This is a genomic window from Weizmannia sp. CD-2023, from assembly GCF_036225245.1.
GTDB classification, from domain to species: domain Bacteria; phylum Bacillota; class Bacilli; order Bacillales; family Bacillaceae_C; genus Weizmannia; species Weizmannia faecalis.
On the sequence record NZ_JARTJQ010000063.1, the window covers coordinates 1 to 57,671 of the forward strand.

Here is a 57,671-nt window from a genome sequence, read left to right on the forward strand (position 1 = left end):
AGTTTTCAAGGAACAATCTGTTTTGACAGCGACTAAATTATTATACCATCATAACGAAGTCTTTGTCAATAACTTTTTTCGTCTTTCGTCGTTGCTCTTTCATGTTCATCAGCGACGTATATAACTATACCAAGTTATTTATTATGCGTCAATACTAAATTTGATTTTTTTATTGTTTTTTTGGAATCCGGTACCGTCTATGGAAGATTTCAGGCCCCTTTGTCGGCACTGTAATTTCCTCGATCATATTTTTTTCAATTAAAAATTCAAGCAGAACAGGCAAGTCAATACTGTACGATTGAAGGCCTGGATGGAAAAGCAGTTCGTCAATTGTCCATTCTTCCCGTTCTTCCATCAGTTCCAGTAAATGCTGCGCGCCAAACGATGTCTTCGAATAAATGTGGAATTCACTCGCAAGAAAGAGCAGTTCAAGGCGCTTTTCCAGCGACTCTTCACTTGTTACCAGTTCTTCGTACAACTTGAAGATTTGCAGATCAATTTGCTTTACCTGGTTCCAGACGGTTATTTCCGGGTGAAAGCCGTTTTCGATCACCGCGAGTCTGGCGAGATGGTGCAAGGCGTGAATGATGTGATTATAGGCATCGAGGTACTGGCGCTGTTTGAAGAAGTCTTTCCCGTTTAAATACCGACGGATCAATTTGGCAAATTCCGTGCCGATTTTGACCTTTCGTTCATGAAACGGAAAATCCCTTACTTCATCTTTTAAACGTGCCATGTACTCATTCCGGTCAAATAAGATCAGCCCTTCTGTAATCCATTCAAATATATTGCTGTTTGTCCCGTACAGCATCCACTCTTTCAACTGGTTCTCTGCCACGACATATAAGGCGGCTTTTTTGTCTTCATAGCGGTAATGCTTGACGTAGAGCGGCTGGTCCTGCTCTTTGACAATGATGAAGAGAATGGCGTCGAACAAATTGGTTGCGGCATCTTCATCCGGCTTTTTTTCAATATACAGGACAGAAAGGGTATTTGGAAGGCTTGCCCTTTCCTGGTAAATCGGCCTTAAAATGTCTCTCATGCGTCATTCCTCCATCATGCTTTCTATGAACGTATTTCTGCAAATCCCGGGAAATCCCCTGCAAATTTTCGAAACAAATTTCAGTATATTGCATTCCTTCCTTTTTCGCCAGTTATGTTATATTTAAAAGAAAGGGGGAATGGTATTGGCAAAGTATTCAAGCAAAATCAATAAAATTCGGACATTTGCCTTAAGCTTGATTTTTTCCGGATTTATCGTCATGTATATCGGGCTGTTTTTCCGGGCGCATCCGGTTGTTGTAACCCTTTTTATGCTGTTCGGCCTGTTCTTTATTTTATTGAGCACAGTGGTTTATTTCTGGATCGGCATGCTCTCGACGAAAGCGGTGCAGGTTGTATGCCCGGGCTGCGGCAAGCCGACAAAAATGCTGGGCCGGGTAGATATTTGCATGCATTGCAACGAGCCGCTGACACTGGATCCTGAGCTTGAGGGAAAAGCGTTTGACGAATCATATAATCGTAAGCGATTGCAGAAGTGACAGGCGGGGTGGAGATGAAAAAGCCTAGGTTGCCGGAGTCAGGCAAGCCCCGCCCAATTTGAAGAAACCCGCATCCGGTTTTCGCCGGATGCGGGCCGTCTTCGCCTTCGTTCAGCCTTCTGTCTTTTCCAGTTCCTCTGCCAAATTGGCGCGGGAAAGGTTCGCATTTAAAAAAGCGTCTGTTTCCGGAAGTTCCAGATGCATATGCGTTTTTTTGCTGATCCGGATCGTCCCGTAGTCAAGCACATAGTCAAAGACATGGCCGCCGCCGGTGCGTTTGTCGTCAATAAAATGGAGGTGGAAGCCGGCGACCGCGATTCCTTGTGCAAACATCGGCGTCCAAAAACCAGCAAGCGTTCCTTTTGTATTTTCAAACGAGTAAACCGGCTGGGATTTCACCGCTTCCGTCATGGGAACCGGTTTTTCCTGGTAGGAGACGGTTCTTGTGTTCATTTTTTTAAAAACACCGTCCACACGAATGGCATAAAATAAATTTTCGCTGCGGACGAGATCTTTGATCAAGTCTTCCAGTTCGGGTTTTGCTAGAGGACCTTCAGCTGTATAGGTGATATCCTCCGAAAAATGTGCAAGCGAGCAAAACGGTGACTTGTCTTCAGGCTGTACACGTTTTGCCGTCCCGTCCTTCAGCTGATAGAACGCATTGTCAAAGGCAATCAATTCCCCGTCCAAATGGTTGAAAGTGCCGATGCCGAAATCGCCGAACTTTTTTAATTCAGCAAACGTCTTGTCGCTTTCGTATACGCCGTCAAGAAGCGATGTCATCGTGGACAATTGGTATACTTCATCGGTCCGGCTTGTTAAAATTTGCTCTGTATTTTGATTTTCTGCAGCAGTACGCATGGTAAACCCCTTCTTTCTATCGTATCCTGAAAAATTTGTGCCGGCTGAGTCCAAGTTATAGCAGCTGCCCGCCGCAGTAAGTGATTATACCAATTGGTTAGGCAGCAGTTTTTTCGCCAGTTCCAGGTTGTCGCTATAATCAACCGGGACATCGACCACGACCGGGCCTTCTGAGTCCAGCGCTTCCTTCAGTACAGAAACCAGCTCATCAGGTGCATTCACCCGCAAGCCTTTTGCGCCGTAACTTTCCGCGTGTTTTACAATATCAACGGGGCCGAAGTCTGCTCCCGATGTGCGCCCGTATTTCATTTGCTGCTGGAACGCCACCATGTCATACGTGCCGTCGCGCCAGACGATATGCACAAGCGGTGATTTTAAACGGACGGCCGTTTCAAGTTCCATGGCGGAGAACAGGAAGCCGCCGTCTCCGGAGATCGATATTACTTTTTCATCCGGATTGACAAGCGTTGCGGCAATCGCCCACGGAAGCGCAACCCCGAGCGTCTGCATGCCATTTGAAAACAGCAGGCGGTTCGGTTCATATACCCTGAAATGGCGCGCCATCCAAATATAATGGGAACCGACATCGCATGTCACGGTCACATGGTCATCAATCAACGAACGCAAATCATGAATGAACTGGAGCGGATGCACAAGATTTTTATCCGCCTTTTCCGATGGTTCGTCGCGCAAATTCAGCTGGTTGCGGAGATGTTCCAAAAGTTCCATGGACTTACTGCTCATATTTAAACGGGCCAGCTGTTCTTTGATGCTGTCAACGCTCGCTGAAATGTCACCGACAAGTTCGATTTCCGGCTGGTAATCATGATCGATATCGGCGCGGATTTCATCGAGATGGATGATTTTTCTTTCCCCTTCGCTGTTCCAAAACTTCGGATCGTACTCAACAGAATCGTAACCGATCGCAAGCACCACATCCGCATGCTCAAGCAAAATATCGCCCGGCTGGTTGCGGAACAAGCCGATGCGGCCGAAGAAACGGTCTTCCAAATCTCTTGAAATCAAGCCTGCCGCCTGGAATGTTTCAACAACCGGCAATGCGATTTTTTTCAGGAGGGACCGGACCGCTTTCACGACTTTCGGGCGGCTCGCACGCATCCCGACCAGAATGACCGGCAATTTGGCATGCTGGATCGCTTTTACAGCTTCTTTAATCGCTTCTTCATTTGCTTTCCCGAGTTCCGGGCTTTCAAGCGGACCCAAAGCTTTGACAGACGCCGGCTCCATCAGCACATCCTGCGGGAAGCTGATAAAAGCTGCCCCTGCCTGTGCTGAAGCGGCAGAACGAAATGCATTTGTCATCACTTCCGGCACTGTATCCGGATGAACCACTTCCGCTGCGTATTTTGTAATCGGCTGAAACAGGGATACATTGTCCATCGACTGGTGCGTTTTTTTCAGTCTGTCTGCGCGCGGCACGTTTCCTGCGATTGCAACGACAGGATCGCACTCCGTATTCGCAGTGGCAAGCCCGGTGGCAAGGTTGGAAGCCCCCGGCCCGCTCGTTACCAGGCAGACACCCGGTTTTCCTGTTAAACGCCCGATAGCAGCGGCCATAAAAGCGGCATTTTGTTCGTGGCGGCATACAATCAATTCCGGGCCGCGTTCTTTTAGGACATCAAATACGGCATCGATTTTTGCGCCCGGAATGCCGAAAACGTACGGCACTTCCTGTTTTTCAAGGCAATCGACAACCAGGTCTGCAGCTGTTTTTTTCGTCGTATTGGTTGGATTTGAATTCTTTTTTTCCACAGTTCCCACTCCCAAGGACAGCCCTATTTTGAACTTTCCCCCGTTTATTACAGGGGAAAACGTTCATCTATAGGCTGAGCGAACTTGTTTCTATCTATACTTTACACCACACGAGGAAATGTTTAAAATATATTATTGTGCTATAAATAATATATAATAAATATTAATCCCAATGAGGGAGGAGGAAATACAGATGGAACTGCGCCATCTTCATTATTTTTTAACGGTCGCGGAAGAACTACATTTCGGAAAAGCAGCAGAGCGGCTGCAAATGACCCAGCCACCGCTTTCCCAGCAAATCCGGCAGCTGGAAGAAGAAATCGGGGTGGACCTTTTTATCCGCAATAAACGTCATGTTGAACTGACGATCCCGGGAAAAGTTTTTTTAAAAGAGGCCAAGCAGGTCCTTGAGCAGCTGGACAGGGCAGTGGAAAATGCACAGCGGGCTGAGCGGGGGGAATTCGGGAATGTGGTAGTCGGCTTTGTCGGTTCGGCGACTTATGACATTTTGCCGGCTATCGTCCGGGAATTCCGGCTGAAATATCCGAAAACGGCCGTTTCCCTTCATGAGTTGTCAACCCCGGACCAGATTCGGGCGCTGCATCGGAAAGAAATCGATGTCGGCCTGCTGCATCCGCCGATTCATGATCCTTTAATTGAAACGGCTGAGATCCAGACAGGTGCGGCTGCCCTTTCAATGCCGAAAAACCATCCGCTTGCCCAAAAGGAAAAAATCCGCATCGAGGATCTGGCGGACGTCCCGTTTGTCGTTGTGTCGCGTGATATTTGGCCGGGCCTTTATGATGAATTTCTGTCTCTTTTCAAGGACGCCGATTTCAGCCCGAAAATCGTCCAGGAAGCCACCGAGTACCAAATGGTCGTCGGCCTTGTGACAGCCGGAATTGGAATCGGGGTGCTACCACGGACAGCCGAAAAATTATTTAATCTCGATATTGTGTACAGGGAGATTGAAGGGCACCCGTTAAATGCCGTTTTGTCCATTGCGTACCGGAAGGAAGACCAAAACCCGGCCCTTGCCAATTTCTTAAACATCTCCGGCCGGGTGGCAGCAGAATTTTAATGGATTTTTGACCGATTGCATAAATACAATGAAAAATCCGGCCTCCCAACGAAAGAAGAGCCGGATTTATTGCATAAAAGTGTATAAAGTTGCACCGCTAAAACTTTTTAAAAACCTTGCTTGCGGTTTATCAGGTCCCGGTTTAAAGCCGCAAAAAAAGAACCGGACGAACCATTTCGCCGGCATTTGCGCTTTATTTTGCTTCCAGGTAACTGTGCTTTTTCATACATTCCGGACAGGTACCGTAAATTTCCATACGGTGGTGGCTTACTTTAAAACCGGTCACATGCGCGGCAAGCTGTTCCACTTCATCCAGGCCCGGATAGTGAAAGTCGACAATCTTTCCGCAGTCTTCGCAAATAATATGGTAATGGTTTGATGTGACAAAATCAAAACGGCTTGAAGCATCTCCGTAAGTCAGTTCCTGTACCAATCCGATTTCCTTAAAAACGCGCAAGTTATTGTAAACGGTGGCCACACTCATATTCGGGAATTTTCCCTCAAGAGCCTTATATATTTCATCGGCGGTTGGATGTGACATGGATTCAATTAAGTATTCCAATATCGCATGACGTTGAGGGGTAATACGAACGCCCGACTGTTTCAAGGTTTCCAGTGCTTTATTCAACTGCTGCTCGGACACCGCCATGCACCTCTTTTCTAACAATTATCATTCTTAATTTATAATCTTTATAAAAAGTTTACAAAATAACCCCCTGTTTTGTCAAACAAATTAGCGAATCCATGCGCCGGGAATTTCCCTTTTCCGCGCTCTTCAGGCTCAAAAAAGAAGGAAATTCGTTCATTAGGATGCCTTTTTTTCAGCCGGGAGTATGTAAAAGCAATGCCCCGGCTATTCCTCAAGCGGCTGGAGCGGGTGGTCTTTCACCCCAAGGCAGTGATTGATATATCTTGCCGCAACGAACAGGAAATCGGACAACCGGTTTAAAAACGACAGCACAAGCGGATTTACGCCATCGACCGCAACACTTGCCCGCTCCGCCCTTCTTGCAACTGTGCGCGCCGCATGCATCGCCGCTGCTGCCGGATGCCCGCCCGGCAAAATAAAGGTTTTTAACGGTTCCAGTTTTCCATCCCATTTATCAATCAAAGCCTCAAGTTCATCGATATAAGCCTGTTTCAATTTCCAGTGCACTTCTTTTCCCTCGGGCGTGGAAAGCTCCGCACCGGCATGGAACAGCATCGTCTGGACCCTGCTGAAACATTGTTCCAATTCTTCTTTTTCCGGAAATTGTTCGCCGTGCAAAAAACTGAGCGCAACGCCGATCGCCGAGTTCGCCTCATCCACTGTTCCGTAAGCTTCAACACGCGGATCGTTTTTCGCTGCTCTTACCCCGTAAACGAGCGATGTCGTCCCTTTATCACCGGACCTTGTATAAATTCTCATCTTGTCCCCTCCGCATCAATTTGATGGATCAGCCTATATAAACGCCGCCGCGCTATTTTTTCACTCTGCCCTTTCCCGTAAAACCATATATTAGTTTTGTATCACGAATTCGAAAAAATTGCCATAAAAAAAGAAACCGAACAAGTCGGCTCAAAGATATCGTTATTTTTTTGAGGAGGTAATATACACTATGAACCCGCGGCAAATCCGCGTGGACAAAAGCCGCCCCGGATACAAAAATAGGCGCCGGCCGCATTTTGATCTTCCCTGGCGGACAACGGCCGGCATGCGGGAATCCCCCTGCCAGGCTATTTTTTTTCCGAGTCAAAAGCGGATCTTACCACAAACGCCGCCGGGATGGTATAGCCGATTAACGCTTCAATGATAATAAGAACCCGTGCGGCCCCGATCGGAACAATATCCCCGTACCCGACCGAAAACAGCGTGACGGCACTCAAATACATATAATCAAGCAGTGTGCGGAAATCATGCCCTTCCAACAGCTTTCCGTGATGGAGCGCAATTTGGAATCCCATCATATCGAGCAGTAAAAACAACAACCCGAACCCGATCATGATATTGGTGTACGTAAAAGCAAGAAAGAGAAAACGTTCAAATGAAAGCTGCTTCGCGCGCCAGGATGCCGGATAAAACAAGGTGCGCAGGCTCATCACAATACAAAGGACAACCAATATGCCGAGAAAATAAAACATGCCCGATACCCCCGGCGCCTTTCAAGTTTGTCCTTCCATTGTATGCCCCCGCCGCCCGGCTTATGACAGTCTTTACGGGAAGAAAATGGAAGGCTACAATAGAATGGTGGAATTGGCCAATGCCAATGAGGAGGGAACGATAAATGGATTTTTCAAAATCTGAAAGCTTGTATAAAGAAGCACTTGAGCATATTGTCGGCGGCGTAAACAGCCCGTCCCGCTCGTATAAGGCGGTGGGCGGCGGAGCCCCAGTTGCCATGGAAAGGGGAAAAGGCGCGTACTTTTATGACGTGGACGGCAACCGCTACATTGATTATCTGGCGGCATACGGCCCGATCATTACCGGCTTTGCCCATCCGCATATTGCTGCTGCCATTAAAAAAGCAGCCGACAACGGCGTTTTGTTCGGCACGCCGACCCCGTATGAAGTGCAATTCGCAAAAATGCTGAAAGAAGCGATCCCGTCCCTGGACAAAGTCCGCTTTGTCAACTCGGGAACAGAGGCGGTCATGACAACGATCCGCGTTGCCCGCGCCTACACGGGCCGCGACAAAATCATTAAATTCGAAGGCTGTTACCACGGCCATTCTGACCTCGTGCTTGTCGCAGCGGGTTCAGGCCCGTCGCAGCTCGGCATGCCGGACTCAGCCGGCGTAACAAAAGCCATCGCAAACGAAGTCATCACCGTCCCTTATAATGATGTGAAACCTTTTAAACAGGCACTCGAAAAATGGGGCGATGAAGTTGCCGCCGTACTGGTTGAACCGATTGTCGGCAACTTTGGCATTGTGCCGCCGAAACCGGGATTTTTGGAAGCCATTAATGAACTGGCGCACAAAGCCGGCGCCCTTGTCATTTACGACGAAGTGATCACCGCTTTCCGTTTTATGTACGGCGGCGCGCAAAACATGCTCGGCGTTACCCCGGATTTAACCGCCATGGGCAAAATCATCGGCGGCGGACTGCCGATCGGGGCATACGGCGGCCGCAAAGACATTATGGAAGAAGTCGCACCGCTCGGCCCTGCTTACCAGGCCGGAACCATGGCAGGCAACCCGGCTTCAATGCTTGCCGGAATTGCCTGCCTTGAAGTGCTCCAGGAAAAGGGCGTGTATGAAAACCTCGACCGTCTCGGTGCCATGCTTGAAAAAGGCATTTTGGAAGCAGCTGAAAAACACGGCGTCACCATTACCATTAACCGCGTAGTCGGCGCCTTTACCGTTTACTTTACGGGCGAAAAAGTCGAAAACTACAAGCAGGCTGAAGCATCCGACGGCGAGTTGTTCGGGAAATTTTTCAAACTGATGCTCGAGCAAGGCATTAACCTTGCCCCGTCAAAATATGAAGCCTGGTTCCTCACAACCGCGCATACGGAAGAAGATATCGCAGAAACAATCAAAGCCGTCGATCATGCTTTTTCACAACTGAAAAAATGATGCGCCAGCAAAGCACTGCCTTTCCCGAAACGGAGGCAGTGCTTTTTATTCCCCCGGTCGGTACAGGTACCTAATCAAGGTTTGCGCATAAATTATAAGGAACTTTACTGAATGAGGGGATGTGTTCTGCTTGAGAAAAATTTTCAAAAAACGTGCCGGCATCGCACTGCTCGGGTTTTTGCTTCTCTTTTCCATTTTCGCCACGGGATGCGGCGGAAAACAGGAGACAGGAAAAAAGCAGCAGACTAAAACCAGGCAAAATGTCATCCGAATCGGCTATCAGAAAAACTGCCCGCTTTTGATTTTAAAAGCAAGCGGCACCTTGGAAAAAAGGCTGAAACCGCTCGGCGTAAAGGTGGAATGGTACGAATTCCAGTCCGGAACAGCGCTTCTCGAGTCCTTGAATTCCGGAAATATTGATTTTGGCAGGACGGGGGACTCGCCGCCGATTTTTGCACAAGCTTCCGGTTCCAATCTGAAATATGTCGGGGTCGGAAAATCAAAATACGAAGGTGCAGCCATCTTGGTGAAAAAGAATTCCCCGATCCGTTCCGTGGCAGACCTGAAAGGAAAAAAAGTCGGGTTTGCAAAAGGAAGCAGTTCCCATTATTTTCTTGTCAAAGCACTGGAAAAAAACGGCCTTTCGTACAAGGACATCACGCCGGCTTACCTGCAACCGGGGGATGCCAGAGTCGCCTTTGAACAAGGCACAATCGATGCATGGGTCATATGGGATCCGTTTACCGCCGATGCCGAAGTAACGGGCCATGCACGGACACTTGTGACAGGAAAAGGATATACGACAGACCGCGATTATTTTCTCGCCACTCCGGCATATTTGAAAAAACACGAAAAAATCGTCCAAATCGTCCTCGATGAAGTAAAAAAATCGAGTACCTGGGCAAATGAACACCCTGCCGAATTAACGGAATTACTTTCAAAAGCCCTCGGTATAGACCAAAAAGCGATCAAAATCGCAGTAGACAGAAGGGAATACGGCCTTGATCCGTTTACCCCAGAAATCATCCAAGAACAGCAGCAGATCGCCGACAAATTTTACGAACTGAAATTGATCCCGAAAAAAGTGAATGTAAAAGACAATATTTACCATTTCAAAAAGGATGAAGGAAAGTGAAACATTTTACCGGCTTTTTCATCCAAAAACTGATTCCATGGGGCATCCCGGCCGTGATTATCATCATTTGGCAAATTTTTGCAAAAGAAGGCATCGTATCACCAAAAATTCTGCCGGCGCCTTCAGATGTCCTGATTGCGGCAGTGGAACTGGCAAAAAGCGGCGAGCTCGGGCATCATGTCTGGATCAGTCTGCTACGGGCTGTGACCGGTTTTCTGATTGGCGGAAGCATCGGCTTTATCCTCGGTTTGGTGAACGGGCTGTTCCGCACAAGCGAATTATTGCTCGATACTTCTGTCCAAATGCTCCGTACCATTCCGCATCTGGCGTTAATTCCGCTTGTCATTTTGTGGTTTGGGATCGGGGAGGAAGCGAAAATATTCCTCGTTGCCCTGGGGGTGTTATTTCCGGTATACCTCAACACTTTCCACGGCATCAAGTCCGTTGATAATGGATTAATTGAGATGGGGAAAATTTACGGATTAAAGGGCTGGCGGATGTTTGCCCATGTCATTTTCCCGGGCTCCCTTTCCTCCATTTTGGTTGGCATTCGGTTTTCATTGGGCGTGATGTGGATTACATTAATCGTGGCCGAAACCATCTCTTCCACATCCGGTATCGGATACATGGCGATGACGGCAAGGGAATTTATGCAAATGGATGTCATTCTTTTAAGCATTCTACTGTATGCCCTTTTCGGGAAATTGTCCGATGCTATCGCCCGCTTTTTTGAAAAAAGATGCCTGAAATGGCATACCAGTTACCAGGAACAATCTTGAAATCGGAGGGACAAATATGGAGAGCTTCCTGCAATTCGACCATTTAGAAAAACGCTATGGAAACAGGGACGTTTTGAAAAATATTACATTATCGGTCAAGAGGGGGGAGTTTATCGCCATTGTCGGCAAAAGCGGCTGCGGAAAAAGCACGCTTTTGCGGCTCTTGTCCGGTTTGGAAAAGCCGAGCGGCGGGCGGATTCTGATCGACGGGAAACCGCTCGGAAATCTGAACAGTAAATCGTGCATGGTCTTTCAGGACGGGCGACTGTTGCCGTGGAAGCGGGTGATCGACAATGTTGTCCTCGGTCTGGATGGCGATCACAAAAAGGAAGCAATCGAAGTATTAAAACATGTCGGGCTTGAAAACTATACCGATGAGTGGCCGGGCAAATTATCCGGCGGACAGAAACAGCGGGTGGCGCTGGCACGCGCGCTTATGCATCAGCCGGAACTGCTGTTGCTGGACGAACCGCTCGGCGCCCTCGATGCATTGACCCGGCTGGAAATGCAAAATCTGATCGAAGAAATCCGCAGATTAAACAGTTTTACCGCCCTGCTTGTAACCCATGATGTGGAAGAAGCCGTGGCTTTAGCCGACAGGGTCGTCCTGCTGTCGGACGGCATCATTGCTGAAGATGTCCCGGTGAAACTGCCAAGGCCGCGGCAAAGAGACCGCGAATCTTTTGCCGCTCTCGTCAACAAAATCCGGAACCGGATTATGGGCGGCCCCGTGCAGGCACCGCCCAAACAAGCGAACAGTTTTTCAGACAGCCGTTCTGTTTATCCCCTGCCCGGCACCCACTAACCCGGGGAATGGCGCTTTATGACCCGCGCCACTCCCCGTCTGCTGCTGCGTTTTTAACAGCCTCATAAAAAGCCGTAATAGCTGTAACTGAACGGCCTGGAGAGTTCAGCATGCTAAACGGCTAAATCCCGGTTCGGCACGGCAACACAACATCAGGAGTGGCCGTGTTTTTCTGCAGAGACAAGCGCCGGCCTTCTCTCACGTTTCAGAAAACTGGCATAGGATATCTGAGCGTGCGAGAGAGGCATTTACTCCTTCTCTCCCGTTTCAAAAGAGGTCCCTCCCGGCCGCATGACGCAAACCGCGCCCGCCAGTAAAAAAGAACCGGCTTTAGCTGCACAGTCAGAATCCCCCTCCACATACGGGGGGTTTTCTCTAAAGTGTGCTTTTCATCGGTAGCGGGTGAGCTTTCTCATGCACTCCCCCGCACTTTCTTGAAAGACCGGCATGTGGCCGATTGTACAAGCATATAGTAAATTGTAAGGCATTCTCATTCAGTTGAGGGATGATTTTCTTGAAAAAGCAACATAGCCGGAATGTAAAAAAATTGTTGATGATTATGGCCGGGGCTGCCCTTCAAGGCTACTCAATGGGTGTATTCTTATTCCCAAATGCCATCCCATCAGGCGGGGCCGGGGGGCTTACAGTGCTCTTCCACCACTGGTTCCACGTCCCTCTTAGCATTGCACTTTGGATGCTGAACTCCTCCATGCTTGTATTCGCCGTGTACTTTTTAAGTGCTGCCAGTGCAATGGGTACGCTTCTCGGGATTACGGTTACATCTGTTTCGGTCAATCTTTCCGCATTTTTATGGGAAACACCATTCCATAACGAATGGCTTGACCTTGCCTTAGGCTCCGTATTGCTCGGCATCGGCATCGGCATTCTGCTCCGGCAAGGTGTTTCCAACGGCGGCATCGGCATTGTTGCCCTCATCATTTCCAAATACAGGAGCGTCAATCCGGCCACCCCACTTTTTATCATCAACGGGCTCATTTTTATTCTGACGGCGTATGTGATCGACTGGGAAATTGTCGTACAAGCCGTCATTTGCCAATATGTGTCAACCAGAATTGTCGGCTGGATTTATCAATTTTCCTTTCAAGCCATTTACTTAAAGCTTCCCTTTCTTCCGTTAGGCTGGCGAAAAAAATAAACGGGCCAGGATCGATGCCGGCAATTCATGCACAAACCACTCTTATCATCCCAATTGAAAAAATTACCAGCATCCGGATTCCATCCCGTTCTTGAAAAATCCGTTTACCTGCCGCCCACCGGTTCCAAAATGGTGTGCCGGCTTCTGTGCCGGCTTCTTTTCTTTTTTTCTTCCCCGCCGGATGAGCCTTTTTCAGTCTGCGGGCGGATCAATAATAACGACAGTAACCCGACTGCAAATGTAAAGCAGGCAATCGAGATAAACATCCCCGGCCGCGACCACGCCATCAGCCTCCCGAACACCGGCGGCCCGACAGCCACCCCGAGAAACCGGACAGATCCGTACAGTGACGTGACAAATCCCCGTTTTTCTTTTCCAACGGCATTCGTAATAAAGCTGTTGACACACGGCAAAATGAGACCGGTGCCGAGGCTCCCAATAGCAAGGACCGGAATAAACAGAAAAAGCCCTCTGAAAAACGTAAGAAGCGCGTAAGAAAGGGTCATCAGGCAGAAGCCCGTGACAATCAGTTTTTTCATCAAGCGCTGGTTTTTCCCGATTTTGCTGCCGGTAATATAAGATGTGGTACACATGACAAGCAGGGGAATCGCCAGAATCAGTCCTTTCATCACACCGTCAATTTTATAACTTTTTTCCAACACATTGGATAGGAAAAAAAGAATACCAAAAAGGGTAAACAAGCATGTCGCGCCTGCAAGATAAGCAGTGCATAGCCACCGCCCGTCGTCTTTAAACACACTGACAAGCCCTTTTACATATTTCCCGAGCCCGGGTGGTTCTTTCTTTTTTGGTTTTTCTTTAATAAAGACCCATGTTAAAAAAATGGAGACAGCGACCACTACCGGAAAAGCAAAAAACGTGCCATACCATACGAGCAATGCGATCAGCGCCCCCAATATCGGAGACAGCACTTTTCCAAACCCGTTTGAGGCTTCCACAAGGCCGAGCACCCGGCTTTCTTTATCGCCTTTAAACAGATCCCCAGTGAGGGCCATGGCGATTGGTGCTGTACCGGCTGCCCCGATTCCCTGAAGCGTGCGGCCTGCCAGGATCCAGGCGAAAGCATGGGAAAACAAAGCGGCTGCGATTCCCGCCAGAATGCCGCCTGCCCCGTATAAAAACAATGCCGGCAAAATTACGGCTTTCCGGGAAAAGCGGTCGGAAAGATAGCCGAGCACCGGGATGAACACGGCCGCCACAATGGAGAAAACGGAGATCGTCAAGCTTGCCTGAAAGGAAGTCAAGTGAAGTTCAGACTGCATTTTCGGCAGGACAGGAATCAGCATCGAATTGCCAAGCGTCATAATTAATGGAATGGAGCCGATTGCTGCCACTGTCATTACAGAAGGTTGTTTGCTTGCCATAATATCCTCCCCGGATTTCAATTTTTGCTCTGTTAGATTATCCGGAAGCAAACATTTTATTCTTTTGCCCAAACGAATACTGCAGCCCATTACGGGAAGGATATGGTTACCTGTTACGCAAGGAGGAAAAAACGTGAAATTATTTATGGAATACATTTTGGAGGAAATCGAAAAGATCGGGGTGCAGCAAGGTTACAGGGTCTCTTTGTCGCAAAAGATAGACGAGCAGAATTATATTCGCGGTGTGATGCAATTTTTTGACAGCGGATTTGACATTTATTATGCTTTGATTTTCAGTTTCCCCGAAAGCCATCCGAAGCTGCAGTATACGTTCTGGGTGCTGAACCAAACCGGAAACCGGGCTGTGATCGAAAAAGACGGATCCGGGGAAAAGATGATGGAGACGGTCAAGGAAACGGCATTGAAAGAAATCCATGTCAACCTGATGGAAGGCGGCGAAATCCGGCATCTGCTTAAAGAAATAAAGCAAACGATCGGCACTTGCCCGCAATAAAAAGGGGTGCTGCTTAAAGGGTTTGAAAAACAGGGAGCTGCCGGGTTCCTCCCTCATTACGCTGCCAGTGGATGCAACAGGTTCCGGCCTAAAGGCATAGGGGTTTACGGCCTTCATGACAAAACGGGGCTTTCGATTGCGGAGATCCCCCACGGCAAACCGAGATCCCTACTGTAACCCGGCATTACCATCCCCCAACAAGCCGGCCGGTTGCTCACTCCAGCCCTAATCCGCTTTCTTTTCACAAAGCTTACCCGTTGCTTTTAATCCCGTACAAAATGCAGCCAACCCCGGCCAGAATCCACAGCATTTTGGCAAACGAGATTTTATCGGAAATTCCGATCACCCCGATCGCCGTTGTCGTAATTAAAACAACAGGCCCGACAATAGCAAGAGAACTGTTGATGAGAAGCGCTTTTTCCACTTGATTGTATTTGAGCATCAAAATGGCCGCGGAAATTTCGATCATTCCTGAGATCAGCCTGAGCGCAGCCATACTAAGCACATACTTTTCAATCAGCCACAACATCGTTTCCCCTCTTCATACGCGCATTTTGGATTCATTTACCTCATGTATATTCCGTGCCGAGCAAAATTAGGACAAATTCTCCGGTCTTATCCCACGCACGTCTTCCGGCAAACATGTTATAATGACAAAATCAAAGGGTCTGCCGGTTTAAAAAAATTTTTGGACGGAAATAGTTTAGTGCAGCCTTTTGGAACATATCATGTAAATATCTTTGCAAGGAAGAAAGGAATTGCCAATATGAGGGTTGGAGCCCGCATTGTCAAAACAGGAATTGCCATTACGATTGCGTTGTTTATCGCGCAATTATTAAAAATGCCGTCCCCGGTGTTTGCCGGGATCGCTGCCACTTTTGCGATTAAACCTACGATATACCGGTCTTACCGGTCCATTATCGATCAGGTCCAGGGCAATCTGATCGGCGCTTTGCTCGCGGTCATTTTTGTCATGGCCTTTGGCAACCATTTTTTAGTCGTCGGTCTCGGGTCTGTGTTGATCATCATTTTAATGTTGAAACTGAAGCTCGATGATACGGTCGGCCTCGCGCTTGTAACCATGATTGTCATTATGGAAACGCCAAGTGACAATTTTCTGCAGACGGCCGGCATCCGCTTTGCGACATTGTTTATCGGGATTTTCAGCTCGTTTCTTGTGAATTTGATTTTCCTGCCGCCGAAATACGAGGCCCGGCTGTATGTCCGTCTCACCCATGTGACAGAAGAACTGCTCAAATTCATCCGGATTGCAGCGCGCCAGGAAGCCGATTACCAGCTTTTAAAAGAAGAACTTCCCGACATTAAAGAGCGGGTGTACAAAGTAGAGCAGCTGTACACTTTATTTAAAGAGGAAAAAATCTACGGGAAAAGCAACAGGATCGAGCGGCAGCGGAAAGTGGTGCTGTATAAAGAAATGGTGGCCATTTTGAATTTAAGCTATATTATTTTAAAACGGCTGCACCAGTACAAAGCGGATATTGCCGGGCTGCCAGAAACATTCCGGAGCATGCTGCAGGAACAAATGGAATACCTTGTGAACGAACATGAAAAATTGCTGCTCATGTTTCTCGGAAAAGTCAAAGCCCATGCGCAAAAATGCGATACGGCTGACAAACAGCGGAATGAGCTGATGGACATTTTTCTGCAGAACTTAAAAGATGAGACTTTCCGCGCTGATCTCCAGTCCTATCACGTGATGAACTTGCTGGCGCTGCTTGTGGATTACCAGGAAGAGCTTGAACATCTGGAAAAATTGATCACCGTGTCCCAAATCTATCACCACGAACAATCAGAACTCAATCTTGACGAATTGGAAGACCAATAGGGGACGGCAGGCCAGCCGTCCCCTATTGGATGCACGGCCCTGTTTTCATCCCGAGCCGGTGCGCCTTAGATTTTGCACTTTTAGTAAAGATTTTCCGCTTTTCGAAACGGCCGCTTTATTTGCTGCGCTTTTCACGCCGGGCTTATGGGCCGGTTTTTAGTTGTTTTCTTTGCGGAAAAAAGTCTGGATATTGATTTTTGAGTTTTTTAAGCGGCCCATGATTTCATGGTAATGCTTTGCAACATAGGCGAAGTACAAAACATCAATCGTGAACAGTTGTGCAGCCAGGGATGTGGTTGCCGCGCTTCTCAGCAGGACCGCTTCCCCGCCATGGTGGATCAAAGGCGCATCCACGATACTGGCAAGCGTACTGTCCCGTTTTTGTGTGATGCCCACTGTAAAAAGCCCGTTCTGTTTGGCAATCTGCGTCAGCTTGATGGCTTCATTGGTTTCGCCTGAATTTGAAATCGCCACAAACATACAGTCTTTGGAGGCGTTGATCAAAGAAGAACCGAGCAGATGGTGATCCAGCGTGTGGACCACCGGCTTGCCAATTCTTGAAAACTTATGCGTGAAGTCTTCAGCTGCCACATGGGAGGCGCCAATTCCGTATACGTATATGGCCGGGCTTTTATCCACCATGGCCGTTATCTTTTCAATGCAGCTGGTCTCAAGAAGATTTGCGGTTTGTGTGATCGACTGGTTAAACCGCAAAGCCAGTTTATCAGCAATCATGGCAATATCTTCATTCGGTGTGATATCCGTATAAATTTCCCGGTCCAGCCCCCCGGAGGCATCCGCATACAATCTGATCTTTAATTGTGAAAAGCCGGACAGCCCGATCGACCGGCAAAAACGCACAACGGTGGCCGGGCTGACGCCTGCTTTTTCCGCAAGTTCGCTCGTATTGTCATTGACCGTTTCCACAGCGTGGCTGAGAATATACTCGCCGAGCTTTTTTTCTGATTTTGACAGACTGGTTAATTTGGATTTAATTTGCAGAATAATATTCTCTTCCAATTCCATCACTCACGATCTGCGTCGGTCTCCTTCATCGCATCTTTTGGAATACCGAAGAAATAAGTGGCAACGAAGCCCCCAATATAACCGGCTACCAACCCGGCGATATAACCGAGCCAGCGTCCGTGCGCAATCAGCGGAATTAAATCAATCCCGCTTGTGCCGATTGCGATCGCGCCGATATTACCGATGCCCGCGATCACTGCCCCGCCGATGCCGCCGCCGATACACGCGGTAATAAATGGGCGCCCAAGCGGCAAAGTCACACCGTAAATTAACGGTTCGCCAATGCCCATAATGCCAACCGGCAATGCCCCTTTAATCAACTGCACGAGTTTTTTATTTTTCCGGCACCTGATCCACAAAGCAATCGCCGCGCCGACCTGCCCTGCGCCTGCCATTGCAAGGATCGGTAACAGCGGTGTCATCCCTGTCTTATTGATCATTTCAATATGGATCGGGGTGAGGATCTGGTGCAGGCCGAACATGACCATCGGCAGGAAGAAAAGCCCCAGTATAAAGCCTGAAAAAGCGCCGCCGACTTTCAACACCCACGTGATCGAGCCAACAAGAGCGCCTGATACCGCGCCTGCAACCGGCATGACGATGAAAATAGTAAAAAGTCCGATAACTAATAATGCAATTGTTGGCGTCACAATGATATCCACAGCATTCGGAACAATTTTATGCAGCCTTTTTTCAACAAGCGCTAAAATCCACACTGCAAAAATAACACCGATGATCCCGCCTTGTAAAGGGGAAAGGGCATCTCCGGTAAAAATATTCGGAAGCGGATTTTTCGGATCCATGCCGGTCAGCATCGTCACAGCCCCGATGACCCCGCCAAGGCCCGGTGTCGCCCCGAACTCATTTGCACTATTAATCCCGACATAAATGACCAAATAAGCATACAACCCGTTTTTAATAATGTTTAAAGTCGTAATAATGGTCGCCCAGTCCTGGCTGAGGTGCCCGGCAGTCATCATATTTTGGAAAATGGCAGCAACCCCGCCGATAATCCCGGCGCCGACAAAGGCCGGAATAAGCGGTACAAATATATTGGAAATCGATTTTAAAGCCCTTTTGAAACCGTTACTTTTATGTTTCGCCTTTTCCCTTGCCTTTACTTCGGCCGCTTTGGCTTCCACCATTTCGCGGTTTGACCGCCCGGCATCTTGATGGCCCGTAGCCTTCGGAAAATTTTCCCCAAGTTTTACACCGGCCTGCTGTACCATAAGGTTGGCGACTTTGTTGACGATACCAGGGCCAAGCACGACCTGGAGCGTTTCATCCTCCACGACGCCGAGCACGCCATCAACCGCTTTCAGGCCTTCGATATTGACTTTGCTGTAATCCGCAATGGTAAGCCGGACTCTTGTCATGCAATGAATGATCTTTTCGACGTTTCCCATGCCGCCGACATTTTCGTAAATTTCCCTTGCCAGTCTTTGTTCTTTCGTTTCGGTCATTTTTTTCATCCCCCGGTTTAAACGATTTTTCTAATAAAACCATTTGCCTGTGCCATTTTCTCCTCTGCCTCTTCCTTGGAAAGATTGGTTAACAACATTACAATGGCCAGCTTCACATTTTTGCCGGCTGCGTAAAAAGCCTGTTCAGCTGCTTCATAGCTGCATCCGGAAGCCTGCATAATAATCGATTTCGATCTCTCCACCAGTTTTGCGTTTGTCGGCTTTACATCCACCATTAAATTCCCGTATACTTTTCCAATTCCGACCATTGAAGCAGTTGAAATCATATTCAATACGAGTTTCTGGGCGGTGCCTGCTTTTAGCCGGGTTGATCCCGCCAATACTTCAGGCCCGGTTTCCACTTCGATCGGAATATCGGCATGGCGGCTGATTTCAGCATTTTTGTTGCAGGAAAGCGACGCCGCCACAGCACCGGTTTTTTTCGCGTAGTCCAGCGCGCCAATCACATACGGTGTTCTGCCGCTTGCCGCAATACCGACTACTGTATCCTTTTCCGATAAATGGATGCGCCTTAAATCTTCTTCCCCCATCTCTTTCGAATCTTCCGCCCCTTCAACGGCAACCGTCATTGCCGCACTGCCGCCTGCGATCAGCCCCTGCACCATGGAAGGGTCCGCACTGAATGTCGGTACACATTCGACAGCATCGAGAACACCGAGCCGACCGCTTGTGCCTGCTCCGCAATAGATCAAACGTCCACCTTGGTTAAAAGAACGGATAACGGCTTTTACCACTTTTTCGATTTGTGCTAGTTCCTTCCCTACACGGATTGGAACCGTTTGGTCTTCCTCGTTCATCAATTGCAAAATTTCCTTTGTGGACAACGTATCGAGATTCATTGTCTTTTCGTTGCGCTGTTCTGTGGCGAGTTTTTCTAAGTCCATTCGTTTTCACCTTCATTGTCCGTCATTTTAAACTGTGTACCCGAACCAATAAAATCAAGGAGCGGCAAGTCGCGGCCGGCAATCTGCCCGATGACGTTTACTTTCGCATCGGCAGGCAGGTTCCGCTTTGTGATTTGCAATTCCCCTTTGTATCTTGCGTACAGGTTGTTGTCGAGCGTAATACTGCCTTTGTTGCGGGGAATGTTGTTTTCGGGCCCGATATCGTCCTTTTGGTTGCATGTTCTCGACTGCTCGCTGCGGATCGCGTCCCTTGCCACATCCATCCGGTTCCGGTGGTTTTTAAAAATATACGGGCGCCATTTCGGATCTGCAGCCGTTGCATGAAGCAGTATGGTATCATGGCAAAAAAATTCCCCGATCTGGCTGCGGGATTGCGGCGTTAACCCCGGATCCCCGATATAAGCATGGTCAACCGCATAATCCCTTAACAGCGAGCAGATGGCTGCCAGCGGATTTTGATGGCGGTGGATTTCTAATGTCGGCAGGGATTCGTATAAAGGAAATCGTAGCTTTCCATCGCCGGGCGCAAATGCCGTAATGCTGAATCCTTTGCTTTTCAGCCATTTGTTTTTTTCGTAAAACCAATTTTCATCCAGTCCGGTTCCGGGCCTCGGATAATAATTATGCCAGGCCTCAAGCCGTCTGAAATTAGCGCCGTGCTGTTTCAGCTGCTCATAATCCTGTTCCGTTAATGTGCTGGCGTTTAATCCGACCGTCATCGTGTTCGACAGGCGGGCAACCTGTTCCCAGCTGACACCGGCATCGATGCGCAGGCCATTGATACCGCTTTCAATAATGCGTGCAGGATCATCAATGGACAGTCCGATATGGTGGAGCACGTTTCCAGAGATGTCGATCATGACTTTCATCCCGTTCCGTTTTGCAGCCTCCAAGAGCGGAGCAAGCCTTTTCCGATATTGGGACGGGTCATCTTCCGGTAGCTGTAAGGATGTAAATATCCCTTCCATTCCAATTGCTGCCATTCGGTGAATGCAGGCTTCCTTCTCTTCTGACCAGTCTTCATTCAAGTATATTGAAAATCCAAGCAATCATGCATCCCTCCTTTGATACTATTATATACACTTTGAAACAATATTTCAACATATTTTTATTATTATATTTATAAAAGAAATTTTGTTTCATTTCCTGACAAAAAAACGGAGGCCCCGCGTTTTTAAACGGGATCTCCTCCATTTTTTGCCGACGAGCGAGCGCCCTCCGCTTTTCTTTGTCCAGCTCCGGCTCCTAGCGGCTAGCGGATTTTTACGTCTTCTCCTTTCGATAAGCGGGCATCGATTCGCCTATCGGCTCATCGTGTTTCCTTTATCTCGGTCGAAGACTACAAAATCCGTACGCCGCTGTACAGTCGCCTCCGCTTTTCTAATCATCCAGTTGTTGGATTTGGAATAGGTTGTAATAGAGCCCTTGTTTTGCCATTAATTGTTCGTGGGTGCCGGTTTCTTTGATCTCTCCGTTTTCAATTAAGACAATGCGGTCTGCGTGGGTAATGGTGGACAGCCTGTGGGCAACGATCAAGGTCGTCCTGTTGCGCGCCAGTTTTTCAATGGCTTCCTGAATCAAATGCTCGCTTTCTAAATCAAGCGCGGATGTCGCTTCGTCAAGAATGAGAATCGGCGGGTTTTTCAAAAATACACGCGCAATCGCAATCCGCTGCTTCTGCCCCCCGGACAATTTAACACCCCGCTCGCCCACCGTTGTTTCATATCCGTCGGCAAGATTCATAATAAACTCATGGGCGTTCGCTGCTTTTGCCGCCTGTACGACTTCCTCGTCCGTCGCCTGCGGATTGCCGAGCAAAATATTGGATTCACCGACTCGCTAAACAAAATATTGTCCTGCAGCACCATCCCGATTTTATCGCGCAGGCTTCGCACTTTAAACGTGCGGATATCCTGGCCGTCCAGATAAACGGCCCCTTTTGTCACATCATAAAACCGGGGGATGAGGCTCACAAGGGAAGACTTACCTCCCCCGCTCATCCCGACAAAGGCAACCGTCTCCCCTGCCCTGATCTCAAGATTGATATTTTTCAGCACCGGCTCTTTTTCATCATCATACCGAAATTCGACACCATCAAACCGGATATTGCCGCGTACATTCCTGCACTCCACCGCGTCCGGCCGGTCATCAATATCATATTTTTCATCCAGCAGTTCAAACACCCGGTCCATTGAAGCGAACGCCTGCGTCAGCGTCGTGCCGGAATTGACGAGCCTTCTGAGCGGACTGTACAAATTATCAATATAAGCGATAAACGCCGCGAGCGTACCGACAGTAAGGCTGCCTTTAATCACGAGATAGCCGGATACAAAAATAATGAAAAGCGGCGCGATATCGGTAATGGTATTCACAACCGCAAACGATTTAGCTGTCCAGCTTGTGTGCGCTAATGCTTTTTCCAGAAAATTGTGGTTATGCTTGTCAAACTGCTTCTGCTCATGGTCTTCAATGGCAAAACTTTTAATAACAGCCATGCCTTGCACCCGCTCATGGAGATAGCCCTGCACCTCTGCGAGCGCTTGCGACCGTTTCCTCGTCAAAAAACGCAAATTGCCAAAAAAATATTTGACCGAAAAAATATAAAACGGAAAAACGGCGAGTGAAATTAAAGTCAGCCGGGCATCCATCATAAACATCATGACAATCGCAATCAGAACCGTTGTCATATCGAGCCAGACGTTCATCAGCCCCGTAATAACAAAATCTTTCGTCTGCTCGACATCATTCATCACCCGGGAAATGACTTCCCCTCCGCGCGTGTTGGCATAAAACCGGAAACTCAATTTTTGAAGATGGGTAAAAAAGCGGTCGCGGATATCATACAATATTTTACTTGCCGTCCACTGCGCAAAATATTGCCGGTAATATTCAACGGGTGGCCGGACGATAACAAAAATGGCAAGCATAAAAGACATCACCCAAACAAGCTTATGCAGCTTCTCGTCCGGTGAAAGCCCGTGGTTGCCGATAATATCATCGATCACATATTTAATCAAAAGCGGGATTAAAAGCGGGATCGTAAACTTGATGATCCCGATGATGATCGTCGCAACGATTTGAAACCAATACGGCTTTACAAATTTCATGTATCTTTTCACACTACCCATGCGATGAACCTCCTAAAGCAAACAAAACGTACCATTTATTTCCCTTATTTTTCAAATTTACGCATACAAAAAACCTGTTGGCGTTCAACAGGCGGTTTGCTTAACGCAAATAGGTCAGGTAGCGTTCGTACCAAATATCAATAAAATCGGGGCTGAACGGTCCCTTCCGCTGCCGGATCCAGTGAATGAGAATGTCCACGTTTCGCTTTAAAATATGGTCGATGACATCGGGATAGCCCATTTTTTTGCGATGGTATTCATATTCATCCTCATCCAGCAAAGTAAACGTCATATCCGGATAGACTTTGATGTCGAGATCATAATCAATATATTTTAACGCTTCACTGTCGTAAACAAACGGCGACCCCAAGTTACAATAGTAGTAGACGCCGTCTTCACGGATCATGCCGATAATATTGAACCAGTGGTCGGCATGAAAGTAGCAAATTGCAGGTTCTCTCGTAATCCATGTCCTGCCATCCGATTCGGTTACCAAAGTCCGGTCGTTTCCCCCGATCACTAGGCTTTTCGTGCCCTTCAAAACGGTTGTTTCTTCCCATATCCGGTGAATATGGCCGTTATGCTTATAGCTTTGAATTTGGATTTTATCACCTTCTGCCGGGATTCCCATCATCTCATGCCCACTTTCATGATTGTTTATATGTAAACCTGTGCCCACTACGTGCCGGAATAAAACTTATGTAATCAATCGATCTGTTTTCTATCTATTATAACGGTTTCTGAACGCGATTAAAACTAAACAATCCTATTTGGGATAGGATTGTTTATGTGCAAATTTTTGAACTGTGGTAAACTCGGATCAGTTCAACCGTCTGCGATTCAAAAACTTTTTCAATTTCCTGCAATTCTTTATTCATCCGGCCGATTTCATCAAGGATATCTTCCGCCATTGTTTCTTCCTGCAACTTCAATAGTTCGCTTTTCACTTCGTTGCATCTCTCCATTTCCGATTGCAAAAACAGCAGCCTATCCATCGTGTCCATTTGCTGTGCGACAAGCCGATTAAATTCTTCCATCAAAGTTTTTTACCCCCTAAAGGATGAATTGAACTTTTCATTTACACATATTCTCGATGGGAGGGCAAAATCCTTTGACTTCTTTTGTCGAACACCGCAGCCATAAAAAGAAAAAAGAGGCCCCCGTTCGGGAAACCTCTTTCTATCGGTTATTGCTGGCCGAATTGTCCAGCGTTTTGCGATTTTTTCGCTTCAGCTTTTTGGTTTTGTTTTCTTACTTCCTGTGCGTTCGTTTCGCTTGCAAATTCAGAACCGAAAGAACCTTGGCCGGAAGCAGACTTCGCGTTTTGCTTTCTTACTTCCTGCGCATTCGTTTCGCTGGCAAATTCAGAACCAAAATTTCCTTTGGCAGCCTTTTTGAAGTTGTTGTTGTTTGCCATCGTTATCACCTCCACGGGTATTAATGTAACCAGAGGTGCAACGATTTATCCTTATCATAAAAACTGGAAAATAAAGGAACTCAAGATTGGCGTACTCAACTTAAAAGAAGCGAGCGGCCGCCGTCCACGATTATCGTTTGGCCGCGGATCATAAATGCCTCATCCGAAATTAAAAAGCGTACGGCGTTCACCATATCCTCGACCTCGACCATTCTTCCTGCCGGCGTATGTTTCCGCGCGTCTTCCAGCAGTACTTCGCGGTTCGGGAAAGACTTGAGCGCATCCGTATTGAGGACCCCGCCCGAAACTGCATTCACGCAAATACTCGGCGCCAGCTCAACTGCCAAATAGCGGGTTAAAGCTTCAAGCGCTGCTTTCGACACACCGACCGCCGTATAATTTTCGATATAGCGGATCGAACCGAGCGAACTGAGGCTCACAATTTTCCCCCCGCCGTTTTCTTCCATGAGTTTAGCGGCTTCCTGTGCACAAAACAGGAGTGCCCTGCTGTTAATATTCATCGTCCAGTCCCAATGGCGATCTTCCAGCTCCATTGCTGGGCGTTCGACACCTGAAGCGGCATTATTGACAAGCACATCCAGCCTGCCGTATGTATCCCGGATTTGTGCGAACATTTCTTTTATTTTTTTCACGTCCCCGACATTTGCTTTAATCAGAAGCGCTTTTTGCCCCATTTTTTCAATTTCCGCGGCCACTTCTTCGGCTTTGGACCGGCTGCGCGCATAATTGATGACCAGATCATAGCCGTCCTTTGCTAGATCAAGCGCAATCGCCCGGCCCAGCCCCTTGCTTGACCCGGTTACAAGTGCTACCTTATTTGCCAATGTTTCCACCTTCTCCGTTTTCTTATGATTTTTTGCAACGCTCTCCCTTTTTCAAAAAGCCGTCGTAACATTCCTGCTCTTTAACACCCGAGCCTAAAACGGCCGGAATGCGATATTTTTTACGCCTTCGTTTACAGAAACGGCGACTGTTCCTTGTTCCTGTATCCGCATCTCAGAACTAATTCAAATACCGCGGTCATGCGCACGCCTGCCTAAAAGCCCGGTTTACGGCGACTGTCCCTTGTTCCGGAACCGGTTCAGATTGCGCGACGCTCCGCAAGCTTATCTTTGGAACCGGTTCAGTCTGTCATAAAATGATGTCAAAAATGTATAAAGGGCTTTTTCTGAAGCCGCCATTTCCCTTTTTTTCGGGATCATCACACCGACCGGGCGCATCAGTTCCATATCGCTGATTTCCGCTTTTACGATTTCTTCAGACAGATTAAATAATAGCGCAGGCTCAGGCAGAATTGCAACACCCGTTCCGCTTGCAACAAGGCCTTTAATCGTTTCCATGTCCTCGCCTTCAAATGCAATCGCAGGCTCAAAACCGGACTTCCGGCAGGCGGAGAAAAGAATTTCTCGAATCGAAAAACCTTCCCGGAATGTAATGAAGCGTTCGTTTTTCAGCTGGGCGAGCCGAATCATTTCCTGCCCGGAAAGCGGGTGGTCGCGGCGGAAAAGTAACATGAGCTTTTCCATGTATAAAATTTCCCCGCTTACGGCAGGATGGTCATCCGGCACAGGGGAAGCAAGCGCCAACTCAAGTTCCCCGTTTTCAATCAACCGGATTAAATAACCGGGCGTCCCTTGCACAAACTGGTACTCGAGGCCGGGATGTTTTTCGCGAAACTGTGCCAACAGGGAAGAAAAAGTCTGGACCGATAACCCGGTTGAAAAACCGAGGCGGACCGTCCCGTTATCCGGATCGAGAAATTCATGCATTCTTTGCTTCGCTTTATCAATTTCGAGCACAACTTTTTCAGCGTGTTCCAAAAAAACTTTTCCGATCGGCGTCAGCCTGACATTTCTTCCTTCACGCCAAAAAAGGGAAACGCCAAGCTCGGCTTCCAAAAGGGAAATTTGCCGGCTGATGGCAGATTGGGCGACATGCAGCTCATCTGCAGCGTTTGTCACATGCTCCCTTTTTGCGACTTCAATAAAATAAATCAGCTGTCTTAACTCCATGCGAATCACACCATTCTCAATTTGAGATTAATTTCATCTTAACTATATATTGTAAGAAAGAGTCACAAGAGGGTAAAATTTAAAATAATCTTACTTTTCGGACTCGACCTGATGATGGAAGGAATGTGAAGCAATGAATAATCAACATTATGGACTTTACCGACCTGAATTTGAACATGATGCATGCGGCATCGGCTTTTACGCGGACATCAAGGGCCGCGCGTCTCATAAGATCATCACCACTGCTTTGGAAATGCTGAGAAGGCTGGACCACCGCGCCGGTAAAAATGCCGACGGGACAACGAGCGACGGCGCCGGTATTTCGATGCAAATCCCGCACGCGTTTTTTGAGGCCGTATGCTCCTTCACCCTTCCAAAAAAAGGGGAGTATGCAGTGGGAATGCTTTTTCTGCCGCATGATCCGGATGCTGCGGAGGAAATCCTGAATGAATTCCGCATCCAGGCTGCATCACTCGGCCTTTCAGTACCCGGTGTCCGTGAAGTTCCGGTAAACCCGGAAGTTCTTGGGCGCCAGGCGGAAGAATCGCGGCCGCACATCGTTCAGATTTTCGTTTCTTCTTCAAACGATAACACGGAAGAAGCAGTTTTTCAAAGAAAGATCTATATATTGCGGAAACTGGTTGAGAACAAATTCGGTTCCTCTTTTTATGCCGCCAGTTTTTCGAACCGGACAATTGTATATAAAGGCATGCTTTCGGCAGAACAGCTCCCTCTGTTCTACATTGATCTGCAAGACGAACGGTTTCAATCGGCCCTGGCGCTGATCCACTCGCGGTTCAGCACCAATACGTTCCCGAGCTGGGAGCGGGCCCACCCGAACCGGATGATCGCCCATAACGGGGAGATCAACACCATCAAAGGGAACGTCAACTGGTTCAATGCAAAAATCGAATTGTTTGCAAACGAACTGGGCCTTGACACATTGAAAAAAATCCAGCCTGTGATCAACGCAAACGGTTCGGATTCGGCGATTTTTGACAATGTCCTTGAATTTTTAACGACAAACGGCATCTCCCTTCCGCACGCGATCATGATGATGGTGCCGGAGCCATGGGAAGACAACGAAGACCTGCCGCCTTACTTAAAATCATTTTATGAATACCATAGCCAGATTATGGAACCGTGGGACGGACCGATGGCGCTCGAGTTTACGAACGGAAAGCAGATCGGGGCGGTGCTTGACAGAAACGGCTTGCGCCCGGCCCGTTACTACATTACCCATGATGATAAAATCATTTTTGCATCCGAAGTCGGCGTCGTCGATGTGGAACCGGAAAACGTCAAAGAACGGCGCCATTTAAAACCGGGTCAGCTTTTGTTCGTGGATCTTGAAAAAGGTGCCCTTATCCCAAGTGATGAACTAAAAGCACAGGTCAGCCTTGAAAAACCGTACGCCGAGCATCTCGAAGATTCAGTGATAGACCTGGAAGAAAGCCATTTTATCCCGGCTGCATCCAGTCTTGAAAAAAATGAATTGGCTTATCGGCAGACATTATTCGGCTACACTTATGAAGAATGCACAAAGTCCATCGTGCCAATGGCGCAGGAAAAGAATGAACCGATCGGGGCAATGGGCGTCGATACACCGATTGCAGTTTTATCGGAGCGCCCGCAGCTTTTGTTCCATTATTTCAAACAAAGCTTCTCGCAGGTCACGAACCCCCCGATTGATTCCATTCGCGAATCATACGTTATATCTACGGTTACCTGGCTCGGCCCGCAAGTATCGCTTGACGGTCATGACGATACCGCCCATAAAAAAATCCGGCTAGAACACCCGTTTTTAAGCACGGACAAATTTAACGCCATTTTAAACCAGGGAATGAAAACCGCTTTTCTTCCCGCGTACTATTCGCCGGATATCACCCTTGAAGAGGCGCTGGAACAATTGCTCAAGGAAGCGGACGAAAAAATCGGGGAAGGTGCGGAAATTTTAATCCTTTCCGACCGTGCGCAAGGGCATCGTGCCGTGCCGATTCCTTCCCTGCTTGCCGTATCCGCCCTGCACCAGCATATGATCCGCCTGGGCACAAGGCCGAAAGCAAGCATCGTGCTGGATTCAGGGGAACCGCGGGATTCTCATCATATGGCCGCTCTTTTAGGTTACGGTGCCGATGCGGTACACCCGTATCTCGCGCTTGAAACGATTCAAAATTTAATCGACGAAGGGCATATTGATTTGCCGTATAAAAAAGCAAGTGAAAACTATTTAAGCACACTAAAGAAAAGCGTCGTCAAAATCATGTCGAAAGTCGGGATTACGACGATGCAAAGCTATCGCGGGGCGCAAACTTTTGAAGCGCTCGGCATTGCAGAAAGCGTCTGCGACCGCTATTTTACCGGTACCGTCTCGCAGCTTGGCGGGATCGGGCTCGCAGAAATCGGCCAAGAATCATTGAAACGTTATGAAAAAGCACAGGAGTTGCTTTTCCAGCACAACAAAGCGCTTGATCCGGGAAGCGAGCTGCAATGGCGGAAAGACGGCGAGTACCATTTGTTCAACCCGCAAATGATGTACACTTTGCAGCAGGCAGCCAGAACGAACAACAAGGAACTGTACCGCAAATTTTCGGAAACGTACCACCACGGGCCATACGCCACGATCCGGAGCTTGCTGGCAATTGAGAGCAACCGGAAACCTGTCCCGCTTGATGAAGTGGAACCGGTCGAATCGATTTGGAAAAGGTTTAAAACCGGCGCGATGTCGTACGGGGCATTAAGCAAAGAAGCGCACGAAGCACTCGCGATTGCGATGAACCGCATCGGCGGAAAAAGCAACAGCGGCGAGGGCGGCGAAGAAAAAGAACGTTACACGCCTGATGCAAACGGAGATTCAAGACGGAGCGCCATTAAACAGGTGGCATCCGGCCGTTTCGGTGTCACCAGCCTGTATTTAACAGATGCGGATGAAATCCAGATTAAAATGGCCCAAGGTGCGAAACCGGGCGAAGGCGGCCAGCTTCCGGGCTCGAAAGTTTATCCGTGGATTGCCGAAGTCCGCGGCTCCACTCCGGGCGTCGGTTTAATCTCGCCTCCTCCGCACCATGATATATACTCGATTGAAGACCTGGCGCAGCTGATTTACGATTTGAAAAGCGCCAACCCGCGCGCCCGCATTTCGGTAAAACTGGTGGCAAAGTCAGGCGTCGGGACCATCGCGGCCGGTGTAGCGAAAGGCCTGGCCGATACGATTTTAATCAGCGGCCATGACGGCGGCACCGGGGCGAGCCCGCAAACGAGCATCAAACATGCCGGCATGCCATGGGAACTCGGCCTTGCAGAAACCCATCAGACGCTAACGCTGAACGGCCTGCGTGACCGTGTCGTACTGGAAACAGACGGTAAACTGATGACCGGGCGTGATGTCGTCATCGCCGCCTGCCTTGGCGCCGAAGAATTCGGGTTTTCCACTGCCCCGCTTGTTGTCCTCGGCTGTATCATGATGCGCGCCTGCCATCTTGATACATGCCCGGTCGGCGTGGCCACGCAAAATCCGAAGCTGCGCGCCAAATTCATGGGCAAACCGGAATATGTTGTCAACTATATGCGGTTCATCGCAGAAGAGGTCCGCGAAATATTGGCTGAATGCGGCTACCGCAGCCTTGATGAACTTGTCGGCGAAACCGGCTTGCTGAAAGTGAAAGATGAGGTTAAAAACCATTGGAAAGCGAAACAGCTTCATTTTGATAAATTACTGTTTAAAGCGGGTGATACACCATTTGCTGTGCAAGGCAAAACGGCGCAAAACCATAAACTGGAAGAACGCTTTGACAGCCGTGAATTGGACCATTTATCCGTATCCGTCCGGAACAGGCAGCAAACAGCGGTCACCTTGCCTGTGCGCAATACCGACCGGGCAATCGGTACCACTTTGGGCCATATCATTACAAAAACATACGGTGACGAAGGGCTTCCGGAAAATTTTATCCACATTCATCTGCACGGTTCAGCAGGGCAAAGCCTCGGCGCCTTTATTCCAAAAGGCCTAACACTGAACCTTGAAGGAGATGCCAATGACTATGTTGGAAAGGGATTATCGGGCGGAAAAATCGTTGTGAAGCCGGTTGCCGGATGGATCCGGCACGAAGAACAGGCCATCATCGGAAACATCGCCTTTTTCGGGGCCACATCGGGCGAAGCGTATATCCGCGGAACAGCCGGCCAGCGTTTCTGTGTCCGTAACAGCGGCGTACATGCCGTTGTCGAAGGCATCGGAGACCACGGCTGCGAATACATGACCGGCGGACGCGTTGCCGTGCTCGGCCCGATCGGCAAAAACTTTGCGGCCGGGATGTCCGGCGGGATTGCCTACATTTATACCGGCGCAATGGGCGAAGATGAAGTTTTATCCCGGATCAACCAGGAACTTGTCAGCATTGAAGGTGTGGATTCTGATGAAGATATGCGCGAACTTTATCATATGATCCAGAAACATTATCAATACACCGGCAGCCCTGTTGCCAAACGGATTTTGAAAAATTGGGAGCTGTCCCTGCATCAGTTTATCAAGATTGTTCCACGCGAATACAAAGCGATGATGGAACTCATCCAGTACTTTCTGGATCAGCAAATGCCGCTTGATGAAGCGAGGCTTGCCGCTTTTGAATATAAAAAATCCGGAAAGCATCTGCCGGAAATTGAAAAAGAAAAAGCTTTCCCGACAGAAGTAAAGTAGACGGGTAAATCCATCAGGAAGCGTCCGGATGGATTTACAGAATTGTGTGTGGATTGAAACGAAAAAAACGGAGACCTATCATGTCCCGGCAGCGGCCGGATAAGAAGCACAAAGATGGCTGCTTTTTAAGAAAAAGGCATCGCACGCAAATTTTCCGGAAGAAAGCCGGATTGTACTGCCCGGGCCATTTTCGTAATAGCAGGTTTTATCCAAAACAGAAAAAAGCTGAAATTGTACGGCATCTATATCCCTCCGGCAGCGGCCGGGTGATTTGTGAGGAGTGTGAGACATGCGCGGAACGACAGATTTTATTGAACAGAAACGCGAAAAACCGAAAGAACTGGATGCCGCAAAGCGGGTGGCTACTTGGAAAGAATATGTGCAGCCTTTCCCGGAAGAAAAATTGAGAACGCAGGCATCCCGCTGCATGGAGTGCGGCACCCCATTTTGCCAGATGGGGGAACTGATCGGCAGGCAAACGAGCGGCTGCCCTTTATATAATTTAATTCCGGAATGGAACACCCTTGCCGCCCAGGGAAAATGGGAAGAGGCCTACCAGCGTCTGCTTTTAACCAATAATTTCCCTGAATTTACATCACGCGCCTGCCCGGCTCCATGTGAAGGCTCGTGTACAGCCGGGCTGGTCAGTGAACCTGTCACCATTAAAAGCATTGAAAGAGCCATCATTGACCGTGCCTGGGAAGGAGGCTGGATCAAACCGAGAATCCCGCTGAAACGGAACGGTTTAAAAGCAGCCGTTGTCGGAAGCGGGCCAGCCGGATTGGCGGCAGCTGACGATTTAAACCAGGCAGGCTACGATGTTACCGTCTTTGAAAAAGAAGACCGTTTTGGCGGGCTGCTCATGTACGGCATTCCGAATATGAAAATTGAAAAACAGTATGTAGAGCGCAGAGTAGACCTGTTGCAGGCGGAAGGAATCACGTTTAAAGCCAATACAGAAATTGGTAAAGACATCACGCTTGATGAACTCGAGTCTACGTTTGACGCCGTCCTGCTTTGCATCGGCGCGGAAAAACAACGTGACATGGACATCCCGGGGCGCGATTTAAAAGGCATCTACCCGGCGATGGAATATTTGAAAGCCAATACGAAACACCTGCTTGACCATGGGGAAAACGGCGAACCGCAAATTTCAGCAAAAGGAAAAAAAGTGATTGTCATTGGCGGCGGCGATACCGGCGCGGACTGTGTGGCAACCGCGATCCGGCAAGGGTGCAAGAGCGTCGTACAGTTCGGAAAACACGGAGAACTGCCGAAAGAACGCCCGGAACACGAACCATGGCCTGTGAACCCTTCCCTGTTTACGTTAGATTATGCATATGAAGAATCATTTAAGGTGTTCGGGGAAGATCCGCGGCAATACTATATTCAAACCACCGCATTTCACGGCAATGAGAACGGCGAAGTAACAGGCCTCGTCACCGTGCCGTTTTCGGATCATCTGGGAGCGGAACAGCAAGTATGGGAAGCGGATCTTGTGCTCATCGCCATCGGATTCCAAGGTGTCGATGATTCCAAATCAGCCGGCATCGAACTTCAAAACGGGCTGATTCAAACCTTACCTGGAAGTTTCCGGACAAACCGGGAAGGCATTTTTGCCGCCGGCGATGCGAAACGCGGCGCAAGCCTGATTGTCTGGGCCATGCAGGAAGGCAAAAAAGCAGCAAAAGAAATAGACCTGTATCTCTCTCAAAAAGACAAAGCGGCCGGCCAGCCGTCTGCATAAAAAACGGCCCAAAGCTTTTTGAAAAAGCTTTGGGCTTTTTTTTGCGTTGCACGATGCCTTTATGGCTTGCGGTTCGTCCTTTTTTATCATGGTGAAGGTGGCACTTCATAAATCCGGTTTAATATGAACACTCATTGGGAGTAGCTGTGGCGCTTGGGCAACATTCTAATAAGACCATCTATGATTAAAATAGCCCCCCATATAACAAATATTAAGTTAAATTGCGGACTTTTATAAATTTGAAGCCAGTCATAAATCGGGCTTATTGCGGATACAGACCATTTTCCATAATCATTCAAGTTGAAAATATTTTTTGACGCGGAAACATTGTCAAAGATAAAGAAAACAAGCTGTGCAAGGACAAATATCAAAAGATGAATATACCAACCGTACCGTTTTTTGGCTGCGTTAGCATGCCCATTTTTAACTGCTTTCGCCATTCTGCTTTCCCCTCCTTCTTTCCCCTTTAAACTATCAAAATTCTTTTTTTCGGTAGATGATCACCGAGGTAGCGTATGAGAGAATGAATAAAAAAATGGATACCAATAAGAAACTTAAAGAAAAAATCTCCTCAGCTCCCTTCATTTCCCCTATAAACACTTTCATCAAAAAGGATATGAAAAAGAACATTACAAAGGCGAAACCTATACTCCCCATTGTAATCATATCTGATTTTTCTATTCCAAATATATATGTCAGTGGATATACTAAAGAGGCAGCACAAAACATCATTCCCATACCCCGTAATCCAATGTTAAAAAAATCATCCATAACGGTTGGTGAGATAAAAATACTTGCACAATAAAACAAAGCGAAAGTTAATAACAAACTCGTGAACACTAAAAGCAAGAATGTGATAAACTTACTTTGAATAATTTTGCTTTTTTTCAACGGAAGCGTGATTTCAAATTTATTCCAACCCGACATACTATCCTGTTTTAATACTTCAAATGCATTCATGGGTATAATTAAAAATGGTAATAATACAGCGATCTTCAACGCCGTGGGATTTCCACTTATAATAAGCGGAATGATAGCTGCTGTAGATATAAGCAATGAAAATTTAACACTTTTATCTATAGAATATAAATTATTTAAAATGAGTCCTTTCATAATTTTCTCCTTTCATTAATAATAAGGTAATATCATCAATGGAAAAATTCTTTTTATGAAATTTTGCAGGCAGCTCATTTTTATTTGAAACAAGCACATCCACATAATCTGTTTGGTTTTTATATGCAATAATGCCATTTAAACGCAAGTCATTTAACTCATGCTCTTTACATTGTATGATCGCATAGTTATTTAAAAGGTCATTCTTACTTGTTTTTAACACAATTTCACCTTTTTTTATGAAAACCAGGGTATCCGCAACCTTTTCAATATCACTGGTGATATGGGATGATAACAAAATAGCACCTTTCTGATCTCTTACAAATTTTAGCAGTGCTTCTAATACGTCTTCCCTTCCCACAGGATCTAGCCCTGATGTCGCTTCGTCTAATATTAACAATCTCGCACCATGTGAAAGAGCAACAGCGATCGAGAGCTTCATGGCCATTCCCCGAGAAAAACTATTTATTTTTTGCTTTTTAGGCAGCGAAAAAAGTTCAATATAATTAAAATATTCTTGGTTATCCCAATTATGATAAAGATAGCGAAATACTTTCGATAACTTTATCGCATCCAAATTACCGGAAAAATTCATGGCATCATACACTACGCCAATGTGATTGTTGATTTCTTTTTTGGCTTCAGCTATTCTCTCTCCAAAAATTTTTATGCTTCCGCTATCGATATGTAACGTTTGCAGGATTGCCCCCATTGTGGATGTTTTCCCCGCGCCATTTTCACCAATAAATCCTGTAATGGATCCATAGGGTACGGAGAAAGATATGTTCTTTAAAGCGAAGCGGGACTTGGAGAATGACTTGCACAACCCTTCAATTTCTAAAGCATATTCCAAAGTTACCCCTCCTCCAATCACAAAAAACGCGCTATTTTTTCCAATAATCATTATAGCAACAATTCTTCATATTTTCCAGCAAGCTTTCCATCATTATTTATTGATAATGCAAAAATTGAGATTATTGTGATGATCATCTATGTTGTAGCATACAGCGGAGGTAAAATGATGATGACCGCCTGTAACCGGCCAAAAAAATGAATAAATTTTCTTCCTCTGAGAGAACGATCTCTATCCGTACCATTACCTGCCTTGCTCTTAAAAGAAACCATTTTTATTCCTGCCGATGAAAATATAAGAGCTGCCGGTGTAATCCAGCAGCCCTTTCTGTTATGACTCGCCGCGGCGGCCGGATGCGTGCATGCGTTCTTGCGGGTGCGTGTTGGTTGTGCCGTCCGCGCGTTTCGAAGCATATTCAGCTTTTGCCCGCGGTTTGCCTTCATATACATTGTCATGATGGTACGGGAAACCTTTTTCTTTATTCCGCATGTTAACGCCCTCCTTAACAAAATAACCGGTGGGGAATGGCCCCCGCACCGGTTATTTTGCGCGTTTTCAGATGTAAAATCCGATCCTTATCTTGGTACAACATCAAGTTTTTTCTTTAGCTTTTTCTTATTAAAAATCCATCCGGTGTAAGAACCGGTTATTTCCAGATCTTCATTCAATTTCACAACAGCAACAAACGGATAATGCCCGTTTTTCCGGTAGCGGAGGTCGGTAAAACGGACCTCCCAGCCGTTATCAAGTTCTTTGACCTGCCAGTTATAGACAGGGGAAAAACTTAAGAAAGCTGACAAATTTTTATCCTGCTTTGCCGCTTCAATAATTTCATTTTCCGGTACCGGAAGCCGTTTGAATTTGTCCAGAATGGTGACCGCCGACTTAAATGCGGATGCAACATAGTAGGCATCTTTCGTTCTTACGGCAATCTTCCATTGGTGAAAACGGACAGTCGGGGAAATAATGATATTTTCCGCATCCGGAATCCTGGCCAGGACGGCTTTTTTTACATCGTGACGTGCCGCGAATCTGGCGATATAATATAAAAATATGAAGATGTACATGGCCAGGAAAGTTGGCCCCGGTTGTGCCCCGAACAGCCAGGCGGCAATGCCGATCACATGGATGGTGAAAATGAACGGGTCAAATGTATTGATCACGCCGAGCGCGACCCATTTATATGAGAACGGCCGCAATGCCTGTGTCCCGTACGCATTAAAGATATCGACGAACACATGCAAAAAAACAGCCAAAAAAGACCAAAGCCATAAATGAAGCGCATCCGTTCCAGGGAAAAAGATGCTGAGCACAGCTGTAATGGCAAGCGGCCACAGCAAGACGGCGGGAACAGAATGTGTAATGCCGCGGTGGTTGCGAATATAAACCGCATTATTTTTAAATTTAAGCAAAGTATCGATGTCTGGTGCCTGTGAACCTAAAACCGTGGCAATGAGAACGCTGTGAAAATGAACCGCATCTTGTGCGACCACAGGGTCCAACGTTGCCAAACCTCCAAGTGCAAATCCCATAACAACATGGGTTCCTGTATCCAATCTTATTCCTCCTAAAAATGGTTCTGGCTCCTTATTAAAGCGCTTATTTCTTTCATATGCCTTCATCATATGGTAAATTAAAAAGAATTGCAATAGACAGAAGCGGTCAATTCAGGATTTCCTGATTGTATTTTTCCCGTTTATAAAATGTATAGCAATCATTTGGGGGAGTTAAACATTGAAAAATTTGCCAATCGACGACTTTGATATAAAATCTTTTCAAGATGATCTGATTTCCTGGTTTGAAAGGGAACAGCGGAAACTTCCGTGGCGGGAGAACCGTGACCCGTATAAAATTTGGGTATCGGAAATCATGCTGCAACAGACAAGGGTGGACACCGTCATCCCCTATTTCCGGCGTTTTATGGAAAAATTCCCGACAATTGAAGCGCTGGCGGATGCCAGTGAAGATGAAGTGCTAAAAGCGTGGGAAGGACTCGGCTACTATTCGCGCGTCCGGAATTTGCACGCTGCTGTAAAAGAAGTGGAGGAACATTACGGCGGCACGGTTCCGGACACGCCGGAGGAGGTATCGAAGCTAAAAGGCGTAGGGCCATATACGGCCGGTGCGATTTTAAGCATTGCATACGGCCTGCCGGAACCGGCTGTGGACGGCAATGTGATGCGGGTGCTGGCAAGAATTTTATCCATATGGGAAGACATTGCAAAGCCTTCTGCAAGAAAGGTTTTTGAAGAAGTCGTCCGCAAGCTGATTTCCCGGGAGAATCCGTCTTTTTTTAATCAGGCTTTAATGGAACTCGGGGCGCTCGTTTGCACACCAAAATCGCCGTCATGCCTGCTTTGCCCGGTCCGGGAGCATTGCCGGGCGTTTAGAGAGGGAACCATTGATGAGCTGCCTGTGAAATCAAAAGGGAAAAAGCAGAAACAGATCCGGCTTCAGGCAGCCGTTTTGGAAGATGAAGACGGGCGCATTTTGATCCATAAGCGTCCGGATAAAGGGCTGCTTGCAAATATGTGGGAATTTGTACAAGTGGAAGAAAGCACCGTTTTGCCGGCAAGACAGGTGCTGAAGGACTATCTTGGAGATGTTTTTAAAATTGAAGCAGCGCTTGAAACCGAACATTTTACGGAAATACGCCATGTTTTCACCCATTTAATTTGGGATATCCGGGTATACCACGGGAAAATTTTAAATCAGGTACAGGAAACGAATGAATTAAAATGCGTGCCTCCTGATGAGATTGAAACGTTCGCATTTCCTGTCCCCCATCAAAAAATTTGGAAAGCCTTCCGGGAACAGGCAAAAAGTGAAAAGGTGAAGGACATTAAAGGATAGGCTTCGTTTCAAAATGTCTTTCATCACCAGGATGAAAGACAAAAAGGGGCGGACCGCGGGATGAAATGTCTTTCATAACTAGGATGAAGAACAAAAGGGAACGCACCCCAAGCTGAAATGTCTTTCATAAACAGGATGAAGGACAAAAGGAGACGCACCCCAAGCTGAAATGTCCTTCATAAACGGGATGAAAGACAAAAGGGAACGAACCGCGGGATGAAATGTCCTTCATAAACGGGATGAAGGACAAAAAGGGGCGAACTGCAAGCTGAAATGTCCTTCATAAACGGGATGAAAGACAAAAGGAGGCGATCCGCGGGATGAAATGTCCTTCATAACTGGGATGAAGGACAAAAGGGAACGAACCGCGGGATGAAATGTCCTTCATAAACGGGATGAAGGACAAAAAGGGGCGAACTGCAAGCTGAAATGTCTTTCATAAACAGGATGAAAGACAAAAGGAGGCGAATCCATTGTCTTTTTGAACCTCAGTAAAAGACATTTCAACATGGGACGGGCATGCTTTTGTCTTTTTGCGCCTTTGTAAAAGACATTTCAACCGGCAACGTGCCCTCTTTTGTCCTTTTAAACCTCTATAAAAGACATTTCGACCGGCATCGTGCACCCTTTTGTCCTTTTGAACCCTTGTAAAAGACATTTCAACCGGCAACGTGTCCCCTTTTGTCCTTTTGCGCCATTGTAAAAGACATTTCGACCGGCCACGTGTCCCCTTTTGTCCTTTTGCGCCCCTCTAAAAGACATTTCAACCAGCTTCGTGCACCCTTTTGTCCTTTTGAACCTCTATAAAAGACATTTCAACCGGCCACATGCCCCCTTTTGTCCTTTTGAACCCTTGTAAAAGACATTTCAACCGGCAACGTGTCCCCTTTTGTCCTTTTGCACCTTTGTAAAAGACATTTCAACCAGCATCGTGCACCACTTTTGTCCTTTTGAGCCCTATAAAAGACATTCCGACTGGCAACGTGCACCCCTTTTGAACCCCTATAAAAAACATGTCAACCCGCGACAAATCCGTCCTAACTTTCATTCAATCCACCTGTTTTAGCATCGAAATCGGGAGGGATTCGATCGGTTTGCCCCCGCTAACCCGGTAACCCCAGGCAAAGACGCCGTCAATATAATCAATTTTAAAATAGACGCCGGGGTCTCCTTCAATTTCATAAATTTCCCCTTTTTGAAAAGAAGCCGGGTCCAGCAAATACGACTTTGCCATCGCAATTTTCCGCTCAAGCACGGCAAACTCATTCACAATACCAAGTTGTTCGGCCTTGCGCGCTTTTTCCGTCAATTGTGCAATTTCCTGCTTTAACTCATACTCGCTCATTTCACTGTATCTTTTTTCCATCTCCATCCTCCTCTTCTCGCAAGTAGCGGTCTATTAAATCAACCGGGAACCCTTTCCGGTATAAAAACTGCTTCATTTTTTGCCTGTATGCATATCCCGAAAGTCTACCGTATTTGCGCTTTGCTTTTTCAGCGTGCTGAAGAAGGGCTTCCCACTCCGCTTCTTCATCCTTTTCAATATGAAGCGCCGCCATCGCAGCGGAAATCACTTCAGGTGGATAACCTTTTACGACAAGCCCCTGCTCCACTTTTTGCTTTAAAAGCTTCTCTGACAACCGGGCATGCTGCCTGGACAGTTTTTCCGCAAGGGCAAGGGCGTGTTCCACTTGCTGATCCGCATCAAAAATTTCAAGCGCCTTTTTCACAAGCTCTGGTGCAATGCCTTTTTGCTGGAGTTCCCTTCTAATGACAACAGGCCCTTTATGTGTTGTATTCATTTGTGTTCGTACAAAACTTGCGGCAAATTCCGCATCATCCAAATACTGCAATTCATAAAGCTTTGATATGACACTCCGGATGACTTCCGGCGCAAATTCCTTTTTTATCAAATCATCACGTACTTCTTTTTCCGACCGCATCCGGTAGGAAAGAAAATGGATAGCGGTGTTGACGCCTTTCCGGATATCATCTTCGGCAAGGATTGCTTCAATATCAAGCTCATCCAATTCTTTCCCCTTTAAAAGCTGGTACCGTGCCAGCACTTCTTCATCAACACTGAATCGGTACTGGCCGTCAAGAAAAATATTGTATCGTTCTTTATTATTTTTTTGAACTGAGATTTTTGTAATGACCGGCACATGCATACCTCCCTTGTCTATTTTACCATTGAAAGTGTAGAAAGCGGTATGACCGGGAACAATAATCCAAAAAGGAGGTTTTACGAATGCCGAAAGATAAAAAAGTTCAGACGAAAAGCACATTAAGAAGCATGCAGGAAGTGACTTACCAGCGTGAATTTAAAAAAGCCGACCGGGCCGGAGGATACACGGACAGCGGACGCAAATAAATACCTATTTAAGAAGAACTTACGCTAGTGGGAATGGCAATATCTGCATACTTTTGGCACAAATAATTACCTGTTTAAGAAAAACCTTTTACGTAAAAAGTAGTTTTGCGGGGGCAACCGCAAACTGCTTGAAAGGGGTTTTTTAAATGAGCCGCGGACATCAGCATAAAACACGCGATAAAAATAAAGCAACATTGCCGCAAGTACCGAAGAACATGAAAATAGACGGGAAAGACATTGAATATTCGAGGGAACTCGCAGATGGGGAAGATTTGGAAGCACAAGCCCGTTCCGACGCTGCGGCAAAAAGAGCGAAAAACAGTCGGTAAAATAAAACGGGAGGCCTTTCCATGAGGCTCCCGTTTTTTGTGGATGATGTGCATAAACCTTTCAATACCTTTATTCCCAATATGATTTGATGTGCATAAATTTGTGCACATTTTTTGTGTATAAAATGTGGATATTGTGGATAACCAGAAAAATCCCTTTTCTTTACCAGTTCAAGATGTGTATAACCCTGTGGAAACTCAACTGGAGCACGGACGACCGTGTGCGTAAACCGTTTCGGCGCGTGCGTACAGGCATTTTTACAGCTGGTTTGGTGCTGCTTGTTGCTTTGCGCTTTCCACAAGCGCGCGGATTTTTTCCGTTTCCCCGTGCTGGAAGAGCTCGATGATTTTGCTCCCGGCCACCACGCCGCTGCAGTAACGGGTTAAACGGCGGACCTGCTCCGGGCTGGAAACGCCAAAGCCGGCAAGAACAGGCACCCGGCTGATGCTTGATAAGAAATCCAGGTAATCCTCGATATTGTCGTGAAAATTTGTACGGGTGCCGGTTGTACCGGTGACCGTGACAGCATACAGAAACCCATCTGAACGGGAGGCGATTTCCTCAAGCCGGTCTTTCGGGCTTGTAATGGCAGCCAGCCGGATGAGCGCCAGGCCGCATTTTGCCAGTTCTCCGGCAATTTCCTCTTCTTCCTCGATGGGCAAATCTGGAATAATCAGTCCGTCAACACCGGCATTCGCGCAGTCTGCTGCAAATTTTTCCAGCCCGTAGGCAAAAACCGGGTTGAAATACGTCATGAGAATAATCGGAACTTGCCTTGGATGGGCTTTTAAATGGTCCAGCACTTTTTTCATTGTCGTACCTGCCTTAAAAGCGCGGAGTCCTGCCGCCTGGATGACCGGGCCGTCTGCGACCGGGTCGGAAAACGGAATGCCAAGTTCAATTGCCGTTGCCCCGCAAGCTTCTAAAAACGCAAGCCTTTTCTCCGTCTCTTCCATTCCGCCGTCCCCTGCCATAATATAAGGGACAAACGCTTGATCACCGCGTGCAAGAACCGTTTCAAACTGTGCTTCCAATTTTTGTTTACCCATTGTTTTCCCCTCCAAACAAGCGGCTGACCGCTCCTTCATCTTTGTCCCTGCGCTCCAAGAGGCTAGCAGCGACCATTTTTGCCGGTTTCAGCGCAAAACTGCTACCATGTATGCTTTCCAGGGCCGGAATGTTACCTATTCCAAACAAGCGGCTGACCGCTCCTCCATCTTTGTCCCTGCGCTCCAAGAGGCTAGCAGCAATCGTTTTTGCCGATTGCAGCGCAAAACTGCTACCATGTGTGCTTTCCAGGGCCGGAATTTCACCTATTCCAAACAAGCGGCTGACCGCTCCTCCATCTTTGTCCCCGTGCCCCAAGAGGCTAGCAGCAATCGTTTTTGCCGATTGCAGCGCAAAACTGTTGCCATGTGTGCTTTCCAGGGCCGGAATTTCACCCATTGTTTTCCCCTCCAAGCAAGTGGCTGACTGCTTCTACATCTTTGTCCCCGCGCCCCGACAGGCAAACGGCGATTGTTTCGTCTTTCCCCATTGTTTTTGCCAGTTTCAGTGCAAAACTGATAGCATGTGCGCTTTCCAGGGCCGGGATAATGCCTTCTGTCCTTGAAAGCAACCGGAATGCATCCAATGCTTCATCGTCATTCACGGACGTATACGTAACCCGGCCCGTTTCTTTTAAATAGCTGTGTTCCGGCCCGACTCCCGGATAATCAAGCCCGGCCGATACCGAATAAGCTTCCTGGATTTGCCCGTCGTCATTTTGCAGCAGATATGTTTTCATGCCGTGAAGTACGCCGAGTTTGCCGTCGCTTAAAGACGCCGCGTGCTTTCCTGTTCCAAGGCCGGCGCCGCCCGCTTCCACGCCGAACAATTTTACGGACTTATCTTCCACAAATGGATAAAACATGCCGATCGAATTGCTGCCGCCGCCGACACAGGCGACAACTGCATCGGGAAGTTTGCCTGTCTGTTCTACAATCTGTTTTTTCGTTTCTTTCCCAATCACACTTTGGAAATCGCGGACAATTTGCGGAAACGGATGCGGGCCGACTGCTGAACCCATAATGTAGTGCGTGTCTTCCACATGGGCAACCCAGTAGCGGAGTGCCTCGTTGACCGCATCCTTCAATGTGCCGCTGCCCTGCGCCACACTTTTGACCTTTGCACCGAGCAATTCCATTCTGAATACATTGAGCTTTTGCCGGCGGATATCTTCTTCCCCCATAAAAATCATGCATTCAAGGCCGAGCAGCGCGCACACAGTTGCTGTTGCCACTCCGTGCTGGCCGGCGCCCGTTTCGGCAACGACTTTCTTTTTTCTCATTCTAAGCGTAAGCAGCGCCTGGCCGACTGTGTTGTTGATTTTATGTGCCCCCGTATGATTCAAATCTTCGCGTTTCAGGAAAATTTTCGGGCCGCCGCCAAGCTTTGTTAAGTTTTCTGCAAAATAAAGCGGGGTTTCACGACCGACATATTGCTTCAGCAGTTTCTCCAATTCCGCATGAAAAGCCGGATCGTTCATGGCTTCATGATAAGCTTGCTCGAGTTCTTTAACAGCTGGCATCAAGGTTTCCGGGACGAATCTCCCCCCGAAAGTCCCGAAACGGCCGTTTGTATCAGGCAGTTTGTATGTTTGCATTATCGTCACGCTCCTCTAATTTTTGAAATGCTTTTCTTGCTGCTTGCACAAAGGTTTTGATTTTATCCGGGTCTTTTTCCCCGTTTGTCTCCACCCCGCTTGAAACGTCGACGATATGCGGCCGGGCGGAAAGAATCGCGGCTTCGACATTTTCCGGTGTGAGCCCGCCGGCAAGCACCACCGCCCGCTCATCCGATAGCGCCTTTGCCAATTCCCAGTCAAACGCCTTTCCGTTACCGCCGCGATATTTTCCGCCGGCGCTGTCCAAAAGCACCAGATCGCACCGGTAATCGTGTATCGCTTCGAGATCAGCATCTGTCCTTACCGGGAAAGCCTTGATTACCGGATAAGGGATTTGCGCGACGTCTTCTGCTGTTTCATCACCGTGCAGCTGCAGGTAATCGAGCCCGGCCCGCTCTGCAATTTCCGCCATTTTTTCAGGCGATTCATTGACGAATACGCCCACTTTTTCGATAGAATCCGGCAACGCTTCTGCAATCTGTGCTGCTTTTTCCGGTGTAATCTTCCGTTTGCTTTCGGCAAATACAAAGCCGATCATGTCCGCCCCTGCAGAGACAGCCGCTCGGGCCGCTTCAAGCGTGCGAATGCCGCAAACCTTGACTTTCCGTTTCTCCGGGAGACCGGTCAGTCTTTTTATTGCCGTTTCCGGGTCGTTTGCACGCATCAGCGTTTCCCCGACTAAAATCCCTTTTGCCCCGGCATGTTCAGCGCGAACGACATCTTTCCGGGTGCGGATGCCGCTTTCACTAATCACAAGCACATCCGGATTTGAGATTTTTGGCGCGAGCTTTTTGGCAACGCCGAGATCAACGTCAAACGTCTTTAAATTGCGGTTGTTGATGCCGATAATCCGGGCCCCTGTTTCCACAGCGGTTTCCAGTTCCGCTTCATTGTGCACTTCAAGCAGCACTTCAAGGCCGGCGCCCCGGGCATAATCGTACAGCTGACGGAGCCTTTCGGGGGAAAGAGCCGCTGCGATCAGGAGAATTACGCTTGCACCATATGCTTTTGCCCGGTCGATCTGAATTTCGTCGATGATAAAATCTTTGCAGAGAACCGGAAGCCGGACTGCATCGCTTACGGCTTTCAAATCTTCCACCGATCCTTTAAAAAAGATTTCATCCGTTAAAACGGAAATGGCGCCGGCGCCTGCTTTTTCGTAGGCAAGCGCCTGCCGGATGGGATCCACGCCCGTTCGGATATCCCCTTTTGATGGGGAGGCCCGTTTGATTTCAGCAATGATGCTTGTTTTTTCGGCCTGCATAAATGTTTCATAAAGAGAAGGGGCTTTGCGCGCGTTTGGGGCAAAAGCCTTTCCTGCAGCTTTGATACGGGCCACTTCTTTTTCTTTTTCGGCTAAAATCTTTTCTAAAAATGCCATTTAAATCGCCTCCTGCGTGAGTTTCCGGCTCGCTTCAATGAGCGCGTGCAGTTTTTCAAGTGCCGCGCCCGATTCGATTGCCTGCTCCGCAATCCGGATCCCTTCTTTTACCGTCTCTGCCCGCCCTGCAGCAAAGAGCGCAAGCCCGGCATTGAAGAGCACCGTATCACGATAAGCACCTTTTTCTCCCTTCAATACTGACAGCAAAATATCGCTGTTTTTTTGTGCATCGCCGCCGCGGATCGCTTCAAGCGGGTAATACGGCAAACCGACTTCTTCCGGCGTCAGCGTAAACGTGGTAATTTTCCCGCCGTCGAGCAGCGCAAAATGGTTTTCCCCCGATAAAGATGCTTCATCAAGATAGCCGGCGCCATTGACAACGAGCGCGCGTTTTCTGCCAAGGCGGCCAAGTACTTCTGCCATCGTCCTGAGCATATCGCGCCGGTAAAGCCCAAGCAGTTGTGTTTCCAGGTTCATCGGGTTTGTGAGCGGGCCGATCAGGTTAAAAATCGTCGGGATCCGCAAATCTTTCCGGATTTTCATCATTTTTCCGAGGGCCGGATGGACATTCGGGGCAAACAGGAAGACGATGCCGATTTCTCTCAGCAAGCCTTCAATTTCTTCCGCCGGGAAAGACAAGGAAATCCCGAGTTTTTCAAGGACATCGGCGCTTCCGGTCTGGCTTGAGACGCTGCGGTTGCCATGTTTGGCGACCTTCACGCCGCTTGCCGCCAGCACAAACGCGGAGGTCGAGCTAATATTAAAACTGTGGCTGCCGTCCCCGCCCGTCCCGCAGTTGTCCATCAGTCCGGGAACGCTGCACGGAACCGGCACGGCTTTTTCACGGATCACTTCGACCAGCCCGGCAATTTCTTCCGCCGTTTCGCCTTTGCATTTCAAGACGGCCAAAAATGCGCCCATCTCCCCTTCTGTCACTTCATCTGAAAACAGTGCGCGGGATGCTTCCCGCATTTCTTCAAACGTCAGCCCTTCTTGTGCCAAAATTTTTTCAAGATACGGTTTCAACTTTCTCATCCTTTCTGATTTCGCGTAAAAAATTTTCAAGCATCTGTTTGCCGGTTTCCGTCCCGATCGACTCGGGATGAAACTGGACGCCGAAGCATGGGGCGGATTGATGTTGAATGGCCATGATTTCGCCGTCATCAAGAGATTCGGCAACCACTTCCAGGACTTCCGGGATCTTTGTCCGGTCCATGACAAGCGAGTGGTAGCGCATCACTTCGACCGGATCCGGCAGGCCGCTGAAAATTCCTTTCCCCTCATGGCGCACAAGCGAAGTTTTGCCATGCTTGATTTCTTTTGCTTTTGTGATCCCTCCCCCGAATGCCGCGGCGATTGCCTGATGGCCGAGGCAGACGCCGAGCAGCGGGATTTGCCGGTAAAATGTTTTAACGACTTCAATGGAAATGCCGGCATTTTCCGGCACCCCGGGCCCCGGCGAGAGGACAATCGCTTCCGGCTTGAGCCTTCTGATTTCATCCACGGTGATCCGGTCATTGCGGAACACCTTTACTTCCTCCCCAAGTTCGCAAAAATACTGATACAAGTTGTAAGTAAAAGAGTCATAGTTATCGAGCAATAAAATCATGTGTCTGTACCTCCAGAATCGATCTCGCCTTGTTGAGCGTTTCTTCATACTCTTTTTCCGGATCGGAATCGTAGACAATGCCTGCGCCCGACTGCAAATAAGCGGTGTTGTCTTTAATCAGGAGCGAGCGGATGGCGAGCGCAAAATCGATGTCGCCGTTCAGGTTGATATAGCCAACCGCTCCCGCGTACATGCCGCGCTTCAGGGTTTCCAGGCTGTTGATGATCTGCATCGCGCGGATTTTCGGCGCGCCTGATACCGTGCCGGCCGGGAGACAGGAGATGAGCGCATCAATTCCGCTAAAACCGTCCCGCAATTTTCCCCGTACTTCCGAAACGATGTGCATCACATGCTGGAACCGCTCGACTTCCATATATTTTTGCACCCGGATGCTGCCGGGCTCGCACACCCGGCCGAGGTCGTTCCGGCTCAGATCAACGAGCATTTTATGTTCGGCAAGTTCTTTTTCATCGTGTAAAAGCTCGTTTTCAAGTCGCTCATCTTCTTCCGGGACTTTGGCGCGCGGGCGCGTTCCCGCAATCGGGTTCGTATATACCACACGCCCCTTCGTTTTGATCAGGCTTTCCGGCGATGCCCCGAGGATGACATAGCCGCCGAAGTCGAGATAAAACATGTACGGGGACGGGTTCGCTTTCCTTAACTTCCGGTAAAAATAGAACGGGTCGTGCGAGAGCGTCCCTTTCATGCGCTGTGAGAGGACAACCTGGAAAATGTCCCCGTTTTCGATATGCTGTTTTGCGGTTTCGACCATCTCCATAAATGCCTGTTTTTGAATGGCCGGGGCAAAATCAACCGGGCCATAGTCGACAAATGGTTCTGCGCTCGTCTGCTGGCGAATCGCTTTTTCCATTGCCGCAAGACTTTTTTCTATTTCCTCCCCGTCTTCCCCGGTTGAAACAAGGTAGACGGTCTGGCTTTTATGGTCGTAAACAGCTATGTTTTGGTACAGCATCAAATGCAGATCGGGGATTCCTGTTTCATCTTCCGGCACACGGCCGATCTCTTCATACTGGCGGATGGCGTCATAGCCGATATAGCCGACCGCCCCGCCGTAAAACGGAAAGGGAAGCTGAATGCCAAGACGCGGCAACAGGTCTTTGACAATATCGAGCGGCTTTCCTTTTTTTATTTCTCGCCGTCCTGTCATCCGGTCAATCACTTCCAGTTCATCATCCCGCCCGATGAACGCTTTTACCGGATCAGCCCCGATAAAAGAAAACCGGCCGTTGCTGTCATTTGGCAGCGAACTTTCGAACAAAAACTTGCATTTTCCTTTCAGTCTCGTAAAAATCATGATAGGCGTTAAAACGTCGCCGTTTAGCTTAACCATTTTGTATTGCATCCGTCCGCTCTCCTTTTTTATTAATGGTTACAACTAGGTGGTTTTTCGCGCTCCGGCTGCCACCTGGCTGAACCGGCTAGATATCCTTCACTTAACAGGCGGGTTCCGATTACAGATCCCGGTTCCCGGCTAAATAAAAAACGTCCTCTGCCCGCAGTTATATGCTGCAGGACAGAGGACGTTTTCCAACGCGGTGCCACCTCTTTTGAAAGGATTTAAAACCTTTCCGCTCATTCGGGTACGGAGCAAGCCACTCTTTATACCCTATCCCTGTAACGGGGGAATCCGTGTTTCCCTACTACACAGTTCAGGAAACCTCTCATAAGCCCATTCTGCAAAGGCAGTTCGTGCCGGACTCCCACCCACGCCGGCTCTCTGGAACGCTTGCCATTTGCATACTCTTCTTACTCAACGATTTTCTTTTATGGAATTTTTTTAACGGAACGCAAAAAGGGTTCCCAATCCATGTAAAGGACGGGGAACCCGCGGTGCCACCTTTATTGGCTTAATCAGCCCGGCTTTGACGGTATCAGGGAAAAACCGTAATACCTGCCTTTTGTAACGATAAGGCATTCGCCAAAGCCTACTCCGGAATCGTTTCGGTTTGGAAGCTCGGAAGCCCATTCGCCTGCACGTCATCACCGGTTCGCACCACCCACCGGCTCTCTTCGGAATCCACACAGGTTACTCTTCTTCTTCATCGCCTGAAAAATGTTTCATTGATTGATTATTATCTTAATGCTGAAAATAAGAATTGTCAACCTTCATTTCAAAAATTTTTTTATTTTTTTCAGCCCATTTTTCCAAGTAACATTTGGCGGACAAACCTTGTCTTCCTTGTGAAAAAGTGACTTGGCCTACCCGGGAAAAAATACGCGAAAGGGCACGCATGGCCACTTCGTTCGAAGAAGGGGTCCGGTTAGGACATTTTACTTTGCACATTCATCATTGTTTAGACCACTGTATTCTTCCAATCAACATCCTAACGCAAAATATCGATCAAGTTCTTATTGGCTGCATTTTTAGCCGGCAATATGCCAAATAGAATGCCGACAAAGGTAGAGACGCAAAAAGCGAGTAAAAAGCTTCCTACACCGATCACGGCACGGAAAGGTAAGAAGAGCGAAATGAGCCACGCGAGTCCACCACCTATCCCAAAACCAATCAAGCCGCCTATTCCCGTCAACAACACCGCTTCCAAAAGGAACTGGAATAAGATATTCTTTGGGGTTGCGCCGATAGCGAGACGAATGCCAATTTCCCGGGTACGTTCAGAGACAGAAATATACATCATGTTCATTACCCCAATCCCAGCAATAAACAGCGAAATCCCGGCAATTGCGCTAATGAAGTAGGTTAAACTGTTAATGACTGATCCAATGCCTTTCAAGATTTGCCCCATTTCTATATGCTCATAGCTCCCCTGCAAATGATGGCTGCCCTGCTTGTTGAGCAGGCTGACGATTTTTTTTGTTTGTTTACTGACGTTTTCCCCGCGATTGAAGACCAGTTTTAATTTATTTCCCACGTTGCTGATATTACTTTTCTTATAAACCTTTTTGGGAATCATTATATCATGAAAATCATCGGCATTTTCAAAGACTCCGATAACATGGTAGCTAATCCCATTCACGATGACAGCCGTATCTAAGGCACGATTGGGTTGAATATAAATAGAAGCCGCCAATTTTTTTGAAATTAAAGCAACAGGATCAGCGAATGTGATATTATTTTGAGAGATATTATGGCCAGCAGAAATCTCTTGTTCCGAAGAAGAACGTTTAAGAAGCTTTACTGTTACGTTTTGTTCGCTACCATTTAGCGAAGCCTGGACATCGACTGTCCCATTGTCATCGTTAATAATATGAGCCTCTGCCAGTCCGAAGCTTGCCCCGGCGGAATTTAATAACGATAGATCCGACTCATTAAAACCAGATTCGGCCGCGTTCAAATCGTCAGCATAATACTCCACGACAGTTGACTGCTTGCCCGAATTGGACGCCTGTAAATTTTTAAGAGTTGCTTTCTCAACGCCTTTACCTAAGGAAATAATCGTAATCACCGAGGCAATGCCGATAACGATGCCCAACATTGTTAAAATACTTCGCCTTCGATTCGCCAAAAGCGAACGTATTGCAGTAAAAAACAGTTCGGCTGCCCTCATTTGCTGACGCTCCTATCGCTTTCAATCCGGCCATCCATAATTTGAATCATACGTTGGCTCTGGCTGGCAACTTGGTAATCGTGCGTAACCATAATAATGGTGGATCGTAATTTTTGATTTAAGTCAAGGAACAGTTTTAAAATCTCTTGCGAAGTATGCCTGTCAAGTGCGCCAGTGGGCTCATCGGCCAGTAAGAAACTCGGCTTGGATATAAGGGCGCGGGCAATGGCAACACGCTGTTGCTGGCCGCCCGACAGCTGGGACGGCAACTTTTTAGCAATTCCTTTTAAATGCACACTTTGCAATACATTATTCACTCGTTCGCCGATGTCCTTTCGGCGGTATCCGGCATAAAGCAACGGTAAACCAACATTCTCAGCAACCGTTAAATTCGCAATCAGTTTAAAATTTTGGAAAACGAAGCCCACGTTTTGATTTCGCAACTTTGCATAGTCTTTTGATGACTTGCCAATTACCGAATTCCTCTTAAACAAGTATTCACCCTCAAATTGATTATCAAGAAAGCCAATGATATTAATGAGCGTTGATTTGCCCGAACCCGACGGCCCCATAATTGCCACGAACTCTCCTTGATTAATTTCCAAAGAAATATCCTTCAGCACATGAATTTTTTCATCTCCTTGTTGATAATACTTGTTGAGCCGTTCTAATCGAATCAATCAGTTCACCTTCGCTCCATCTTTTAGTCGTTTGTCCGGATCAGCCACAATACGATCGCCGGGGTGCAATCCGCTTTTGAGGGTGTAGAAACCGTTCTGTTTCTCTACCGCCACAGTGCGAAAACGTGCTTTTCCATTTACGACTAAATAAACGGCCGTTTGACCATTCTTTTTGATAATGGCTTTGCTCGGAAGCTTTATTTGCTTTTGTGGTATTGTGATTTGCACGCTTTGGCCTGCCATAAAGCGGCGATCCACATCGACCGTGAAGTCATACATTGAAAAGCCTTTCTTAGTAGCGGTTTTTGAGGGTATTTTGGAAATAAACTGAATGGTTGTGGTCTGCCTCTTCCCGTTTGCCAAGGCCTTAATAACCACTTTACTCCCTACACGCAACTTGTCATAGTCATATTCGGAAACACTCGACTGGACCTCTAAAGCATCCGAGCTGATGCTGTATTGCGATTGGCCGCTATTATTAGTGGAAATACTCACCACACCATCAAACGGTGCTTTTAACCTGCCCTCCACTCTATTCTCCAGCTGATTTAATTGATCCTGTTGATTTTGCAAACCAGCTTCTGTATCTCGATAGGTATTCTGATCTCTTGCAATTTCAAGATTCAGCTCCTCTTTATTCTCTTCTTGGTGTACTGCTGATAATTTCTTTTTAAGATAAGCAATGTTTTGTTTTTGAACCGCTAAGTCGCGCTGTATTTTTAAAATACTCTGTTTCACCTCAGTAATCTTCTCTATGATTTCGTTATTATGGGTTGTTAAGAGAACATCCCCTTTTTTCACTTCATCACCGTTCCGTACATTTACTTTTTGTACTGTACCATCCGGTAGTTGCAAATTCTGTGTCTGCTTTGCTGAAACCTTCCCTGTTTCAACTAACGCCGGAGTATATTTGACCACATATTGCTGGTAATGGGGTTCGCTTTTTAAACTTGCATTCGTCCTTAAAACAATTACCAAGCACAGCACTCCAAAAAGGGCGGCAATAATAATCAAAGCAATAATGAGATTTTTCTTCCCGTTAGCTGTCTCTTCATTCATGATAAAACCTCGTTCATAAATATGTTTTTATTTCTTGTTAATAAATGTGGCTTAAAACGCAACTATGGAAATCTACTTTTTAAAATCGATAACGGCAATGACGGCTGTTATTAACGATATGCAAAGTGCGAGGAGGCCAAAAATAACTGCCACCATATTTAATGTTCTATCCGGAAGATTCCAACCTATAAGTTCAAAAACCGGCTTGACTGTAACTGCTAGAATAAAAAATATAAGTGCAACTATAAAAATTGCATACTTGTTAACCAACTATCCCATCTCCTTTCAGGCAAAATATAAAAGAACACTGCCGATTAAGTTTACAATAAATACTGTGATAAATAGTATTCGTGCAAAAATCTTTTTAAATGGGCTAAACAAAAACATATATAAACCAAATAACCCGAAAGTACTTACTGGCAATAAAAATGGATAATAATGGGATATAATCAATCCGAAAGCTAAAACAAGCGGAATTCCAATCAAATATAAGATTTCACCTATTTTTTTCATTTTCCTATCCTTTCTATTTGAATAATGGTGTCAAATAGGTTTCTATTAAACCGCTGATCATAATAAATAGCATTACCACAATTAGTAATAGCAGTATATTTGTAAAATAATCTTTGATAAAGTTGCTGATATTTTTCTTGTGGAACAATTGAGGAATTAGAGTAATACCTTTAAAACCAATTACTCCACTTACAATTAAAGCAGGAATTTCGAATATTCCATGTGGTAAAATCAATAAAACAATTTTTAATACACCAAAGTCCAGATTATTCATAATGGATTCGCCAAGGATTAATCCATTTGTAAATAAATATAAAATTGTAGTTAAACCAAACGTAAAAAAACCGGAAATGATCAGACCGCACGCTAATAAATTATTGTCAATTAGATGTATCAGACTAGATGTTGTATTTAAACTTCCGCTTTTATTAACTGGATCAGCGGATGTGATACCGTATACAAAACCCGAAACATAGATTGCTGTTGTAATCGTCAACAAAATCCAATTGTTTCTTAAAATAGAGGGAACTTTATACATATATGTTTTCTACTTCCTCCTCTAATTTATCCAAGCTATAATCTTGCACGGTTATTTTTCTGGCAAGTTTGCCTTCATGGATGATTGCTATTTGGTTGCAAACAGAATGAGCTAATTCTAATAAGTGAGTTGTTATGAGCACTGTTTTTCCTTTATCCGTGTAATCTTTTAGAAATTTCCTTATAACCTTACTTGATTTTAAATCTATTCCCGTAAGCGGTTCATCTAATATTAAAATTTGAGGCTCATGTATTAGAGCAGCCGCTATCGAAATCTTTTGCTTCATTCCATGAGAATACGTTTTTATTAATTGATCTTTCTCATTATACAATTCAAAATCATTAAGGATATTCGCGGCAAATTCGACAATTTTCTTTTTTGGCACATTAAACATTCCGCCAACAAAATACAGATACTCTTCTCCCGTAAGATATTCGTATAAAATAGCGTGATCCGGTACAAATCCTATAAGATTTTGCAATGCATAATTTTTAATGTCTTGTTTTTCTCCATTTATGGTGACTTCCCCACTATCAGGAACCATCATCCCTGCAATAATTTTTAACAAAGTTGTTTTCCCTACACCGTTTGTCCCTAATATTCCAAAAAAATCGCCGTCTTTAATTTCCAGAGAAAGCCCCCTCAGAACAATTTTTTTATCGAATCGTTTTTTAATATTTTTAATCTCTATCATTCAAAATGTACCTCTCATTCATGTTAATCTTTTTTAGATATAACATAGAGAATAAATAATTAAGTAAAGTAAAAACAATCATAACTGTCCCAAGGCTTAAAAGTATAATTGAAGAAAAAGTACTGAATTTCATTAACAGGAAACTGACGAGACTTATCATTTGTAATATAATGACAAAGATACATCCTTCGTAGATATGTTGAAATGTTTTTGCTTTACTTGATTCCCCGATTTCATAGAAATGCTCCCAGTTCTTTTTTGGATACAGTAAAACACTACTTGTTTGAATAAGGCTATATAAATAACCGTTACACAAAAATATAATAAAAAATACAAAATGAAGCAGAATGAAATAAGGTTGCCAGAAAAAAGAAATAAAAGTTAGAAAAATCGTTAGAAACCAAACAATAAGATTATAATTTCTTAATTTTGGTTTTGCTAATTCCCATAAATTAAATACATTAGAATAAAAAATATGGTAATTTTTTAAATCTAATTCAACGGAAAGAATCATTTTTATTGCATCTCCAACAAGCTGATAGAACAATGAAGAAATTAAAAAAGCGGAAATAATCGATGCTTGAACAGGATAGCCACTAAAGTATCTTAAGATAAAAGGGAAACCAAATCCAAGAAAAAACATAACCAAAAATAGCATGTTGCCAAGATTTCTAAAAAAGAAACCATCGATTCTTAATAGAAAAGCTCTATCTTTATGTAAGATACAATAAAATATTTTCTTTTTATTTGCTAGCGGTATTGTGTTTGAGTAAACTCGATTATTTAATTTCGTGTACTCTATTAAGTCGAATCTCTCTAAAGTTTTGCTCCATATTATATATACAAGCACACATGAAACCGCCAAAATTGAAACAATGATTAAGTCGGAGGAAATGTTATTTTTACAAATTACTTGATAAGGGTTTGCCACTTTAAAATAATAAAATATTTTAGTATGGGATAATTCATACAGGGACTGTACAATATTAAATTTATTCAGCAAATAAAATCCGAAGAAGCCAATAATCACAGGTACCAATAGGTTAATAATTAATGCAATTATTTTTATAATGGATGATTTTAATGCTCTTGACCATAAAATTGATAAAATATATGGAATGTAAGAGAATAACAACGACAAGAAAAAGTTAACAAAGAAATACATAAGTACTATGAGAAGCAAATCAAATATACCGATAATTGAGTTTTGGGTTAGGTTTAAAGCTAATAAAACGGGTATTAATATTAAAATACTTGTTAGCATTGCTTTTTCAATAGTTTTATATACTAAAACAGATTTCAACTGAACAATCCTAATCCTTCTATTTTGATGGATTAACTTTCTTTCATCTTTTAAAAAATAGTCTCTATTGTTTTTGAAAAAACTTAGGGACGAAGCGATTTGTTCAATGAAAATGAATACCAACAGTAACTGTAAATATGTATTTGGGAGCATGTATTTCTTACTAATATAAAACGACAAAATAAACACTAGTAATGAAGTGAGAAAGATAAAGGATAATAAAGCATAAAAGGCCTTTTTAACCCCAATATGATTCAGATTCCAATCGTCTAATTTTTTTCTTGTCTTTGAGAGCATATTAAATTTCACAATATAATACAGTATACTATAATTATTATTTTTCATAAACTCGTCAACTCTTTCTTCAAACTAAAAAAGGGGGGGCAGGTAATGCTAATTACCAAGCTGCCGCGTACTTTTTACCGTATTTTTTGATCATCGCTTTAGCAGTAGCGACAACAGCGTAAGAGATAGCTCCAGCGCCTGTAACAACACCAATTAAAGAAATAATTGATGCAATCGTTGAAGCAGTATCGATAATATCGATAGCCTTCTTTGCTGCGGCGGTGGAAATGCCAAGAGTGCTTGCTAAGTAAGCATTGCCAGGCAAAACTGCAGTTTGATGAATAGTGATTTGTAGTGTGCTGATATACGCAACCGATGACAGAGTGGCGAGTACCAGCCCAATTACCACAAACAGAAATACCCTTTTTTTGTTAGATAAGCTGTTTACCATACATTTCACTCCAATCTTAATTTTTATATATATAGTTTAATAGCCCCCCATTATTAAACTATATAATTTAGAAAATAAGAGAGACCGATATTTACAAATTTAATCAGCAAATAAATGAGTGTTAAATAAAATACTTTTTTTCTGTTGCTTGATAAAATATTAACTCCTAAAAGGAAAAATAAAACAGTACTTAACCATAAAAAAGGATCCGCTATTTGTGAAAGAAAACTCTGCTTTCCAACAATATAGATTTTGCTTGTATTTGCATGAAACAGATTTACTATGCCTGCTATGACAAGTTTAAATGAAAGAAATAATGAAGTTAGGGAATAAACTAATAAATAATCTTTTTTCTTTTTTTTAATTCCAAACAGGAATCCAAAAAAAGCAACCACTAAAGCTCCTATTAATATGCCAACTATTGACGTAAGCACCGTAAAACTTTGAACAGCATAAAATATTACATTAATTGAAGAGCCAAGATGATTTTCTTTATCAACCTGAGACCAAAACAAATTTAGCGCTTTTTGATGAATACAGTATTGAAAAAAAGCATTAAATATTACTATAAAAAATAAAGAAATAAAAATCCAATAAGTATTTGATGATGTTATTTCTTTTTTCATTTGTTTATCTCTCCATTAATTGTTTAATATTGTTAATAGTTGAATTCTTCAATCCTTTTTCCTCAACCCATAAGAAAATCAAGGATATTTTTTATCAGTTATTAAGGACATTAAAAACTTTAGAAAGATACACTAATCAATGTATCTGATACTCATATTTTAATAGGCCCTAGAGCCATTGTCACCGAAATCTTTGTGTGGTATTACCGAAAAATTTGTGTGGTATCACCGAAAAAAAGTGGACAGATGCTACCCAAACATTGATGGCTAATACAAAAAAGCGGAATTCTGTGCGAATCCGCTCTATCCATGGATTTTTATATGAATCAGCGAAATAATCCTCATTTTTTTACTCTATCTGCTGGCCTCAGGCATGTACCTTATTTTTGTTTTAATTTCAAATGTCTTTTATTATTCCTTATGTTCTACAATGGTTATTACCCTAGAAACAATAGTAGTAAAAAGAATAATCCAGCGATTTCCCTAAAAAGAAAGAAGTCCCACAAAAATCTCAATCCAAAAAATATTTCATAGAATGAAAAGTTGGAAACCAACTTCGTTTATATAACAGAAAACAGTTCAGATTGCACATTAAATAAAATGACCATTTAAACATTTTTCATATAAAATTGTCTGAGACTGCCATCAAATTCGACGTCTGATAACACCATTGAAACAATAGCGCGTAGCAAAAAGATGACTTAACGGTACGACAAGCAATCCATATACTGCTATCACAAGTACGGCTTCCATCGCATCTGGCCTTTGTAGCATGACAACAATGCCCGCAAGGCCGGTACCAATTAGCAATTCCTTGACCACACGATTCCATAAAATCCGTGCCCAAGATTGACCCGCCAACCGAAGCGGGAAGTCATGTTTCGCCCGTAATATCGCGGTAATCAACGCACTGATCACTGTTGCGACAGTGAAAGCAACCACCAAGGCAATCAGCGCAAAGCTCTGCAACCTTACAACATTCGCTGCAAACTGCGCTTGAAGAATCCCATCTTCAGCAATGTAAGCAATATGAAGTTCACCATGAATGCCGTGTTCGCGTAACGCGCGCACATCAAGGCCGTGATTTTTTAACAATTGCTGTGTAGCAGCCACACCGGTAAACACAATGTTACTAGTTGAAGCCATGGAGGTTAGTGTAGAATCGTTAAATGCATCATAAATCGATGGCACAACAACGACCAGGACATCGTCAGCAAAGTGAAGACTTTGGCCCCCACCTCCTTGGGCCACTGGTAACTGAAACCCTTTTACTGGTTGCATAAACTGAAGCTGTCCGAATGATTCCCTAGAAAAACCATGCCTTGATAGAAGTTTAGTCTCTTCACGAACCATTTGAATGAGTCCCTTTGGAATACTGCGATAAGGTACCGGTTTAACAGCTGACTGTGGTGCACCCTTAGTCACTAGGTCGAGCCAACGCTGGTTCACGAATGAGACTGCTGAATACTTTCCAGAATCAGCCGGTAATCCCATTTCTTTGGTAAAAGTATAAGATAGAGCAACCTTATCACGCGATTCAGCTTCTTTTACTAATTTGCCAATTTGGGGTTCCAAGCTGTCCATTTCATCAACATCTGTTGCAAATACAATGGCGACTTGGTCTGCCAATTGCTTCCACTGTGCCATTTCAGCTGCCATAGCTGAAGAGTGTTTGTATGTAGACCATGCGGGTCCGGCCGCAGCAACCACCAGTAGAAAAGTTAATACTTGAATCACAATTGCCGCTACACGCAGGCTCTTTACTGCTGGTTGTCTGGTGGCAAGCATGGTGGCGCTCGGCCAGGCAGAAGCCGACATAACAAACGCTACGAATAGGGATACACCGATGATTGCAACTTGTAGACTTACTAAAGCTTTGAGAAAGGCACCTACGTACATCCAGCCATGAAATATACCTACATAGCCTGCTGAAACCACCACCACGACTAAC

The 57,671-nt window shown here is 46.1% G+C and carries 55 protein-coding genes, 1 pseudogene and 2 other annotated features (1 of these 58 running past the window's edge); of the genes and pseudogenes, 14 read left to right on the top strand and 42 right to left on the bottom strand.

Features of this window, described 5'->3' with window-relative positions; genetic code table 11:
• Positions 1-169 precede the first annotated feature (169 nt).
• Positions 170-1,042, bottom strand: a complete 873-nt coding sequence (locus tag P9687_RS08810) for a nucleotidyltransferase-like protein (protein ID WP_017551383.1) — start codon at positions 1,040-1,042, stop codon at positions 170-172.
• Between the two features lie 139 nt (positions 1,043-1,181).
• On the opposite strand from P9687_RS08810, the gene P9687_RS08815 reads away from it, so the two are divergent.
• On the top strand, positions 1,182-1,541 hold the full coding sequence (locus P9687_RS08815; RefSeq protein WP_035183901.1) for a YgzB family protein: 360 nt from the start codon (positions 1,182-1,184) through the stop codon (positions 1,539-1,541).
• Between the two features lie 111 nt (positions 1,542-1,652).
• Here the strand turns inward: P9687_RS08815 and budA are convergent, their stop codons facing one another.
• Together budA and alsS are read right to left on the bottom strand one after the other, a co-directional pair.
• Positions 1,653-2,402: an acetolactate decarboxylase gene (gene budA, locus P9687_RS08820; RefSeq protein WP_017551385.1), complete on the bottom strand. Its 750-nt coding sequence runs from the start codon at positions 2,400-2,402 to the stop codon at positions 1,653-1,655.
• An 84-nt stretch (positions 2,403-2,486) separates the two neighbouring features.
• Positions 2,487-4,175: an acetolactate synthase AlsS gene (gene alsS / locus P9687_RS08825; RefSeq protein ID WP_035189984.1), complete on the bottom strand. Its 1,689-nt coding sequence runs from the start codon at positions 4,173-4,175 to the stop codon at positions 2,487-2,489.
• 193 nt (positions 4,176-4,368) lie between these two features.
• Between alsS and alsR the strand changes: the two genes are divergently transcribed.
• Positions 4,369-5,256 carry an acetoin biosynthesis transcriptional regulator AlsR gene (gene alsR, locus P9687_RS08830; RefSeq protein ID WP_014097391.1) on the top strand — a complete coding sequence of 296 codons (888 nt, stop codon included), beginning with the start codon at positions 4,369-4,371 and terminating at the stop codon, positions 5,254-5,256.
• A gap of 193 nt (positions 5,257-5,449) precedes the next feature.
• Here alsR and perR read toward each other — a convergent pair whose 3' ends face one another.
• From perR to P9687_RS08845, 3 genes are all read right to left on the bottom strand, one after another.
• A complete protein-coding gene (perR, locus tag P9687_RS08835; protein ID WP_017551387.1) occupies positions 5,450-5,905 on the bottom strand; it encodes a peroxide-responsive transcriptional repressor PerR in 456 nt (151 codons plus the stop codon).
• A 204-nt stretch (positions 5,906-6,109) separates the two neighbouring features.
• A complete protein-coding gene (locus tag P9687_RS08840) occupies positions 6,110-6,664 on the bottom strand; it encodes a cob(I)yrinic acid a,c-diamide adenosyltransferase (RefSeq protein ID WP_035189986.1) in 555 nt (184 codons plus the stop codon).
• Between the two features lie 308 nt (positions 6,665-6,972).
• Positions 6,973-7,377: a potassium channel family protein gene (locus P9687_RS08845; protein WP_013860258.1), complete on the bottom strand. Its 405-nt coding sequence runs from the start codon at positions 7,375-7,377 to the stop codon at positions 6,973-6,975.
• A gap of 143 nt (positions 7,378-7,520) precedes the next feature.
• Here P9687_RS08845 and P9687_RS08850 point away from each other — a divergent pair, with 143 nt between their 5' ends.
• From P9687_RS08850 to P9687_RS08870, 5 genes are all read left to right on the top strand, one after another.
• On the top strand, positions 7,521-8,813 hold the full coding sequence (locus P9687_RS08850; protein ID WP_168985505.1) for a glutamate-1-semialdehyde 2,1-aminomutase: 1,293 nt from the start codon (positions 7,521-7,523) through the stop codon (positions 8,811-8,813).
• A gap of 121 nt (positions 8,814-8,934) precedes the next feature.
• The gene (locus P9687_RS08855; RefSeq protein ID WP_429906481.1) at positions 8,935-9,948 is read left to right on the top strand and encodes a sulfonate ABC transporter substrate-binding protein; all 1,014 of its coding nucleotides are present in this window, start codon (positions 8,935-8,937) and stop codon (positions 9,946-9,948) included.
• Complete coding sequence (locus P9687_RS08860; RefSeq protein WP_014097384.1) at positions 9,945-10,727, top strand: ABC transporter permease subunit; 783 nt, start codon at positions 9,945-9,947, stop codon at positions 10,725-10,727. Before P9687_RS08855 ends, P9687_RS08860 begins: the two co-directional genes overlap by 4 nt.
• Positions 10,728-10,743: 16 nt before the next feature.
• Positions 10,744-11,532: an ATP-binding cassette domain-containing protein gene (locus P9687_RS08865; protein WP_014097383.1), complete on the top strand. Its 789-nt coding sequence runs from the start codon at positions 10,744-10,746 to the stop codon at positions 11,530-11,532.
• A gap of 514 nt (positions 11,533-12,046) precedes the next feature.
• Positions 12,047-12,688: a YitT family protein gene (locus tag P9687_RS08870; protein WP_014097382.1), complete on the top strand. Its 642-nt coding sequence runs from the start codon at positions 12,047-12,049 to the stop codon at positions 12,686-12,688.
• A 104-nt stretch (positions 12,689-12,792) separates the two neighbouring features.
• On the opposite strand, the gene P9687_RS08875 is transcribed toward P9687_RS08870, so the two are convergent.
• The gene (locus tag P9687_RS08875; RefSeq protein WP_328228562.1) at positions 12,793-14,076 is read right to left on the bottom strand and encodes an MFS transporter; all 1,284 of its coding nucleotides are present in this window, start codon (positions 14,074-14,076) and stop codon (positions 12,793-12,795) included.
• Positions 14,077-14,206: 130 nt separating this feature from the next.
• Between P9687_RS08875 and P9687_RS08880 the strand changes: the two genes are divergently transcribed.
• Positions 14,207-14,587, top strand: coding sequence for a hypothetical protein (locus P9687_RS08880; protein WP_035183893.1), 381 nt, complete (start codon positions 14,207-14,209; stop codon positions 14,585-14,587).
• 250 nt (positions 14,588-14,837) lie between these two features.
• Here P9687_RS08880 and P9687_RS08885 read toward each other — a convergent pair whose 3' ends face one another.
• Entirely contained in the window at positions 14,838-15,116 is a 279-nt protein-coding gene (locus P9687_RS08885; protein WP_014097379.1) for a YqhV family protein, read from the bottom strand.
• 237 nt (positions 15,117-15,353) lie between these two features.
• Between P9687_RS08885 and P9687_RS08890 the strand changes: the two genes are divergently transcribed.
• Positions 15,354-16,433 (top strand): aromatic acid exporter family protein, encoded by a 1,080-nt coding sequence (locus P9687_RS08890; RefSeq protein ID WP_237340406.1) that lies wholly within the window; start codon positions 15,354-15,356, stop codon positions 16,431-16,433.
• Positions 16,434-16,589: 156 nt separating this feature from the next.
• Here P9687_RS08890 and P9687_RS08895 read toward each other — a convergent pair whose 3' ends face one another.
• The 10 genes and pseudogenes from P9687_RS08895 to P9687_RS08940 all read right to left on the bottom strand — a co-directional run bounded on the left by P9687_RS08895 (position 16,590) and on the right by P9687_RS08940 (position 26,426).
• Positions 16,590-17,459, bottom strand: a complete 870-nt coding sequence (locus tag P9687_RS08895; protein WP_017551399.1) for a MurR/RpiR family transcriptional regulator — start codon at positions 17,457-17,459, stop codon at positions 16,590-16,592.
• Positions 17,459-18,922 carry a PTS transporter subunit EIIC gene (locus P9687_RS08900; protein ID WP_168985508.1) on the bottom strand — a complete coding sequence of 488 codons (1,464 nt, stop codon included), beginning with the start codon at positions 18,920-18,922 and terminating at the stop codon, positions 17,459-17,461. The genes P9687_RS08895 and P9687_RS08900 overlap by 1 nt, the downstream gene beginning before the upstream one ends.
• A gap of 17 nt (positions 18,923-18,939) precedes the next feature.
• Positions 18,940-19,827, bottom strand: a complete 888-nt coding sequence (gene murQ / locus P9687_RS08905; RefSeq protein WP_168985509.1) for an N-acetylmuramic acid 6-phosphate etherase — start codon at positions 19,825-19,827, stop codon at positions 18,940-18,942.
• On the bottom strand, positions 19,818-20,897 hold the full coding sequence (locus P9687_RS08910) for a DUF871 domain-containing protein (protein WP_014097374.1): 1,080 nt from the start codon (positions 20,895-20,897) through the stop codon (positions 19,818-19,820). The genes murQ and P9687_RS08910 overlap by 10 nt, the downstream gene beginning before the upstream one ends.
• A gap of 331 nt (positions 20,898-21,228) precedes the next feature.
• Positions 21,229-22,976 (bottom strand): annotated as a pseudogene (locus tag P9687_RS08915) (ABC transporter ATP-binding protein).
• Positions 22,977-23,076: 100 nt separating this feature from the next.
• The gene (gene ntdP, locus P9687_RS08920) at positions 23,077-23,607 is read right to left on the bottom strand and encodes a nucleoside tri-diphosphate phosphatase (RefSeq protein WP_014097372.1); all 531 of its coding nucleotides are present in this window, start codon (positions 23,605-23,607) and stop codon (positions 23,077-23,079) included.
• A 154-nt stretch (positions 23,608-23,761) separates the two neighbouring features.
• Positions 23,762-24,016 (bottom strand): YgaB family protein, encoded by a 255-nt coding sequence (locus tag P9687_RS08925; protein ID WP_014097371.1) that lies wholly within the window; start codon positions 24,014-24,016, stop codon positions 23,762-23,764.
• A gap of 146 nt (positions 24,017-24,162) precedes the next feature.
• Positions 24,163-24,393: a gamma-type small acid-soluble spore protein gene (locus P9687_RS08930; RefSeq protein ID WP_014097370.1), complete on the bottom strand. Its 231-nt coding sequence runs from the start codon at positions 24,391-24,393 to the stop codon at positions 24,163-24,165.
• A gap of 95 nt (positions 24,394-24,488) precedes the next feature.
• The gene (fabL, locus tag P9687_RS08935) at positions 24,489-25,238 is read right to left on the bottom strand and encodes an enoyl-[acyl-carrier-protein] reductase FabL (protein ID WP_014097369.1); all 750 of its coding nucleotides are present in this window, start codon (positions 25,236-25,238) and stop codon (positions 24,489-24,491) included.
• A gap of 282 nt (positions 25,239-25,520) precedes the next feature.
• Positions 25,521-26,426 (bottom strand): LysR family transcriptional regulator, encoded by a 906-nt coding sequence (locus P9687_RS08940; protein WP_211161880.1) that lies wholly within the window; start codon positions 26,424-26,426, stop codon positions 25,521-25,523.
• A gap of 133 nt (positions 26,427-26,559) precedes the next feature.
• On the opposite strand from P9687_RS08940, the gene gltB reads away from it, so the two are divergent.
• Together gltB and P9687_RS08950 are read left to right on the top strand one after the other, a co-directional pair.
• Complete coding sequence (gltB, locus tag P9687_RS08945; RefSeq protein ID WP_035190002.1) at positions 26,560-31,122, top strand: glutamate synthase large subunit; 4,563 nt, start codon at positions 26,560-26,562, stop codon at positions 31,120-31,122.
• Between the two features lie 289 nt (positions 31,123-31,411).
• Positions 31,412-32,869 carry a glutamate synthase subunit beta gene (locus P9687_RS08950; protein WP_328228558.1) on the top strand — a complete coding sequence of 486 codons (1,458 nt, stop codon included), beginning with the start codon at positions 31,412-31,414 and terminating at the stop codon, positions 32,867-32,869.
• 131 nt (positions 32,870-33,000) lie between these two features.
• Here the strand turns inward: P9687_RS08950 and P9687_RS08955 are convergent, their stop codons facing one another.
• The 5 genes from P9687_RS08955 to P9687_RS08975 form a co-directional block, all read right to left on the bottom strand.
• On the bottom strand, positions 33,001-33,309 hold the full coding sequence (locus tag P9687_RS08955; RefSeq protein ID WP_035190004.1) for a YfzA family protein: 309 nt from the start codon (positions 33,307-33,309) through the stop codon (positions 33,001-33,003).
• Positions 33,310-33,343: 34 nt separating this feature from the next.
• Positions 33,344-33,982 carry an ABC-2 transporter permease gene (locus P9687_RS08960; protein ID WP_104851550.1) on the bottom strand — a complete coding sequence of 213 codons (639 nt, stop codon included), beginning with the start codon at positions 33,980-33,982 and terminating at the stop codon, positions 33,344-33,346.
• Complete coding sequence (locus P9687_RS08965) at positions 33,960-34,835, bottom strand: ABC transporter ATP-binding protein (protein WP_035190007.1); 876 nt, start codon at positions 34,833-34,835, stop codon at positions 33,960-33,962. Before P9687_RS08965 ends, P9687_RS08960 begins: the two co-directional genes overlap by 23 nt.
• Positions 34,836-35,165: 330 nt before the next feature.
• Positions 35,166-35,324, bottom strand: coding sequence for a small, acid-soluble spore protein K (locus P9687_RS08970; RefSeq protein ID WP_014097362.1), 159 nt, complete (start codon positions 35,322-35,324; stop codon positions 35,166-35,168).
• 86 nt (positions 35,325-35,410) lie between these two features.
• The gene (locus tag P9687_RS08975; RefSeq protein ID WP_014097361.1) at positions 35,411-36,391 is read right to left on the bottom strand and encodes a metal-dependent hydrolase; all 981 of its coding nucleotides are present in this window, start codon (positions 36,389-36,391) and stop codon (positions 35,411-35,413) included.
• A 178-nt stretch (positions 36,392-36,569) separates the two neighbouring features.
• Between P9687_RS08975 and mutY the strand changes: the two genes are divergently transcribed.
• Complete coding sequence (gene mutY / locus P9687_RS08980; protein WP_328228557.1) at positions 36,570-37,688, top strand: A/G-specific adenine glycosylase; 1,119 nt, start codon at positions 36,570-36,572, stop codon at positions 37,686-37,688.
• Between the two features lie 1,048 nt (positions 37,689-38,736).
• On the opposite strand, the gene P9687_RS08985 is transcribed toward mutY, so the two are convergent.
• Together P9687_RS08985 and recX are read right to left on the bottom strand one after the other, a co-directional pair.
• On the bottom strand, positions 38,737-39,054 hold the full coding sequence (locus tag P9687_RS08985) for a YfhH family protein (RefSeq protein WP_328220755.1): 318 nt from the start codon (positions 39,052-39,054) through the stop codon (positions 38,737-38,739).
• Positions 39,035-39,850, bottom strand: coding sequence for a recombination regulator RecX (gene recX, locus P9687_RS08990; protein WP_014097358.1), 816 nt, complete (start codon positions 39,848-39,850; stop codon positions 39,035-39,037). Before recX ends, P9687_RS08985 begins: the two co-directional genes overlap by 20 nt.
• An 86-nt stretch (positions 39,851-39,936) precedes the next feature.
• Here recX and P9687_RS08995 point away from each other — a divergent pair, with 86 nt between their 5' ends.
• Together P9687_RS08995 and P9687_RS09000 are read left to right on the top strand one after the other, a co-directional pair.
• Positions 39,937-40,059 (top strand): YfhE family protein, encoded by a 123-nt coding sequence (locus tag P9687_RS08995; RefSeq protein ID WP_014097357.1) that lies wholly within the window; start codon positions 39,937-39,939, stop codon positions 40,057-40,059.
• A 146-nt stretch (positions 40,060-40,205) separates the two neighbouring features.
• Positions 40,206-40,388: a YfhD family protein gene (locus P9687_RS09000; protein ID WP_014097356.1), complete on the top strand. Its 183-nt coding sequence runs from the start codon at positions 40,206-40,208 to the stop codon at positions 40,386-40,388.
• Between the two features lie 258 nt (positions 40,389-40,646).
• Here P9687_RS09000 and trpA read toward each other — a convergent pair whose 3' ends face one another.
• The 17 genes from trpA to P9687_RS09085 form a co-directional block, all read right to left on the bottom strand.
• Positions 40,647-41,438, bottom strand: coding sequence for a tryptophan synthase subunit alpha (trpA, locus tag P9687_RS09005; RefSeq protein ID WP_014097355.1), 792 nt, complete (start codon positions 41,436-41,438; stop codon positions 40,647-40,649).
• Positions 41,431-41,835, bottom strand: coding sequence for a hypothetical protein (locus P9687_RS09010; RefSeq protein WP_035183857.1), 405 nt, complete (start codon positions 41,833-41,835; stop codon positions 41,431-41,433). Before P9687_RS09010 ends, trpA begins: the two co-directional genes overlap by 8 nt.
• Positions 41,828-43,033 carry a tryptophan synthase subunit beta gene (gene trpB / locus P9687_RS09015; protein ID WP_017551421.1) on the bottom strand — a complete coding sequence of 402 codons (1,206 nt, stop codon included), beginning with the start codon at positions 43,031-43,033 and terminating at the stop codon, positions 41,828-41,830. Before trpB ends, P9687_RS09010 begins: the two co-directional genes overlap by 8 nt.
• The gene (gene trpCF / locus P9687_RS09020) at positions 43,011-44,435 is read right to left on the bottom strand and encodes a bifunctional indole-3-glycerol-phosphate synthase TrpC/phosphoribosylanthranilate isomerase TrpF (protein WP_035190606.1); all 1,425 of its coding nucleotides are present in this window, start codon (positions 44,433-44,435) and stop codon (positions 43,011-43,013) included. The genes trpB and trpCF overlap by 23 nt, the downstream gene beginning before the upstream one ends.
• Positions 44,436-45,461 (bottom strand): anthranilate phosphoribosyltransferase, encoded by a 1,026-nt coding sequence (trpD, locus tag P9687_RS09025; RefSeq protein WP_026684891.1) that lies wholly within the window; start codon positions 45,459-45,461, stop codon positions 44,436-44,438.
• Positions 45,445-46,044, bottom strand: a complete 600-nt coding sequence (locus P9687_RS09030; protein WP_035190608.1) for an anthranilate synthase component II — start codon at positions 46,042-46,044, stop codon at positions 45,445-45,447. The genes trpD and P9687_RS09030 overlap by 17 nt, the downstream gene beginning before the upstream one ends.
• On the bottom strand, positions 46,025-47,407 hold the full coding sequence (trpE, locus tag P9687_RS09035; RefSeq protein ID WP_035190611.1) for an anthranilate synthase component I: 1,383 nt from the start codon (positions 47,405-47,407) through the stop codon (positions 46,025-46,027). Before trpE ends, P9687_RS09030 begins: the two co-directional genes overlap by 20 nt.
• Positions 47,408-47,578: 171 nt before the next feature.
• Positions 47,579-47,828 (bottom strand) — a binding site (T-box leader).
• Between the two features lie 46 nt (positions 47,829-47,874).
• Positions 47,875-48,117 (bottom strand) — a binding site (T-box leader).
• A gap of 272 nt (positions 48,118-48,389) precedes the next feature.
• Complete coding sequence (locus P9687_RS09040) at positions 48,390-49,571, bottom strand: ABC transporter permease (RefSeq protein ID WP_017551428.1); 1,182 nt, start codon at positions 49,569-49,571, stop codon at positions 48,390-48,392.
• Entirely contained in the window at positions 49,568-50,251 is a 684-nt protein-coding gene (locus P9687_RS09045; protein ID WP_014097348.1) for an ABC transporter ATP-binding protein, read from the bottom strand. The genes P9687_RS09040 and P9687_RS09045 overlap by 4 nt, the downstream gene beginning before the upstream one ends.
• Complete coding sequence (locus P9687_RS09050; protein WP_035190615.1) at positions 50,252-51,310, bottom strand: efflux RND transporter periplasmic adaptor subunit; 1,059 nt, start codon at positions 51,308-51,310, stop codon at positions 50,252-50,254.
• A gap of 285 nt (positions 51,311-51,595) precedes the next feature.
• Positions 51,596-51,823 (bottom strand): DUF5970 family protein, encoded by a 228-nt coding sequence (locus P9687_RS09055; RefSeq protein WP_014097345.1) that lies wholly within the window; start codon positions 51,821-51,823, stop codon positions 51,596-51,598.
• Positions 51,824-51,836: 13 nt separating this feature from the next.
• Positions 51,837-52,361, bottom strand: coding sequence for a stage II sporulation protein M (locus P9687_RS09060; protein ID WP_035190618.1), 525 nt, complete (start codon positions 52,359-52,361; stop codon positions 51,837-51,839).
• Positions 52,354-53,055 carry an ABC transporter ATP-binding protein gene (locus P9687_RS09065; protein ID WP_014097343.1) on the bottom strand — a complete coding sequence of 234 codons (702 nt, stop codon included), beginning with the start codon at positions 53,053-53,055 and terminating at the stop codon, positions 52,354-52,356. Before P9687_RS09065 ends, P9687_RS09060 begins: the two co-directional genes overlap by 8 nt.
• On the bottom strand, positions 53,042-54,358 hold the full coding sequence (locus P9687_RS09070) for a hypothetical protein (RefSeq protein WP_152598496.1): 1,317 nt from the start codon (positions 54,356-54,358) through the stop codon (positions 53,042-53,044). The genes P9687_RS09065 and P9687_RS09070 overlap by 14 nt, the downstream gene beginning before the upstream one ends.
• 397 nt (positions 54,359-54,755) lie before the next feature.
• Positions 54,756-55,094: an uberolysin/carnocyclin family circular bacteriocin gene (locus tag P9687_RS09075; RefSeq protein ID WP_035190623.1), complete on the bottom strand. Its 339-nt coding sequence runs from the start codon at positions 55,092-55,094 to the stop codon at positions 54,756-54,758.
• Positions 55,095-55,147: 53 nt separating this feature from the next.
• Complete coding sequence (locus tag P9687_RS09080) at positions 55,148-55,720, bottom strand: hypothetical protein (protein ID WP_035190626.1); 573 nt, start codon at positions 55,718-55,720, stop codon at positions 55,148-55,150.
• Positions 55,721-56,365: 645 nt separating this feature from the next.
• On the bottom strand, positions 56,366-57,671 hold the 3' portion of the coding sequence (locus P9687_RS09085) for a hypothetical protein (RefSeq protein ID WP_014097339.1). It continues 668 nt past the right edge of the window; 1,306 of the gene's 1,974 nt are visible here — the last part of the coding sequence; its start codon lies off the right edge, out of view; the stop codon is at positions 56,366-56,368.

Excerpts from the sequence above, each read along its gene's own strand:
- P9687_RS08810 (WP_017551383.1), bottom strand. The coding sequence starts at position 1,042 with ATGAGAGACATTTTAAGGCCGATTTACCAGGAAAGGGCAAGCCTTCCA.
- P9687_RS08815 (WP_035183901.1), top strand. The coding sequence starts at position 1,182 with ATGGTATTGGCAAAGTATTCAAGCAAAATCAATAAAATTCGGACATTT.
- budA (WP_017551385.1), bottom strand. The coding sequence starts at position 2,402 with ATGCGTACTGCTGCAGAAAATCAAAATACAGAGCAAATTTTAACAAGC.
- alsR (WP_014097391.1), top strand. The coding sequence starts at position 4,369 with ATGGAACTGCGCCATCTTCATTATTTTTTAACGGTCGCGGAAGAACTA.
- perR (WP_017551387.1), bottom strand. The coding sequence starts at position 5,905 with ATGGCGGTGTCCGAGCAGCAGTTGAATAAAGCACTGGAAACCTTGAAA.
- P9687_RS08840 (WP_035189986.1), bottom strand. The coding sequence starts at position 6,664 with ATGAGAATTTATACAAGGTCCGGTGATAAAGGGACGACATCGCTCGTT.
- P9687_RS08845 (WP_013860258.1), bottom strand. The coding sequence starts at position 7,377 with ATGTTTTATTTTCTCGGCATATTGGTTGTCCTTTGTATTGTGATGAGC.
- P9687_RS08850 (WP_168985505.1), top strand. The coding sequence starts at position 7,521 with ATGGATTTTTCAAAATCTGAAAGCTTGTATAAAGAAGCACTTGAGCAT.
- P9687_RS08865 (WP_014097383.1), top strand. The coding sequence starts at position 10,744 with ATGGAGAGCTTCCTGCAATTCGACCATTTAGAAAAACGCTATGGAAAC.
- P9687_RS08885 (WP_014097379.1), bottom strand. The coding sequence starts at position 15,116 with ATGTTGTGGCTGATTGAAAAGTATGTGCTTAGTATGGCTGCGCTCAGG.
- P9687_RS08890 (WP_237340406.1), top strand. The coding sequence starts at position 15,354 with ATGAGGGTTGGAGCCCGCATTGTCAAAACAGGAATTGCCATTACGATT.
- P9687_RS08895 (WP_017551399.1), bottom strand. The coding sequence starts at position 17,459 with ATGGAATTGGAAGAGAATATTATTCTGCAAATTAAATCCAAATTAACC.
- P9687_RS08900 (WP_168985508.1), bottom strand. The coding sequence starts at position 18,922 with ATGACCGAAACGAAAGAACAAAGACTGGCAAGGGAAATTTACGAAAAT.
- murQ (WP_168985509.1), bottom strand. The coding sequence starts at position 19,827 with ATGGACTTAGAAAAACTCGCCACAGAACAGCGCAACGAAAAGACAATG.
- ntdP (WP_014097372.1), bottom strand. The coding sequence starts at position 23,607 with ATGGGAATCCCGGCAGAAGGTGATAAAATCCAAATTCAAAGCTATAAG.
- P9687_RS08930 (WP_014097370.1), bottom strand. The coding sequence starts at position 24,393 with ATGGCAAACAACAACAACTTCAAAAAGGCTGCCAAAGGAAATTTTGGT.
- P9687_RS08940 (WP_211161880.1), bottom strand. The coding sequence starts at position 26,426 with ATGGAGTTAAGACAGCTGATTTATTTTATTGAAGTCGCAAAAAGGGAG.
- gltB (WP_035190002.1), top strand. The coding sequence starts at position 26,560 with ATGAATAATCAACATTATGGACTTTACCGACCTGAATTTGAACATGAT.
- P9687_RS08950 (WP_328228558.1), top strand. The coding sequence starts at position 31,412 with ATGCGCGGAACGACAGATTTTATTGAACAGAAACGCGAAAAACCGAAA.
- P9687_RS08955 (WP_035190004.1), bottom strand. The coding sequence starts at position 33,309 with ATGGCGAAAGCAGTTAAAAATGGGCATGCTAACGCAGCCAAAAAACGG.
- P9687_RS08960 (WP_104851550.1), bottom strand. The coding sequence starts at position 33,982 with ATGAAAGGACTCATTTTAAATAATTTATATTCTATAGATAAAAGTGTT.
- P9687_RS08970 (WP_014097362.1), bottom strand. The coding sequence starts at position 35,324 with ATGCGGAATAAAGAAAAAGGTTTCCCGTACCATCATGACAATGTATAT.
- P9687_RS08985 (WP_328220755.1), bottom strand. The coding sequence starts at position 39,054 with ATGGAAAAAAGATACAGTGAAATGAGCGAGTATGAGTTAAAGCAGGAA.
- P9687_RS08995 (WP_014097357.1), top strand. The coding sequence starts at position 39,937 with ATGCCGAAAGATAAAAAAGTTCAGACGAAAAGCACATTAAGAAGCATG.
- P9687_RS09000 (WP_014097356.1), top strand. The coding sequence starts at position 40,206 with ATGAGCCGCGGACATCAGCATAAAACACGCGATAAAAATAAAGCAACA.
- trpA (WP_014097355.1), bottom strand. The coding sequence starts at position 41,438 with ATGGGTAAACAAAAATTGGAAGCACAGTTTGAAACGGTTCTTGCACGC.
- P9687_RS09010 (WP_035183857.1), bottom strand. The coding sequence starts at position 41,835 with ATGGGTGAAATTCCGGCCCTGGAAAGCACACATGGCAACAGTTTTGCG.
- trpB (WP_017551421.1), bottom strand. The coding sequence starts at position 43,033 with ATGCAAACATACAAACTGCCTGATACAAACGGCCGTTTCGGGACTTTC.
- trpCF (WP_035190606.1), bottom strand. The coding sequence starts at position 44,435 with ATGGCATTTTTAGAAAAGATTTTAGCCGAAAAAGAAAAAGAAGTGGCC.
- P9687_RS09030 (WP_035190608.1), bottom strand. The coding sequence starts at position 46,044 with ATGATTTTATTGCTCGATAACTATGACTCTTTTACTTACAACTTGTAT.
- trpE (WP_035190611.1), bottom strand. The coding sequence starts at position 47,407 with ATGCAATACAAAATGGTTAAGCTAAACGGCGACGTTTTAACGCCTATC.
- P9687_RS09040 (WP_017551428.1), bottom strand. The coding sequence starts at position 49,571 with ATGAGGGCAGCCGAACTGTTTTTTACTGCAATACGTTCGCTTTTGGCG.
- P9687_RS09050 (WP_035190615.1), bottom strand. The coding sequence starts at position 51,310 with ATGAATGAAGAGACAGCTAACGGGAAGAAAAATCTCATTATTGCTTTG.
- P9687_RS09055 (WP_014097345.1), bottom strand. The coding sequence starts at position 51,823 with ATGAAAAAAATAGGTGAAATCTTATATTTGATTGGAATTCCGCTTGTT.
- P9687_RS09060 (WP_035190618.1), bottom strand. The coding sequence starts at position 52,361 with ATGTATAAAGTTCCCTCTATTTTAAGAAACAATTGGATTTTGTTGACG.
- P9687_RS09065 (WP_014097343.1), bottom strand. The coding sequence starts at position 53,055 with ATGATAGAGATTAAAAATATTAAAAAACGATTCGATAAAAAAATTGTT.
- P9687_RS09075 (WP_035190623.1), bottom strand. The coding sequence starts at position 55,094 with ATGGTAAACAGCTTATCTAACAAAAAAAGGGTATTTCTGTTTGTGGTA.
- P9687_RS09080 (WP_035190626.1), bottom strand. The coding sequence starts at position 55,720 with ATGAAAAAAGAAATAACATCATCAAATACTTATTGGATTTTTATTTCT.